Annotated in this window: 35 protein-coding genes and 1 pseudogene (1 of these 36 cut by a window edge); 24 read left to right on the forward strand and 12 right to left on the reverse strand. The window is 37.9% G+C overall.

Translation table 11 applies throughout. The features are described 5' to 3' along the window. From ABP870_RS04775 to rpmF, 3 genes and pseudogenes are all read right to left on the reverse strand, one after another. Positions 1-137: pseudogene (locus tag ABP870_RS04775) on the reverse strand (hypothetical protein) (its annotated part extends 190 nt beyond the left edge of the window); the annotation flags it as partial. 744 nt (positions 138-881) lie between these two features. Next, complete coding sequence (gene rpmG, locus ABP870_RS04780) at positions 882-1,031, reverse strand: 50S ribosomal protein L33 (RefSeq protein ID WP_001265622.1); 150 nt, start codon at positions 1,029-1,031, stop codon at positions 882-884. Positions 1,032-1,046: 15 nt separating this feature from the next. Further along, positions 1,047-1,229 carry a 50S ribosomal protein L32 gene (gene rpmF, locus ABP870_RS04785; protein ID WP_018380522.1) on the reverse strand — a complete coding sequence of 61 codons (183 nt, stop codon included), beginning with the start codon at positions 1,227-1,229 and terminating at the stop codon, positions 1,047-1,049. Positions 1,230-1,540: 311 nt separating this feature from the next. Here rpmF and ABP870_RS04790 point away from each other — a divergent pair, with 311 nt between their 5' ends. Continuing rightward, positions 1,541-2,644 carry a vitamin B12 independent methionine synthase gene (locus ABP870_RS04790; RefSeq protein ID WP_350014331.1) on the forward strand — a complete coding sequence of 368 codons (1,104 nt, stop codon included), beginning with the start codon at positions 1,541-1,543 and terminating at the stop codon, positions 2,642-2,644. A gap of 772 nt (positions 2,645-3,416) precedes the next feature. Next, complete coding sequence (gene hisS, locus ABP870_RS04795) at positions 3,417-4,697, forward strand: histidine--tRNA ligase (protein WP_350014332.1); 1,281 nt, start codon at positions 3,417-3,419, stop codon at positions 4,695-4,697. A gap of 188 nt (positions 4,698-4,885) precedes the next feature. Here hisS and ABP870_RS04800 read toward each other — a convergent pair whose 3' ends face one another. Together ABP870_RS04800 and ABP870_RS04805 are read right to left on the reverse strand one after the other, a co-directional pair. Beyond that, positions 4,886-6,190 carry a sensor histidine kinase gene (locus ABP870_RS04800; RefSeq protein WP_350014333.1) on the reverse strand — a complete coding sequence of 435 codons (1,305 nt, stop codon included), beginning with the start codon at positions 6,188-6,190 and terminating at the stop codon, positions 4,886-4,888. Continuing rightward, on the reverse strand, positions 6,180-6,893 hold the full coding sequence (locus ABP870_RS04805) for a LytR/AlgR family response regulator transcription factor (RefSeq protein WP_350014334.1): 714 nt from the start codon (positions 6,891-6,893) through the stop codon (positions 6,180-6,182). Before ABP870_RS04805 ends, ABP870_RS04800 begins: the two co-directional genes overlap by 11 nt. 88 nt (positions 6,894-6,981) lie before the next feature. Between ABP870_RS04805 and ABP870_RS04810 the strand changes: the two genes are divergently transcribed. The 6 genes from ABP870_RS04810 to ABP870_RS04835 all read left to right on the forward strand — a co-directional run bounded on the left by ABP870_RS04810 (position 6,982) and on the right by ABP870_RS04835 (position 13,559). Beyond that, positions 6,982-7,971: a ThiF family adenylyltransferase gene (locus ABP870_RS04810; RefSeq protein WP_350014335.1), complete on the forward strand. Its 990-nt coding sequence runs from the start codon at positions 6,982-6,984 to the stop codon at positions 7,969-7,971. A 19-nt stretch (positions 7,972-7,990) separates the two neighbouring features. Continuing rightward, on the forward strand, positions 7,991-8,902 hold the full coding sequence (locus tag ABP870_RS04815; protein WP_350014336.1) for an ABC transporter ATP-binding protein: 912 nt from the start codon (positions 7,991-7,993) through the stop codon (positions 8,900-8,902). Then, positions 8,892-9,626: an ABC transporter permease gene (locus ABP870_RS04820; protein ID WP_350014337.1), complete on the forward strand. Its 735-nt coding sequence runs from the start codon at positions 8,892-8,894 to the stop codon at positions 9,624-9,626. The genes ABP870_RS04815 and ABP870_RS04820 overlap by 11 nt, the downstream gene beginning before the upstream one ends. Before the next feature lie 156 nt (positions 9,627-9,782). Next, positions 9,783-11,525, forward strand: coding sequence for an aspartate--tRNA ligase (aspS, locus tag ABP870_RS04825; protein WP_350014338.1), 1,743 nt, complete (start codon positions 9,783-9,785; stop codon positions 11,523-11,525). Position 11,526: 1 nt separating this feature from the next. Further along, positions 11,527-12,465 (forward strand): YitT family protein, encoded by a 939-nt coding sequence (locus tag ABP870_RS04830; RefSeq protein WP_350014339.1) that lies wholly within the window; start codon positions 11,527-11,529, stop codon positions 12,463-12,465. 215 nt (positions 12,466-12,680) lie between these two features. Beyond that, the gene (locus ABP870_RS04835; RefSeq protein ID WP_350014340.1) at positions 12,681-13,559 is read left to right on the forward strand and encodes a YitT family protein; all 879 of its coding nucleotides are present in this window, start codon (positions 12,681-12,683) and stop codon (positions 13,557-13,559) included. A gap of 448 nt (positions 13,560-14,007) precedes the next feature. Here the strand turns inward: ABP870_RS04835 and ABP870_RS04840 are convergent, their stop codons facing one another. Next, the gene (locus ABP870_RS04840) at positions 14,008-14,454 is read right to left on the reverse strand and encodes an organic hydroperoxide resistance protein (RefSeq protein WP_350014341.1); all 447 of its coding nucleotides are present in this window, start codon (positions 14,452-14,454) and stop codon (positions 14,008-14,010) included. A 289-nt stretch (positions 14,455-14,743) separates the two neighbouring features. On the opposite strand from ABP870_RS04840, the gene ABP870_RS04845 reads away from it, so the two are divergent. Further along, on the forward strand, positions 14,744-15,331 hold the full coding sequence (locus ABP870_RS04845) for a helix-turn-helix domain-containing protein (protein ID WP_350014342.1): 588 nt from the start codon (positions 14,744-14,746) through the stop codon (positions 15,329-15,331). 41 nt (positions 15,332-15,372) lie between these two features. On the opposite strand, the gene argS is transcribed toward ABP870_RS04845, so the two are convergent. After that, positions 15,373-17,064, reverse strand: a complete 1,692-nt coding sequence (gene argS / locus ABP870_RS04850; RefSeq protein ID WP_350014343.1) for an arginine--tRNA ligase — start codon at positions 17,062-17,064, stop codon at positions 15,373-15,375. A gap of 158 nt (positions 17,065-17,222) precedes the next feature. Here argS and argR point away from each other — a divergent pair, with 158 nt between their 5' ends. The 6 genes from argR (at position 17,223) to ABP870_RS04880 (ending at position 25,190) form a co-directional block, all read left to right on the forward strand. Next, on the forward strand, positions 17,223-17,660 hold the full coding sequence (argR, locus tag ABP870_RS04855) for an arginine repressor (RefSeq protein ID WP_350014344.1): 438 nt from the start codon (positions 17,223-17,225) through the stop codon (positions 17,658-17,660). Positions 17,661-17,671: 11 nt separating this feature from the next. After that, entirely contained in the window at positions 17,672-20,227 is a 2,556-nt protein-coding gene (gene mutS / locus ABP870_RS04860; RefSeq protein WP_350014345.1) for a DNA mismatch repair protein MutS, read from the forward strand. A 163-nt stretch (positions 20,228-20,390) separates the two neighbouring features. After that, on the forward strand, positions 20,391-22,367 hold the full coding sequence (mutL, locus tag ABP870_RS04865; RefSeq protein WP_350014346.1) for a DNA mismatch repair endonuclease MutL: 1,977 nt from the start codon (positions 20,391-20,393) through the stop codon (positions 22,365-22,367). Positions 22,368-22,405: 38 nt separating this feature from the next. Continuing rightward, positions 22,406-23,629, forward strand: coding sequence for an MDR family MFS transporter (locus ABP870_RS04870; protein ID WP_350014347.1), 1,224 nt, complete (start codon positions 22,406-22,408; stop codon positions 23,627-23,629). Positions 23,630-23,638: 9 nt separating this feature from the next. Beyond that, the gene (ruvA, locus tag ABP870_RS04875; RefSeq protein ID WP_350014348.1) at positions 23,639-24,232 is read left to right on the forward strand and encodes a Holliday junction branch migration protein RuvA; all 594 of its coding nucleotides are present in this window, start codon (positions 23,639-23,641) and stop codon (positions 24,230-24,232) included. 406 nt (positions 24,233-24,638) lie between these two features. Then, the gene (locus ABP870_RS04880) at positions 24,639-25,190 is read left to right on the forward strand and encodes a DNA-3-methyladenine glycosylase I (protein ID WP_350014349.1); all 552 of its coding nucleotides are present in this window, start codon (positions 24,639-24,641) and stop codon (positions 25,188-25,190) included. A gap of 208 nt (positions 25,191-25,398) precedes the next feature. Here the strand turns inward: ABP870_RS04880 and ABP870_RS04885 are convergent, their stop codons facing one another. Continuing rightward, complete coding sequence (locus tag ABP870_RS04885) at positions 25,399-27,321, reverse strand: ABC transporter ATP-binding protein/permease (protein ID WP_350014350.1); 1,923 nt, start codon at positions 27,319-27,321, stop codon at positions 25,399-25,401. A 140-nt stretch (positions 27,322-27,461) separates the two neighbouring features. On the opposite strand from ABP870_RS04885, the gene ABP870_RS04890 reads away from it, so the two are divergent. The 3 genes from ABP870_RS04890 (at position 27,462) to spx (ending at position 30,737) form a co-directional block, all read left to right on the forward strand. Continuing rightward, positions 27,462-28,718 (forward strand): competence/damage-inducible protein A, encoded by a 1,257-nt coding sequence (locus ABP870_RS04890; protein WP_350014351.1) that lies wholly within the window; start codon positions 27,462-27,464, stop codon positions 28,716-28,718. A gap of 148 nt (positions 28,719-28,866) precedes the next feature. Continuing rightward, entirely contained in the window at positions 28,867-30,009 is a 1,143-nt protein-coding gene (recA, locus tag ABP870_RS04895) for a recombinase RecA (protein WP_350014352.1), read from the forward strand. A gap of 329 nt (positions 30,010-30,338) precedes the next feature. Then, positions 30,339-30,737, forward strand: a complete 399-nt coding sequence (spx, locus tag ABP870_RS04900) for a transcriptional regulator Spx (RefSeq protein ID WP_026217660.1) — start codon at positions 30,339-30,341, stop codon at positions 30,735-30,737. A gap of 50 nt (positions 30,738-30,787) precedes the next feature. Here spx and ABP870_RS04905 read toward each other — a convergent pair whose 3' ends face one another. The 3 genes from ABP870_RS04905 to ABP870_RS04915 all read right to left on the reverse strand — a co-directional run bounded on the left by ABP870_RS04905 (position 30,788) and on the right by ABP870_RS04915 (position 33,793). Beyond that, positions 30,788-31,918, reverse strand: coding sequence for an N-acetyldiaminopimelate deacetylase (locus ABP870_RS04905; RefSeq protein ID WP_350014353.1), 1,131 nt, complete (start codon positions 31,916-31,918; stop codon positions 30,788-30,790). A 55-nt stretch (positions 31,919-31,973) separates the two neighbouring features. After that, a complete protein-coding gene (gene dapD / locus ABP870_RS04910; protein WP_350014354.1) occupies positions 31,974-32,672 on the reverse strand; it encodes a 2,3,4,5-tetrahydropyridine-2,6-dicarboxylate N-acetyltransferase in 699 nt (232 codons plus the stop codon). A gap of 230 nt (positions 32,673-32,902) precedes the next feature. Next, a complete protein-coding gene (locus tag ABP870_RS04915) occupies positions 32,903-33,793 on the reverse strand; it encodes an ArsR/SmtB family transcription factor (RefSeq protein WP_350014355.1) in 891 nt (296 codons plus the stop codon). Positions 33,794-34,092: 299 nt separating this feature from the next. Between ABP870_RS04915 and ABP870_RS04920 the strand changes: the two genes are divergently transcribed. The 6 genes from ABP870_RS04920 to arfA all read left to right on the forward strand — a co-directional run bounded on the left by ABP870_RS04920 (position 34,093) and on the right by arfA (position 40,259). Further along, the gene (locus tag ABP870_RS04920) at positions 34,093-35,367 is read left to right on the forward strand and encodes an ABC transporter substrate-binding protein (protein ID WP_350014356.1); all 1,275 of its coding nucleotides are present in this window, start codon (positions 34,093-34,095) and stop codon (positions 35,365-35,367) included. Between the two features lie 70 nt (positions 35,368-35,437). Further along, positions 35,438-36,346, forward strand: coding sequence for a carbohydrate ABC transporter permease (locus ABP870_RS04925; protein ID WP_350014357.1), 909 nt, complete (start codon positions 35,438-35,440; stop codon positions 36,344-36,346). Beyond that, the gene (locus ABP870_RS04930; protein ID WP_350014358.1) at positions 36,347-37,171 is read left to right on the forward strand and encodes a carbohydrate ABC transporter permease; all 825 of its coding nucleotides are present in this window, start codon (positions 36,347-36,349) and stop codon (positions 37,169-37,171) included. 2 nt (positions 37,172-37,173) lie between these two features. Further along, positions 37,174-37,737: a DUF624 domain-containing protein gene (locus ABP870_RS04935; RefSeq protein ID WP_350014359.1), complete on the forward strand. Its 564-nt coding sequence runs from the start codon at positions 37,174-37,176 to the stop codon at positions 37,735-37,737. 28 nt (positions 37,738-37,765) lie between these two features. Further along, positions 37,766-38,719: a glycoside hydrolase family 43 protein gene (locus ABP870_RS04940; RefSeq protein WP_350014360.1), complete on the forward strand. Its 954-nt coding sequence runs from the start codon at positions 37,766-37,768 to the stop codon at positions 38,717-38,719. 31 nt (positions 38,720-38,750) lie between these two features. Further along, positions 38,751-40,259 (forward strand): arabinosylfuranosidase ArfA, encoded by a 1,509-nt coding sequence (gene arfA, locus ABP870_RS04945; protein ID WP_449340570.1) that lies wholly within the window; start codon positions 38,751-38,753, stop codon positions 40,257-40,259. 197 nt (positions 40,260-40,456) lie between these two features. Here arfA and ABP870_RS04950 read toward each other — a convergent pair. Further along, positions 40,457-41,178, reverse strand: a 722-nt coding sequence (locus ABP870_RS04950) for an IS3 family transposase (protein ID WP_350014361.1), incomplete at its 5' end; no start/stop codon positions are given.

The following is a 41,178-nucleotide window of genomic DNA, read 5'->3' on the forward strand; positions in this document are numbered from 1 at the left end:
GTAGTTTACAGGCCCAGCAACAAGTCTTCCCTCTGTCAAGACAAGGTCAGTCACTTGCTCTTTTTCAGAAAAATAGGTTTTTCAGCCAACTAGAATAAGCTTTTTTCCAAACCAAACACATCATAAATCTGTACAATTTACAAATCAGACACGATCTCCCAAAGCAAATGGCTTTTAATGGTATTTTCAAACGATCTTATCTGCTATAACTAATAAGAGAAATAGAATTCCTAGAAAATTTCTAAACTATCAAAAACCTTATCTTGTTTTTCTGAATAAGGTAAACGGTCTAGCTTAATTTGACAATTCAAGGTTTGAAAAAAATTCTTCAAAAGAGTTACACTATCTAAGTATTGAAGAAAAGTTAAAAAAATATTCTACTCAAAAGCAAATTGACTATATTGAGCTTTTTGAAAAGATTATAAGTTTGAATGAATAATGAAAAAATTCATTTTTATAATACTTTTATCAAAAATGAATCGAAAATTTAATTGATGAGATATAAATAACAAAGAGTGTAGTTATATTGTTAGATCTTAGTGTAGTAAACAGATCTTTAAAATATAAGTATCTGAAATTAGATAAAATTTTGAGTTCTGAACAATTGAATAAGTATTGATATTAAAGATTTTTGAAAGTTATTTAATTAGAAGTTGTTCAAACCAAGTTATGCTCTTATGTTTAAAAATGGTAGATGAAAAAACGCCCTAGTTATTGTCTAGAGCGCTTTTTGTATATCCGAAATTCTAAATTTATTTCACAAAAAATGTAGTCAAAAATGTAGTCATTCGGTTGATTTTTATTGAAATCTACTGAAATTCAATAATTCAGAAATCCCATAAAATCAAGCTTTTTCGTCTCAACTGACGTGTAATGAATGATTACTTAACCTCAGTAAACACAACATGTTTACGCAATTTTGGTGAGTATTTTTTCAATTGAAGGCGGTCTGGAGTGTTACGTTTGTTTTTTGAAGTAAGGTACAAGCGTTCACCAGATTCTTTGTGTTCAAGTGTAATATTTACGCGCATGGTATCTCCCTTCTATTATTTAGCTTCGTTAGCTTTAGCGATTTTACGTCCTTTGTAGTATCCTTTAAGTGATACGCGGTGAGAACGTGAGTAATCTCCAGTAGTTTCGTCAAATTTTACAGTTGGAGCTGTCAATTTGTAGTGCGTACGACGTTTGTTTTTCTTCGCTTTTGAGGTGCGACGTGCAGGTACTGCCATGTTTATTTCTTCCTTTCGATATTAAATACTTCAAGGGTTTACGGATCCATCAAAATGTTACCATTCTTGGAGATAAATCTGCCCTATAAAATAGAGATGAATTCTCATCAACTATAGCATGATAACATATCTTTTTTGTAAAGTAAAGTTACTTGACACTTTTTTTAAAAAAGACATGTATAGTTTGCTAATATAACAGATTATAGAATAGTTATATTTGCTACTTGTAGCTAGCTTTGTTATGCTAGGGGTAACCTATATGCTCCGTAAACAGTTTTGCTGTTCTCTAGGAAAGAAAAAGAGGTAAGCCTATGTCCAAAGCACAACATCATTTCGATCATGTCGGTTCTTATTTACGTCCAGCCAAACTCAAAGAAGCTCGGGAGCAGTTTGCCAATGGTGAGCTATCACGTGATGAGTTACTCTGTATTCAGGATGAATTGGTCAAGGACTTGGTTCACCATGAAGTAGACAATGGATTGAAAGTTGTCACAGACGGTGAATTCGGTCGTTCTTGGTGGCACCTGGACTTTCTCTGGGAATTAAGTGGCTATGAAGCCTATTTACAAGAGGAGTCCTACAAGTTTCACGGTGCCAAAACGCGCACGACTAATGTCCGTGTAGTTGGTAAGATTGCGGAAAACCCTAATCATCCCTTCTACCGTGATTTTGAGTATCTGAAATCCATTACCCCAGAGGGCGTGACACCAAAAGTTACTATTCCTAGTCCTTCCATGGTCTTTCGGGATGGACGCAGTGATTTGGCTTTGGATTATTACGATAGCCGTGAAGACTACCTTAATGATTTGGCGCAAGCTTATCATGACACCATCCAACATTTTTATGATCTGGGCGCACGCTATGTGCAGCTGGATGATACGACTTGGGCATTTTTGATTGCTAAATTAAACGAAACTAGTGGTGATGAGGTTGATAACTACCGTACGCAAGCTCAAGAGATTGTGGACACCATAAATCAAGCTCTAAGGGGCTTACCTGATGATTTAACGCTTGCAACGCATATTTGTCGAGGAAACTTTAAATCAACCTATCTCTACGAAGGTGGCTATGATGCTGTTGCTAAATACTTAGGTCAACTCAATTACGACATCTTCTTTTTAGAATACGATGACAGCCGTTCAGGTGATTTCACACCACTTGTGGATATCTGGAATCATCGTGACCATGTGGAACTTATTTTGGGAGTTATCACGTCAAAAGATCCTACTTTGGAAGATGTGGACAAGGTGATTGGACGTTTTCAGGAAGCAGCTGTCTATGTACCGTATCAAAATCTTGGTATTTCAACCCAATGTGGTTTTGCTTCTACTGAAGAAGGCAATGTTTTGACAGAAGAAGATCAGTGGCAAAAACTTAAACTGATTAAAGCTATCCGTGACAAGATATGGGAGTAAAAGATTGAGTGTATTAGTTTGTGTACTTAGTCGTAAAAGTAGCCCTTAGTTATCACTTGATTGACGCATAAAATCCTTTCTAAAAAGCAAACTCTGGTCGTTAGTATCGGTATGTGATGACCTGATGTCGATGGTTCACCATATAGCTATATCAGTTAGTGGATGTACTTGTTAGACTTCGAAGCTCTAAACCGAAGGCACTGCTAGAAAAGTAAGACGACCCTATTGTTATAGGGACGGCAGTGACGTGATGGCTAGTATCGCTCTAAGTCATAAGACGTGTCTCCAAACAGATTGTTTGGAGATTATCTTGTTCTGATCACTGGTTTCACCTTTCTTTGAATAATATTGATTGGCGTGATGAAAGAGTTATTCCCGAACGTATGAAGAGGTCTTTGTTTTTGGAAAACAGTTTTTCATGGGAAATGTCAGTTTCTAAGTAGAAAATGTGTCTTGGTACCCCTGAAATAAAGGATCACTCATGCCATCGTGACAATGTTACGGCAATAGTTTGAAAAAAGTGAGTGTTTAGAAACTGGTTACAGACATTTTCTTTATGGGTAGGATGTGCTTTTTATGTCAATAGTATCGAAAATTTTACTTGTTCGTGGTAAAATAAGGCTATTAAGTCTAGAGAAAGGGGAGGTCTGGGGGCTGTGCTTGTGAATGTCGCATGCTCTGAATCTTTGGTGGCCAATGCAATCACTAAAATCTGTTACGGATCATGATTGTCTATTGACTCTGAATGGTATGGCCTCTGTATTTGATGAGAATGAAACTACAAAAACCTAAAGGAACCCAGGATATTCTTCCTGCAGATAGTGCCAAATGGCAATATGTCGAAAACTTTGCGCGTGAGACCTTTAAAAAATATAATTATGGTGAAATTCGAACACCAATGTTTGAACACTACGAAGTGATTTCGCGTTCAGTAGGTGATACGACTGACATTGTCACCAAAGAGATGTACGACTTTCACGACAAGGGTGATCGTCATATTACCCTCAGGCCTGAAGGAACAGCACCTGTTGTACGTTCTTATGTGGAAAACAAACTCTTTGCACCAGAAGTACAAAAGCCTGTTAAAATGTATTATATCGGCTCTATGTTCCGTTATGAGCGTCCTCAAGCCGGTCGTCTACGTGAATTCCACCAAATCGGTGTTGAAGCTTTTGGTTCAAGCAATCCCGCTACAGATGTTGAGACGATCGCCATGGCTTACCAACTCTTCACGGAACTCGGTGTCAAGGATATCGTCCTTCATCTTAACAGTCTTGGAAATACTTCTAGCCGTCAAGCTTATCGTCAAGCCTTGATTGATTACTTAACCCCGATGCGTGATCGTCTTTCTAAAGATAGTCAACGCCGTTTGGAGGAAAACCCTCTTCGTGTTCTTGATTCTAAAGAAAAAGAAGATAAGATTGCCGTTGAAAATGCGCCATCTATCTTGGATTTCTTAGATGAGGAGAGCCAAACGCATTTTGATGAAGTGCGTGCCATGCTTGAAGCCCTTAATATCCCTTACGTGATTGACACCAACATGGTTCGCGGGCTTGATTACTACAATCACACCATTTTTGAATTCATCACAACTGTTGAAAAATCAGAATTGACCATCTGTGCAGGTGGTCGTTACGATGGCTTGGTTGAGTATTTTAGTGGGCCTGAGACACCTGGTTTTGGTTTTGGTCTTGGATTGGAACGATTGCTAATGGTTATTGACAAACAGGGAATTGAACTACCAATTGAATCTGACATGGATCTATATATTGCTGTTTTAGGGGCTGAAGCCAATAGCAAAGCTTTGGAGCTTGTTCAAGCTGTTCGCAGTCAAGGTTTTACAGCAGAGCGTGATGTTCTCGGTCGCAAAATCAAGGCCCAATTCAAATCAGCGGATGCTTTTAAGGCTAAAACAATTATGACTTTAGGCGGCAGTGAAGTTGAGGCAGGACAAGTAACTGTTAAAAATAATATTACCCGTCAAGAGGTGACAGTAACTTTTGAAGAGATTAGCGAAGATTTTGCAAGCATTCTCCAGAGGTTAGAAGCATAGGATAATATTATTTAGACATCAAAATCGCTAATAATTTGTTCTTAAGTGATTTTGGTTTAGTCTTGGTTTGTAAGAGGTTATTAAAAACAACTATAAAAAGCGATTCGAGTAAGATTCCAGAAGTTTGAAATCTTGCTCGAATCGCTTTTTTACATGTACTTTTTGTTTCAAGTTGAGATGCTACCTGCTTATTTATTTGTAATACTATCAACGTGAGGAAATAAAATGGTGATTTTGTAGATGTTCTCATTGATTTCTTGCTGATAGAGTCCATGGTAACGGTTAACGATGTCTTTGATATTTCGAAGACCCAATCCATCATAAAGTCGTTGTTTTCGAGAGTGTGCTTCTTGAGGATCGAAGCTATTTTCTATGGCGATATATAGTTTCTCATTATAAAGATTGATGATAAGATTGATTTTTTTCTCAGTCGTTCTTTTGTTTCGGATGACTGCTGAAATGCTATTATCCAAAAGGTTTCCCACGATGATAGCTATTATATCTGTTTTTAGACGTGTAGAGGAAGGGATGAGACAACTGATGGATAAGCAGATATTATTTTCTTTGGCAGTTTGCGACTTTTGGTTTAGCAAGTGATTTAATATCAGTTCATTGGTAAAAAAGGTATCGTTAGTCTCGGTAAGTTGTGCTAGATTATTGTTGATGAGTTGCTCAGCCTCATCAAATTTTTCTTGCTTTAAGAGACCTATTAGAACGATATGATGGTTGTGTAGGTCGTGTTTTAATGCTCGGACTTTCAGGTGAGAATCCTTGAGATTTTGCATATTGTGGAGTTGCGCTTGAAATCTGATATTATCAAGTTTGGTATTGTAATGATTAGTATTTTGAATCATCATGTAACGATAGGTGTACAGAGAGATAATCGTTATTGCCATAAAACCAAAGGAGTAGATAAGGGTTGAGGCATCCAATTCGTAATGAGTTGAGCTATCAAATAATTGAAAAAAGAGTAGAGCACAGGTGATGGCAGGAATTAGCGATAAGCAGATAATCCAAGCCCCTTGTTTATAGTGGTTATCAGTATCACTGAGTTCAAACAAGAAAAAATGTTTTAAATAAAAACTCATGATGATGCTTAAAATGGCTAATAAGTTAATATAAATAAAGGTAAATGTCGCCGAATTTATCAAGGCATCCCCAAAGAACAGGGTTAGGCTAAAGCCTAGGATGGCTTCGAATAGAAGACCAATAGTTTGCAGAAGAATTGCCCAGAAAAGCCCTTGTTTTCTGCCATAATCATAAATAGAAGCGATATAGAAAGAAGTGAGAAAAGAGCAGATCACAGTGATAAGGGAAGCTAAGTTAGTCCTTAAGAAGCAGTTGGCTAGAACCTCAATGATTACAAGCACTCCAAGTGTGAGGATGGAGATGAGCTGGTTGATTTTTTGGGGTGTCGCTCTTGAGAAAAAATAGTTGATAACTAATATGTTGATGATAGCTGTATAGAGATGAAATAAGCCTTTAATAACCATTACTGTCTTTCAATTTCATTAGAATAGTATCTTGTAAGTGTCGTTTAAATTTTCGACTAACGGGCAGTTTGATAAATTGTGACTCTTGAAGAAGTGTAATCATTTGTTTTTCAAATTTGTAGAAATAGTTGACATTAAAGATATAGGAGTTATGAATTTGAATAAATTGTTGGGAAACTTGAACAAGAACCTCCTTGGTTGATAAGAGAGCAGTGTAGGTTTCATACCTTGTATGGATATAAACCTTTCTACCGTCCTTTTCGAAAAAAATAATGTCTTTAAGAGGTAATTTATAGTAGGCATGATTGTAGGAAAAGGTAAAATAGTGATTGGTATTTTCCAAAATTTTCAAGCTACGGTTCAGACACTGATAAAATCTTTCTCTATCAAGAGGTTTAAGCAGATAATCGAAGGTCTGTACGTGAAAAATCTGTTCCATGTAGTCACGATGATTTGTTAAAAAAATGATTATGGCATCAGCATGTTTACTTCTAATGTATTCTGCCAGTTCGATACCAGAGCTATCTCCCATTTCAATATCTAAAATAAACAATTGATAATCTGTTAGTATTTTTTCATACAATTTACGAGGATGTTCATAGACGTCTAATGAAAAATAGGAATTATTTGAGAATTTATCAAGGGCATCTTCAACCATTGAACCAACTCCCTTGTCATCATCACATAAAGCGATACGAATCATCAAAAATCTCCTCCTGTTTGAAAAAAATTTATACTATTGTACCAAATTTTACTTAAAAACGGCTATTTTTGACAGAATTTTCTATCGATTGGGAAGACTTGCTAAAATAGGGCTATCAATTGAGGCTGATTTGCAGGCAATCTACCCTGAGGTAACACATGATGATATTGTATTCGCTTTGGAATTATTAGACAAAGAAGGTTTTATAGAAGAGTATCAGGATGTTAACCTTGTTGAAGAACGGTATATGTCGAATGTTAATTATTTTAGACGCTATCTTGGTAGCTATGATGAAAGTTTAACTGTACAAAGAAAACTAAATGAAAGTTCAATTTTATTATTGGGTCTGGGGGGAGGAGGCTCTAATATTTTAAGTTTACTAGCTGGCATAGGTCCTAAAAAATTAACAATTGTAGATTATGATAAAGTTGAAAGTTCGAATTTAGGAAGGCAACTGCTGTATAAAGAAGATGATATAGGGAAATTGAAGACAGAAACGGCTTTAAGAGAGTTTCAGAAGATGAATTCATCTGTTAGCATAAATGCCATTACTAAAAAAATTACTTCTGTGTCTGATGTAGTAGAATTACTTGATGGCATTGATCTGGTTATTTGTGCAATAGACGAACCGCCTTTTGTAGCACAAAGAATAGTTAATAAAGCCATTGTTAAAGTAGGAGTACCTTGTGTCTTTGGAGGGTCGCAAGTAAGTAGGGGTCGAGTTTATAGTGTTATCCCCAAAAAAACAGGATGCTTTGACTGTCTAAATATCCATTATACAAAGACGTCTCCTAACTTTATAGATCAATTTATTGGCTTTCAGAAAATTAAATTTGATCCTCCCACAATAGCTTATGCACCTGCAATTCTTCAGTTATGTAGTGCTATAGTTGATGAATCAGTAAGACTTTTAACAAAATATACTGAACCAATGAGTTTAAGTACACAATTTGAGATTAATTATGAAACAGGTGCTTCGTTCTGTCATAAACCATGGCCTAGATATGAAGATGAGTGCCCAACTTGTGGAAAAGGAACTGTTTCTGAGTGGGAAATTTTTAATCATTATAATTCATGATGGTAAGAAGGAATAGAATATGAAGAATTGTTTAGCAGTGAGGAATATCTCTAAAAGATACGCTAAGGGGAAACAGTTTGCAAACAAAGAGTTGAATTGTGAATTCAACGAAGGAGAAATCACAGCTTTAATAGGGCATAATGGTGCAGGAAAAACCACCTTGTTGAATCAAATCATCGGTATAACAGATTCAGATAAGGGAGACATCTCCTATTTACAAGAATCGTTTACGAAATCTCCCAAGCTAGCTAGATCTTACACTTCAATGATGCCGCAAATGCATGCTCCTTTGAAAGGGGTAAGTGTGAGGCAAGCCATAAGCTCGATTGGAGCCATCCGAGGGATAGATCCAGCTGCTTTAAAAGATGAAGTTGATGATATTTTAGAGGCATTAGACATCACAAAATGGGAGAATCAAAAAGGAGAAAAGCTATCAGGTGGACTTAAACGCCTGACTTCATTTGCCATGGCGATTGTTGGTGCTCCTAAAATCATTTTGCTGGATGAACCGACAAATGATGTGGATCCGATGAGAAGGACTCGCCTATGGTTATATCTTAGAAAGTTGGCTTCAAGAGGGCATATTCTTATCATTGTGACACATAATATTTTAGAAGTAGAAAAATACGCTGATAAGTATTATATGTTAGAGCAAGGAGTAGTAAAGGCAAGTGGAAACGTCAAATCGCTTGAGAACATGGCAGGTCACTTAGTTCGTTTCACGGTATATTCTCAAAAAACAATGGAGAGTTTTCCCTTAGACTGTACTATCAGTGATAGTTTGGAGGTTTCAGCAAGGATTGAAACACCCGATTTACCCGTATTATTGACTTGGTTGCAGGATGCTATCATAGCTAAAACGATCAGTAACTACCACCTATCTACACTAGGCTTAAATGATTATTATGAGGTCCTATCCAATGAAAAGTAATTATCAACAGATACGAGGTTTGTTAATTTGGAGTTATGTCAGAAATAAATCTCTAATAATACTTTGTAGTATTGTCCAATTTTTCATGTCTATTGCTCTGATTTATGGCTATTCATTAATTGTAGAACCCAGAACTCTAGAAGCGCAACTTTATTTGGCTTCAGGTGCAGTGACTTTAGGTATGATAACAATAGGTTGTACCATTGCTGCGCAAACTATCAGTAGCGCAAAGCAAGATGGACTCGTAACCTACTTGAAAACCTTACCTGTAAAAAGAAGTTTTATTCTCTTTTCTGAACTGTTTATTTGGGCTATCGTTTCTTTTTTGGGTGTCATCCTATCTCTAATCACAGTCTTTGTAAAATTTCAATTTTTACCACAGCTGTCTATTGGGAGTTTTGGGCTTCTATGGTTAATCCTATTAACCATGCTATCAATAGGATTTGCCATTGCCTATTCGACCTCACCAAGTGCCATGTCTCTAATCACTCAATTAATCCTCATGATTGGCTTACTATTTTCACCTATAATGTTTCCCGCAGATAGAATACCTGCCTTTTTACTAAGGCTGTACAGCCTTCTCCCCTTTGTCCCTGCTGGAAATCTCATTAGGTTATCTGTCTATCAAGATTATCCTGTGGCTGCTCGTGACATTTTTGTCTTATTGTTTTGGTTGCTCTTGACGAGTTCCCTCTCAGTGTGGCAACTACACCGAAAAGTATAATCATCACTATAAATGATGATAGGGAATCCCTAGAGTAAAGGATTGTTTTTCTCAAAACTCCCCCTAAAAGGGTGGGGTTTTTAAGTGCTTTTTGCTATAATGATAAGGAATGATACGCAGGTCTTGCGTATGAAATACTGATATACGGAGAATAAAATGACTGAACGTAGTATGTATGCTGGTCGTGTTCGTAGTGAACACATTGGAACTGAAATCACCCTCAAAGGTTGGGTAGGTCGTCGTCGCGATCTAGGGGGATTGATTTTTATTGATTTGCGTGACCGTGAAGGGATTATGCAGCTGGTGATCAATCCTGAAGAGGTTTCAAGTGATGTGATGGCAACTGCTGAAAGCCTTCGTAACGAATATGTTATTGAGGTGACAGGGACTGTTGAAGCACGCCAGCAGGCTAACGATAATCTTGCAACGGGTGCCGTTGAGTTGAAAGTAAGCGCCTTGAGCATTCTTAATGTTGCCAAAACAACACCTTTTGAAATTAAAGATGGTGTGGAGGTGTCTGATGACAATCGTCTGAAATACCGTTATTTGGATCTTCGTCGTCCAGAAATGTTAGAAAACTTCAAACTACGTGCCAAGGTGACACATTCTATCCGTAATTATTTGGATGAGCTTGAATTTATCGATGTTGAGACACCAATGCTGACTAAGTCAACACCGGAAGGTGCCCGAGATTATCTTGTACCGTCTCGTGTTAGCCAAGGGCATTTTTACGCTTTGCCACAAAGCCCACAAATCACGAAACAACTGTTAATGAATGCTGGTTTTGATCGCTACTATCAAATTGTGAAGTGTTTCCGTGATGAGGACTTGCGTGGAGACCGTCAACCAGAGTTTACACAGGTTGATTTGGAAACATCATTTCTCAATGAGCAAGAAATTCAAGATATTGTTGAAGGCATGATTGCCAAAGTCATGAAAGATACTAAAGGGATTGATGTAACCTTGCCGTTTCCGCGTATAGCTTATGATGATGCCATGAATCTCTACGGTTCAGACAAACCAGATACACGTTTTGATATGCTTTTACAAGACTTGACAGATGTTGTCAAGGATGTTGACTTTAAAGTTTTCTCAGAAGCACCAGCTGTTAAAGCAATTGTCGTTAAAGGGAGCGCAGACAAATATTCCCGTAAAGACATCGATAAGATGACTGAATTTGCTAAGCAATTTGGGGCTAAAGGCCTTGCTTGGATTAAGGTAACAGACGGCGCTATTGCTGGTCCTGTTGCTAAATTCTTGACAACCATCGAAGATGACTTGACAGCTGCTTTACAACTTGAAGAGAATGACTTGGTGCTATTTGTTGCAGATAAGCTTGAAGTAGCTAATGATACGCTGGGTGCTTTACGTGGACGTATTGCCAAAGAACTTGACATGGTTGACAATTCTAAATTCAACTTCCTTTGGGTTGTAGATTGGCCAATGTTTGAATGGTCTGAAGAAGAGGGACGTTACATGTCAGCCCATCATCCGTTCACCTTGCCAACGAAAGACTCAGCTCATGAGCTTGAAGGTGAATTAGCCAATGTCCGTGCCGTTGCCTACGATATTGTTCTAAATGGTTATGAACTTGGTGGCGGAAGTCTTCGTATTAACGAAAAAGAGATGCAAGAGCGTATGCTTAAGGCGCTTGGATTTAAAGAAGAAGAGGCCTATGAGCAATTTGGTTTCTTATTAGAAGCGATGGATTACGGCTTTCCTCCACATGGTGGTTTAGCGATTGGTCTTGACCGCTTTGTCATGCTTCTAGCTGGCAAGGACAATATTCGCGAAGTGATTGCCTTCCCTAAAAATAATAAAGCGACAGATCCTATGACGCAGGCACCGAGTGTGGTTGCTGACAAACAACTTGAGGAATTAGCCTTACAATTACAGTAAAATGACTAAAAAAACGACTTTTCTTAAAAAAGTAAGATATGAAGTAAATGTTGTTGCAAAACGGTTTGGTTTGTGGCGTACCTTACGAAGTATCTCCAAAGAAAAATACGCAGAGAAGATCTCGGCTTCTCTGCTTTATGGTATGTTATCTAGTATCGCTGTGAATTTCTTTTTTCAGCCTGGCCATGTCTATTCAAGTGGTGCAACAGGTTTGGCACAAGTCATATCAGCCCTGACGGAGAGAAGTTTTGGTTATGCAGCTCCCATTTCCTTGACCTTTTATGCTATCAATCTCCCATTGTTGATTCTGGCTTGGTACACAATCGGTCATAAATTCACTGTCTTTACCTTTATGGCAGTTTCGATGAGTTCTTTGTTTATCCATCTCATGCCACAGGTGACTTTAACAACTGATCCCTTGATTAACGCTATTTTTGGTGGATTGTTCATGGGCTTAGGTGTCGGTGCTGGGCTTCGCTCTCGAATTTCTAGTGGTGGGACCGATATTGTTTCCTTGACTATTCGGAAGAAAACAGATCGTAATGTAGGTAGTATTTCCCTCATTGTTAATGGGGTGATTATGATTTTTGCTGGTCTTCTTTTCGGTTGGCAATATGCACTCTACTCCATGATAACTATTTTTGTGTCAAGTCGTGTCACTGATGCCATTTATACTAAGCAAAAGAAAATGCAGGCCATGATTGTAACATCAAGACCTGAGCGTGTGGTGGCTATGATTCATAAGAAGTTACATCGTGGCGTAACTTCGATAAATGATGCTCATGGGACTTATAAACATGAGAATAAGGCGGTGCTCTTAGCTATCATCACAAGGGAAGAATATACAGAATTTAAACAACTAATGGCAAAAGCAGATCCTCGAGCATTTGTTTCTATTTCGGAGAACGTTCAGATAATCGGAAGATTTAACGATGACTAAAGAGGCTGAGACTCTTTTTAACCCGAGGTTAGACATTGTATAATAAGAGGCAAGGCAGCCTGGGGTTGAATTGTTAAATAGTCGAAGGGATTTTCCTACTATGGTTTGGACTTTTTAATGATTATTATAAGGTAAAAGGAGCTACCAGTTCTTTTTATGACGATGAAATGAAACAGTCATCTTTGAAAATTAAGATGTTAAGAAGAGGTAATGGTATGAAATTTAGATGGCATCTTTCAGATAGTATTCATCTGGTTTGGATTGCATTAGGGACAGCTCTATATGCCTTTGGGTTTGTGAACTTCAATATGGCAAATCATCTAGCAGAGGGTGGTGTATCGGGGATCACTTTGATTTTACACGCTCTTTTTGGTGTAGATCCTGCCTTGTCGTCGCTACTGATTAATTTACCTCTCTTTGTTTTGGGAGCGCGCGTTTTTGGAAAGAAATCGTTGCTGCTAACGATTTATGGCACTGTTACCCTATCTATTTTCATTTGGATTTGGCAACGTATTCCGATGGAGCTTGGTTTACAAGATGATATGATGTTGGTCGCGATTGTAGCAGGTATTTTTTCTGGAACGGGCAGTGGAATTGTCTTTCGTTACGGTGCTACAACTGGCGGTACAGATATTGTTGGTCGCGTTTTGGAAGAAAAAATAGGGATGAATCTGGGTCAAACTTTACTGATGATTGATGTTTTGGTGTTAGCATCTTCTTTGGTTTATATTGATCTAAAGCACATGCTCTATACTTTAATCGCTAGTTTTGTTTTTAGTCAAGTGCTGACAGTTGTCCAAAATGGTGGTTATATGGTTCGTGGTATGTTGATTATTACCAAAGAGTCGGACAAGGCTGCGGCAGCTATTTTACAAGAAATCAGTCGAGGAGTGACTTATCTGCAAGGAAAAGGTGCTTATACCGGTCATGACTTTGATGTTCTTTACGTCGTTTTGAATCCTAGTGAGGTGCGTGAAGTCAAAGATATTTTAGCAGTACTCGATCCAGATGCCTTTATTTCAGTGCTTAATGTTGATGAAGTGATTTCTTCAGATTTCAAAATTAGGCGAAAAAAAGTCGACAAAAGGTTATAAACAAGAGGGCTGGTTAATTATAAACGAGGAATAATATGAAGTACGAGAGGAGAACATTCTGGTCTTCTCTTTTTAGTTTTTTAAGAAGAGTGGTTTCGTTGCTTGTTATTGTAGTCGTTATACTCAGTTAATTTCAAAAAGTAACTTTTTTGATCTTTTCTTAAGTAGTACGGACGGAAGCAACCTCCTTTGGAGTTTCATTTCTAATTTTTGAGCCTAGGTCTCAAAAATTCCGTTATTAGTGACAGCAAGACTGTCACTAATAATACCGCTACGGCGAAAATATTCCTTCGTTCGCTCTAAATTACGGAATCTTATTTTGCTATTTGATACATCGTGTTATTTTTTGATTTTGGATGAGTATTAGAAGTTTTTTCAATACTCAAAAAGCCCTATCGTCTCTGTGGTGGCATTTACCTACTACAGAAACGATAGAGCCTAGCCCTAGTTATCTAGCTTCTTTATTGGCATCGTAATCAACACCAATAATGGTGACATCGATATTACCACGTGTCGCTTTAGAGTAAGGACACACTTCATGAGCTTTTTCACCTAGTTCTTTAGCTTCATCTGCTGATTTACCATCAACAGAAACTTCGATTTCAACGCCTAGTTTGAAATCAGCGCCATCAGCTTTGAAAAGTTGTGTGCGTTGGGTAATCATTGACTTAGCTTTGATATTTTCTAGTCCAAGTACAACTTCTAAGGCACTGTTGAAGCAGGCTGAGTAACCAAGTGCAAACAATTGTTCAGGATTTGTACCATTGCCGTCACCTCCCATTTCTTTAGGGTTTGAGATTGTGACTTGAAAACTACTGTTTTCAACATAGCTAATACCGCTACGTCCACCAGTGTTAACAGCAGAAGTTTCATAGATTTTTTGATAATTTGACATATCAGTACCTCCCATATCTAATGTTATTATAACACTTTCAAGGTCAAAAGGCAGACTAGTTGTTTATTAAATTGACAAATCAGCCTTAGCCGCTCTCTTTAGCGAAAAAGACAGTCAGGTTGACAAGTTTGTAAAGGTAATGCTTCAAATCGCTTGTCAAAATATTTTGACAACCCTTTTTTATGTCGTATCAAAAAGATTTGGTAGAATAGATTTAATAAAAGCTATAGACTAAGAGTGACCAAGGAAATCAGGAAATTTGTAGCAGATTTTAGAAAGGAGGTATCACTTGGAAGTTGGAAAAAATATTAAAAGTTATCGCCAGCAGTTCAACTTATCTCAGGAGGATTTGGCGGAGAAGATTTATGTGACTAGACAAACGATCTCCAACTGGGAGACTGAAAAGTCCTATCCAGATGTTCACTCGCTTGTCTTACTTAGTCATTGTTTTAAGGTTTCCTTGGCTCAACTAATTGAAGGAGATCTCGAGAAAATGAAAAAAATTGTTAAGAAAGAAGATATCGATCTTATGGATTGTTATACCAAAAAGATGATGTGGGCAATGTTAGCTCTCTTGTTTACTATGTTTCCTGCTTTTTATTATTTAGATTGGTGGGGAATGCTAGTTTATCTTCCTTTAGCAGCTTTTGGAATTTATTATGCTCATAAGGTTGAAAAAATAAAGGACAATTATGATTTGAAAACTTATCGTCAAATTCTTGCCTTTAGTCAAGGAAAAACTTTGGATGAGTTAGAGACAAGAATTGAAAAAGCTAAGTACCCTTATCAAAAGCCTTTGATTGTTCTTGGTGTCATTCTAGCTTTTGCAGTTTTAGCCACTCTTCTTGCCTTGATTTATATGAGGTGCTTACCATAATGTAAAAAACACGCCCGTGGGGGTCGTGTTTTTTCATACTATTACATTTCGTTTGGTGCTTCAACACCAAGAAGACGAAGAGCTTCTTTTAGAACAGTTGCTGTCGCGTATGAAAGTGCTAGGCGACTATCACGTTCTGGATTGTCATCGAGAATACGTGTGTGTGCATAGTATTTGTTGAAACTTTGTGCTAAATTGATGGCAAATTTAGCGATGATTGATGGCTCATAGTTGTCCGAAGCACGTCTGATAACACGTGGGAAGTCTTGAATCAACTTGATAATTTCCCAGCTTTCGTTGTCAGACAGGCTGTAGCTTGCTTCGGTATTTGGTTTAAAATCAGCTTTACGCAAGATTGACTGGATACGTGCATGAGCGTATTGAACGTAAGGTCCAGTTTCTCCCTCGAAGGAAACCATGGTATCAAGGTCAAAGTCATAACCGTTCATACGGTCTGTTTTAAGATCGTAGAATTTGATAGCTCCGACACCGACAGCATGGGCGATAGCTTCTTTATTTGGAAGATCTGGGTTCTTAGCATCGATCTGAGATTGGGCACGCTTAACAGCTTCGTTGATTGTAGGTTCTAAAAGGATAACATTCCCTTTACGAGTTGACAATTTTTTACGCTCTTTAGTAACAAGACCAAAAGCAACGTGATGCATATCATCTGACCAGTCATATCCCATTTCTTTCAGAACAGCTTTAAGCTGTTTGAAGTGGGCAGCCTGTTCGTTACCAACAACATAGATTGATTTAGCGAAGTCATAAGTACGTTTACGGTAAAGAGCAGCTGCGAGGTCACGGGTGATATAAAGTGTAGCACCGTCCGATTTTTTAATCATAGCTGGGTGTTCGATACCATATTTTTCAAGGTTAACGACTTGAGCTCCCCGAGAGTCTTGGAGAAGGCCTTTTTCTTCTAAAAGATCAATAACTTCATCCATCTTGTCATTGTAGAAGGCCTCACCATTGTAAGAATCAAAATCCACTTCAAGTCCTTGATAGATTCGGTTAAATTCAACAAGACTTTCATCACGGAACCACTGCCAAAGAGAAACAGCTTCCTCGTCATTAGCTTCTAATTTACGGAACCATTCACGTGCTTCGTCATCAAGGGAAGGGTCGTCTTCAGCTTCGGCATTGATACGAACATAAAGTTTGAGAAGTTCTGAGATTGGATTAGCTTCAACGGCAGCTTGATCGCCCCATTTTTTATAAGCAACAATGAGCATACCAAACTGCTTGCCCCAATCCCCGAGGTGATTGATACGTACAGGGTTATAGCCTAATTTTTCCACGATGTTTGCTAAACTATCTCCTATGACAGTCGAACGTAAGTGTCCAATAGAGAACGGTTTGGCAATGTTAGGGCTAGACATATCAAAGACAATGTTGCGATTTTGGCCAAGATTTTGGTCAGCGTAGTGGCTGCCATGTTGAACAACCTCTGCTAAGACTTGTCCTGAGATTTTTGATTTGTCTAAGAAAAAGTTGATGTAAGGTCCAACTGCCTGTACTTTTTCGAAGTCAGAAGCATCGATTTTTTCAGCAACTTCAGCTGCAATCAGATTTGGTGCCTTGCGAAGGATTTTAGCTAATGAAAATGCTGGGAAAGCTAAGTCTCCCATGCTAGCATTTTTAGGTTTTTCAAGTAGTTGTTCAATGGCCTCTTGATCCAGGTCATTTAAGACGGCAGCAAGTTTTGAGGCGATTAGTTGTTTTTCAGTCATGATGTCTCCTTTGGTTTTTTGTTATTAACCATTTTAACATATTTTTTCAAAAGCTTAGTAGACTTTTTTGAAATTCTATGAATTTAGATAAAAGATGAAAAAATCAGCCTTTTTTGCTATAATTTAGGATGAGTCAGAGTAAAAAGGATACAATAAAAATGAATAAAATACAACGACATGCGGCAATTAAGCGTATTATTACACATCATCAAGTTGGTACGCAAGAAGAAATCAAGACTCTCTTGGAGCACCAAGATATTTTTGTGACTCAGGCAACCTTATCCAGAGATTTACGCGAGATAGGCTTAATAAAGCTGCGTAGTGACAAAGGGAAACTTTACTATAGCTTGAATGAAATGAATGCCAAGCATTTTAGTAAACGAGCTAGTGACTTTGTCAATAAGGTCTCGAAAGTTCAATTTATGCTTGTTCTGAGTACTAATTTAGGCGAAGCAGATGTTTTAGCCAATATTATCGATCAAGAAGACCGCGGTGATATTTTGGGTACGGTTGCGGGGGCAGACACGCTCTTGGTTATCTGTCAAAATGAAGAGACGGCAGAAGCGATTTACCAAGATATTTCAGCACAATTGTAAAAGGATTAACCATGGTAAAAGAAAAAATTTCCCCTGGTATGCAGCAGTATCTGGATATTAAGGCAGATTATCCAGATGCTTTTTTGCTTTTTCGGATGGGGGACTTCTACGAATTATTTTATGAAGATGCGGTTAAGGCGGCACAAATTTTAGAAATTAGCTTAACTAGCCGTAACAAAAACGCTGAGAATCCGATTCCCATGGCGGGTGTGCCGTATCATTCTGCCCAAGCCTACATTGATGTTTTAGTAGAAATGGGATATAAGGTTGCTATTGCAGAGCAGATGGAGGACCCCAAGCAGGCTGTTGGTGTGGTCAAGCGTGATGTGGTTCAAGTGATCACACCAGGAACAGCAGTGGATTCTAGTAAGCCAGATAGTGCTAATAACTTTTTGGTAGCCCTAGATTTTGATGGTAGCCAATATGGTCTTGCTTATATGGATTTGGCTACGGGTGAGTTCATGGTGACTGTCTTGGCCGACTTTTTGACGGTCAAAAGTGAAATCCAGAACCTCAGAGCAAAAGAGTTACTTATTGGTTTTGAACTTTCAGATGAAGATAAGGAAGTCTTTGCGAAGCAAATGAATTTGATTCTGTCTTATGAAAATCAGCTTTTTGAAGACAGAGAATTGGTTTCAGATGACTTAAGTCCTCTGGAACAGACAAGTGCCTTAAAATTACTTTCTTATGTTCACCGTACACAAAAGAGAGAGCTCAAGCACCTTCAGGCCTTGGTACATTATGAGGTTAAGGATTACTTACAGATGACTTATGCTACTAAGTCTAGTCTGGATTTGCTGGAGAATGCTCGTACTGGTAAGAAGCACGGAAGTCTCTTTTGGCTGCTCGATGAAACGAAAACAGCCATGGGTATGCGTCTCCTGCGCCAATGGATTGACCGCCCTCTTCTTCGCTTTGATGAGATTAAGGAGCGTCAGGATATTATTCAAGCTTTTTTAGATGACTTTATTAATCGAAGTGATTTGACGGAAAGTCTCAAAGGTGTTTATGATATTGAGCGTTTAGCTAGTCGTGTCTCTTTTGGCAAAGCGTCTCCTAAGGATCTTCTACAATTAGGAAATACTTTGACGAAAGTTCCTGTTATAAAGGCTGTCTTATCAGCTTTTGAAGTTGATGTTATTGACAAGGTTGACAAGCAAATTGACAGTATTCCTGATTTGGAATCTTTGATTCGTTTAGCCATTGATCCAGATGCGCCAGCAACTATTTCAGAAGGTGGTATTATTCGTACAGGATTTGATGACACTTTAGATCACTATCGTAAAGTCATGAAAGAGGGGCGAGCTTGGATTGCTGACATTGAAGCGAAAGAGCGTCAAGCTTCGGGAATTTCTAGTCTTAAAATTGACTATAATAAAAAAGATGGTTACTATTTCCATGTGACAAACTCTAATCTTTCCTTGGTGCCAGATTATTTTTTTAGAAAAGCAACACTGAAAAATTCAGAACGTTTTGGAACAGCAGAACTGGCTAAGATTGAGGGAGATATGTTGGAAGCGCGGGAGCAATCAGCTAATCTAGAATACGAGATTTTTATGCGACTTCGTGCTCGTGTGGAGACTTATATCGATCGCCTGCAGACCCTAGCAAAAGTTTTGGCAAAAGTCGATGTGTTGCAAAGTTTGGCTGTTGTTGCTGAGACTAATCATTACGTGCGACCTGTTTTTAATGACCAACACGTCATTGAGATTGTTGATGGGCGACACGCAGTAGTGGAAAAGGTTATGGGAACGCAAGTATACATCCCAAATAATATTCACTTCGATCAAGAAACCACGATCCAGTTGATTACTGGTCCAAATATGAGTGGTAAGTCAACCTACATGAGACAGCTCGCCTTATCTGTAGTGATGGCTCAAATGGGTGGCTATGTGGCAGCTGATACTATCAATCTACCAGTTTTTGATGCTATATTTACCCGTATTGGAGCGGCAGATGATCTGATTTCGGGACAGTCTACTTTCATGGTTGAAATGATGGAAGCTAACCAAGCTATCAATCGAGCCACGTCAGATTCTCTTATTCTTTTTGATGAGTTAGGACGGGGAACGGCGACCTATGATGGTATGGCTTTAGCCCAGTCTATTATTGAGTACATTCATGATCAGATTAAGGCAAAAACCATGTTTGCAACGCACTATCATGAGTTGACAGACTTGTCAACGACATTGACAAGTCTTGTCAATGTTCATGTAGCAACAGTAGAGGAGAAAGGTGAGGTAACTTTTCTCCATAAGATTTCTGAAGGCCCGGCTGATAAATCTTATGGGGTTCATGTTGCTAAAATTGCAGGCTTACCCGCTTCAGTGCTCACAAGAGCGGATCGTATTTTGCAAGATTTGGAGAGCCATTCCGCACAATTGAATACGGAACCACTCTCAGAGTCGGCTTCAACCAATCAAGTTGAGGAACCAGTAGGTCAACTGTCTCTTTTTGCAGATGACCAGTATGCTGAATTGGTGGCTCAACTGGAGAAAGTTGATGTGCTAAATCTGACACCGATGGAAGCCATGAATACTTTGTTTGAACTTAAAAAATTACTTTAGTGTTTTATGAAAAATCAAAAAGTTTATGATTGTCCTGACTCTCAAAAAGTTAGATCAAAAATCTAACGATTGGAGTGTGCTTCAGACCTTTCATAGGCTTTTTATTGTCTAAGATGATTAAGTATTTGTGTTATAATAGTTAGCAACATAAAGCGAGGTCAGTATGAGTAGAATTATTGAATTACCCGAAATCTTAGCCAATCAGATTGCTGCCGGAGAAGTCATTGAACGCCCGGCTAGTGTTGTGAAAGAACTGGTGGAAAATGCTATCGATGCGAAAGCCAATCAAATCAGTATTGACATTGAAGAATCTGGTTTACAAAAAATGGTGATTACTGATAATGGCATTGGAATGAGCCGTGATGATTTGGAATTAAGTTTACAGCGCCATGCCACTAGTAAAATCAAAAACCAAGCAGATTTATTCCGTATCCGAACACTAGGTTTTCGTGGTGAAGCCTTGCCATCTATTGCCTCTATCTCATATCTGACCGTGGAAACGGCAAGCGAGGATGCGTCGGTTGGAGCCGTTTTGTTTGCTAAAGGAGGTCAGATTGAGTCAATAGAGACTATTTCACGCCCCTCAGGAACTAAGGTTTCTGTTGAAAATCTCTTTTACAATACCCCTGCTCGACTCAAATACCTTAAAAGTTTACAATCCGAACTGGCTCATATTGTTGATATTGTAAACCGTTTGAGTTTAGCCCATCCTGATATTGCTTTTACCTTAACCAGTGATGGACGTCAGGTAACTCAAACAGCAGGAACAGGCGATTTGAGACAAGCTATTGCTGGTATTTATGGACTTAACACAGCTAAAAAAATGGTAGAAATCTCCACAGCTGATTTAGATTTTGAAGTATCCGGATATGTCAGTTTGCCTGAATTAACTCGTGCCAATCGTAATTACATCACACTCTTGATAAATGGTCGTTACATTAAAAATTTTTTACTAAATCGTGCTATTCTAGATGGTTATGGCTCTAAGTTGATGGTTGGTCGTTTTCCAATTGCAGTGATTGATATTCAAATCGATCCTTACTTAGCTGACGTCAATGTTCATCCAACTAAGCAAGAAGTCCGTATTTCAAAAGAGCGTGAATTGATGACCTTGATTAGCACAGCTATCAAGGAATCACTTCAAGAACAAGATTTAATTCCAGATGCCTTAGAAAATTTAGCTAAGTCTGCTACTCGAACAGGAGAAAAACCTATACAAACCAGCTTGTCCTTAAAGCAATCCAATATCTATTACGATACTGACAAGCAGGACTTTATTGAAAGACCTAACGTTTTGGAAGAGCCAGTCCAATTTGAAAAAACAGAAAACATCACTGAGGTTGATAGTTCTGTCAATGAAGTTGACAACAATGTCAATCAAGATGTCAAGGTGTCACCAAATATAAAATTTGCCGAAAGAGATAAAAATCTTCTTAATAGTGAAGAGCACGGTAGTCTTGATTTTCAAAATAAATCAAAAATTAATCGCATGATTGATCATTTGGAAAATGAAGAAACCTCGACTTTTCCAGAATTGGATTACTTTGGTCAGATGCATGGAACTTATCTATTTGCGCAGGGCAAGGGAGGCCTTTATATCATTGACCAACATGCGGCCCAAGAACGCGTTAAGTATGAGTATTATCGTGATAAAATTGGGGATGTTGATAGCTCATTACAGCAGCTTTTAGTCCCTTATCTATTTGAATTCTCATCCGCTGATTTCTTGAATTTACAAGAGAAGATGCCCTTGTTAAATCAAGTAGGGATCTATCTAGAGGCCTATGGGGATAATACTTTTATTCTGCGTGAACATCCTATTTGGATGAAGGAGGAAGAGATTGAATCGGGTGTCTATGAAATGTGTGACATGCTTCTTTTGACAAACGAAGTTTCGATTAAAAAATATCGTGCAGAGCTAGCCATTATGATGAGTTGTAAACGATCTATTAAGGCTAATCATATCATTGATGACTATTCTGCTCGCAATTTGATTTACCAATTATCTAAGTGTCAGAATCCCTATAACTGTCCGCATGGACGTCCAGTTTTAATCAATTTTTCATCATCTGATATGGAAAAAATGTTTAGAAGGATTCAAGAAAATCATACCAGTTTACGAGATTTAGGGAAATATTAAGTTGACAACGTTGTCAACTTAATTGTAAAGGAGGTATTATGAGGAAATTTTTTACCTTGCCGAAACAATTGCAATGGCGTGAGGAATTACGGTTTCTCTCCATCATTTTGGGAAGTGCTATTTTTCCTTTTATGTCAATGTACTATGTCCACTACTTTGGTGCTTTTATTACGGGTTTACTAGTTATTGTGACGCAAATTGTTAGTTTTGTGGCTACCCTCTATGGAGGTCATCTTTCAGATTCTTTAGGACGTAAAAAAGTGACCGATTTGGGAAATTTTGGTGTTTTCATAGGTTATGTTCTGACAACATTTGCTAACTTACCTGGACAAGTTCAACCGGCCGTAACTTTCATTGGCATTTTTACAGTTGAGGTGGCTTCTAATTTTGCTCACCCTGCTTATGAGGCCATGCTAATTGACTTGACCACTGAAGAAAATCGGCGTTTTGTTTACACCATCAATTACTGGTTAATCAACGTTGCGGTTATGATGGGTGCTGGCATAGCTGGAGCTTTTTATGACCATCACTTTTTTGAATTGCTTCTTGTTATGACCCTTATGGCAGCTTTTTCTTATGTTATTATGTGCTGGAAATTTGAAGAAACTCGCCCTAAAGACTTTTCTTTTATTCACGGACGTGGTGTTTTGGCGACTTTTCGTAATTATAGCGAGGTCGCTAAAGACAAAGTCTTTATGCTCTATACTTTAGGTACTATTCTCTTTGCAGCTGTGTGGGGACAAGTGGACAACTATATCCCTATCCATTATAAGACTTTTTATCAAGAAACAGATTTATTTGGGATAACGATTAGCGGGCCTAAATTACTTAGTCTAGCTTTGTTTATTAATACGATCATGATTGTCCTTTTGATGACGAGCATCAATCGTTTAACAGAAAAGATGTCCTTATTGACTCAAATCGTTTTAGGGGGAGGCATTTTTGCAACGGGGATTTTTGCAGCCTTAACCTTTAAAACGCTTATTCCAATCATGTTAGCTGCTGTAGTCTATACGTTAGGAGAGATCATTTATATACCAGCAAGTCAGGTTCTTCGAGTCAATATGATGAATGAGAACAAGATCGGCTCTTACTCAGGTTTTTTGGCTATTTCCCAACCTTTGGGAATTATTATTGCTGGCGCTATGGTATCTCTCAGTGAATTTACAGGGACACTAGGAGTTCAGCTGACCTTTATCATTATAGCTTCATTGGGACTTTATCTTATGGTGCATTCAGCTAAGTTGCACCATCTTTCTTAAGGAGAAATCATGTACGACTATATTAAAGGAAAATTGACAAAAATTACCGCAAAGTTTATCGTGGTAGAAGCTAGTGGCTTGGGCTACATCATCTATGTTGCTAATCCCTACTCATTTTCAGAGAGTGTCAATCAAGATGTCCAGATTTACTTGCATCATGTGGTCAGAGAAGATGCTCATCTTTTGTTTGGCTTCCACTCGGATGAAGAAAAAGATGTCTTTCTTAAATTAATTTCAGTATCGGGTATTGGACCAATGACAGCACTTGCAATTGTGGCTGTGGACGATAATGAAGGATTGGTTAAGGCTATTGATAATAGTGACATCAAGTATTTAATGAAATTCCCTAAAATCGGTAAGAAGACAGCTCAACAAATGATTCTTGATTTAGCCGGTAAATTTGTCGATGCTCCAATGGAAAATGGCAAGGCACCGAAAACGAAAACCGTTGCGACAAATGAACAGTTGGACGAAGCAATGGAAGCTCTTCTGGCCTTAGGTTATAAAGCCAGTGAACTCAAGAAAATTAAGGCCTTCTTTGAGGGAACCAATGAAACCGCAGAGCAATATATCAAATCAGCTTTGAAAATGTTGATGAAATAGGCTGTGAAGGAAAAAGCAGCAGTGACAGTAGGAAATCTGATAAAGTCACTTGTATCTTAAAAGATTTTTCCTTTTACTCGCTTTGTAGCGTGAGCTTAATGACTCTGTCAGATCATTTCGTCCTAGCTAGGGCTAGAAGTAAAATGGCGTTAATACTCATTCAAAATCAAAAATAGCAGCACCCCAGCCTCTGTGTACAATCGAGTTTAGATAGAGAGGAATGAGTTATTTTGTCATAACATTATGGTGCTGCTATTTCTGAATTTTGCAAGTATAAGTTTCATGCTAAAACTGTTTAGTGTAACTTATTCCCATCGTATGATGTGACTTATGATTGGTAGTCCTTAGCTATCCGAGGAGTACTCTATTAGGTTTACGCGGATAGAAAAATCAGAGGAGGTTTCACATGAAACGTTGTTCTTGGGTCAAGGAATCTAATCCACTTTATGTGGCTTACCACGATGAGGAGTGGGGGAAGCCTCTTCATAAGGAACAAGCTTTGTTTGAACTGTTGTGCTTGGAAACTTACCAGGCTGGCTTATCATGGGAGATTGTTCTTAACAAACGTCAAGCTTTTCGTGAAGCTTTCTATCATTATGATGTGGATAAAGTAGCAATGATGACAGATGAAGAATTGGATGAGCTCTTGGCGAATCCTGCGATTATTCGTCACCGTCTGAAACTGTATGCGACTAGAACCAATGCGCAAGCTTTTTTAAGGATTCAAAAAAAGTATGGCTCCTTTGATAGCTATATCTGGTCCTTCGTTAGTGAAGAAACTAAAAGACATGATGTCGCTGATTATCGCCAAGTACCTGCTAAGACAGGCCTCTCAGAAACAGTGTCTAAGGAACTGAAAAAAGCCGGTTTTAAATTTGTCGGTCCTGTTGCTGTTCAATCCTTCTTGCAGGCAGCTGGCTTAGTCAATGACCATGAGAATGACTGTGAGTTTAAATAATGCTTAGGTGATAAGGTCTTTATAAAACAGTCAAGCAACCAAATATATCTAAGATAAGCGTCTGACCCAAAACATAAAAAAGGAACAACCGTAGCATTCTCTTCACCAGAAAAAAAACTACGATTGTTCCTTTTTATAGTCTTATCAACTGACCAGGTATAGGTGGTAAAGCATTTCAAAATCTACCTTTTTTATCCTAGATGCTTGTTTATTCTGCAGCTAGCGCTTCAATTGGGTTAAGGCGAGCGGCTTTGCTAGCTGGTGCGATGCTGGCAATCAGGGCGATTAAGAGACCGATAATAACGGTAATGATGATTGACAGGAGTGACATTTGAATAATGTCAAACTCAATAGTATTGTAGACCAACTGGTTAACAGCAAATTGTGCTAGAAAGGCTGTGATAATAGCTAGGATATTAGCTGAAATACCCAATAATAAACTTTCATTGACAAAGAGATGACGGATATCTTTGCGACGAGCTCCCATGGCTCGAAGAACACCAATTTCCTTAGTTCGCTCAGAAACGCTCATATAGGTAGTGGCAACAATCATAAGAATGCTGACTAACAGTGAAATCCCCGCAATCAGAGCTAGCACGACACTCACAATGTAAGTCACCTGAACAATACTATCTAAAATATCCCCAATACTAGCCACACGGAAACGGCGTTGACCATTGCTTTTAAGGTGACGAACGGCCTTTTGAGCAGTCTTGGTGTTGTTTAAATCATCGACAGAGGCTGTTATAAAATTAGGCTCTAGCTCAATTTTCTCCTCAGCTGCTGCGTTTTGTATGTCTTTGAAGTTAACCATATTATAGCTGGTGCTAGTTCCTGAGACAATCAAGTCTTTTGTGATTACCTTGTCTTGTCCTAGTGGAAGGGTTAGAGTGACCGTTTTACCGACGATTTTTTCAAATGTCTTACCGACAAGGGCTTTGGCTTGTGTTTCAGATAGGACGATTTGCCCAGTTTTAGGATATTTCTTATTAGAGATGCTATCGGCTAATAAGGTAGCATTTTTAGTAATGAGGTTATTTGGTCCATCTTGATCTGTTTGACTAGGCTGAGGTTTAGGATTGGTCTCCTGACCTTTAAGAGTTACTTGAAAGGCAGGCGACATGTAGCCCTTTTCTACTTTGGTGATGTGCTTAATCTTAGCGACATCAGAAGTATCTTGCTCATTCATACTAGTTTGATCAGGTTTAAAAACTTGGAAAGCTTTTGGGTTGGCAATCCCATCAATGAAGTGGTTCATGTAGTTGGTCGCACCATTGCCTAGGCCTAGGAAAAACATAACAGCAAAGAGACCGATGGCAGTGCCGGTGGTAATCATCAGGTTTTGCTTCCAAGCATTTCGAAAGTGGGCGAAAGCCATTTTCCAAATATCTCTAGATTTGAGGGGACGAGCCTCAAAATCTTTAGGGCTGACAGATTGGTTGAAAGGTTGGCGAAGACGTTCATCACCCGTCACACGACCATCAGCTAGGCGGACAATCCTTGATCCAGCGTCAGCAACTTCTTGTGAGTGGGTCACAACGATCACCGTTTTTCCGCTTTTGGCAATTCCTTGTAACAAGTTGAGAACTTCCTTGGTGTTTTGGCTATCCAAAGCTCCAGTTGGTTCATCAGCAATGATGATATCAGGGTCGCTGGCTAAAGCGCGTGCGATAGCAACACGCTGTTTTTGCCCTCCAGAGAGTTGAGCAGGCTTTTTCTTGCGATGCTCATAAAGTCCAACTTGTTTGAGCAGTTTTTCCGCTCTTTTAACCTGTTCTTTATGACTTAATTGGGTCATCTGAAGACTGGTCATGACATTGCCTAGGACAGTGAGGTAATTGACAAGGTTAAATGATTGAAAGATAAACCCAATGGTATCACGACGGTAATTGTCCATTGACTTTTCTTTTTTATCTTTTTGACGTTGCCCATTGACAATCACATCACCATCATAGGCACGATCTAAGCCACCGATGATATTCATGAGAGTAGATTTACCGCCACCCGATTCGCCAAGAACGGATACGAAATCTCCTTGGTCAAAGCTTAGGTCGATGCCTTTAAGGACGGGAAATGCTTCTTTTGCTAAGTAGTAAGACTTGTGGATATTTTGTAATTCTAAAATAGACATAACTTCTCCAAAACGATTTTTAACTGCTTACTAGTGTAACTTAATTTTCAGAAAAATTCAGTAATCCAATATAAAAAATAATTTTTCAGAATTTGTGCTAAAATGTAAACAAGTTTTCGAATAGTAAAGTAGGTGGGTAAATGAAAGCAGAAATAATTGCAGTCGGAACAGAAATCTTAACTGGACAAATTGTTAACACTAATGCGCAATACTTATCGGAAAAAATGGCCGAAATCGGGATTGATGTTTACTATCAAACAGCTGTAGGAGATAATGAAGAGAGACTTCTATCGGTCATTGATTTGGCAAGTAAACGCAGTGATTTGATTATCCTATGTGGTGGCTTGGGACCAACAGAGGATGATTTAACCAAGCAAACCTTAGCTAAGTATTTGAAGAGAGACTTGGTTTTTGACGAGATAGCCAATCACAAATTAAATCAGTTCTTCGCATCACGTCCTAAATACAGCCGTACTCCTAATAACGAGCGTCAAGCGCAGATGATTGAAGGATCAACCCCTATTCAAAATATTACAGGACTTGCTGTGGGTGGTGTGCTGGGTGTTGATGGTGTGACTTATGTTGTCTTACCTGGTCCTCCAAGTGAGCTGAAACCTATGGTGCAAGATGGTTTGGTGCCACTCTTATCAACTAGCGGTGAGCAGCTTTACTCTCGTGTGCTTCGTTTCTTTGGTATTGGTGAGAGCCAGTTGGTGACGGTTTTAGCAGATATGATTGAGCAGCAAACTGATCCTACTCTTGCTCCCTATGCAAAAGTTGGTGAAGTGACCTTGCGACTATCAACCAAGGCTAAAGATCAGAAGTCTGCAGATACTAAGTTGGACGTACTAGAGGCACAACTCTTAGCGAGACAAGGTTTGGATGGTTTACCATTAAGAAATCATTTGTATGGTTATGGCGAAGGCAATTCCTTAGCCCAAGTGACGGTTGAGTTGCTGAAGGATTCTGGAAAGTCCATTACGGCAGCAGAAAGCTTGACAGCAGGTCTTTTTCAATCGACGATTGCTGATTTTCAAGGGGTATCTTCGATTTTCAAGGGTGGTTTTGTGACCTATAGTTTGGAACAAAAGTCAGCAATGTTGGGGATTTCCCAAGACGATTTATCAAGGCATGGTGTTGTCAGTGAGTTTACAGCAAAAGCTATGGCTCATTCAGTGCGTGAAAAAGTTGGGGCTGATTTGGCTATTTCTCTAACTGGAGTAGCGGGTCCTGATGAACTTGAAGGGCAACCAGTCGGCACGGTATTTATTGGACTAGCTAGCGAAGCAGGTGTTTCTGTTAAAAAAGTTCATATTGGTGGTCGTAGTCGTTTAGATATTCGCTATATTGCGGTCTTACACGCTCTAAATATGGTTCGACAAGTATTGCTAGCATGATTATATCCACTTAATTTGGTATAATAGAGGGGTTGATACTTTGGGTATTTCTGTGGATAACTTGTGGAAATATCAGGGTGAGATTATTGTATGACTAACGGTGATAGTTGTTGAACGTTAGTTTTATTTAAGAACATAGGAGACTATTTTGGCTAAAAAACAAAAAAAACTAGATACCATTTCTAAAAAGTTTGGGGACGAACGTCAAAAGGCACTTGATGATGCTCTAAAAAATATCGAAAAGGATTTCGGTAAGGGAGCTATCATGAAGCTGGGTGAACGTGCTGAACAAAAAGTTCAGGTCATGAGCTCAGGGTCATTGGCACTTGATATTGCTCTTGGTGCCGGTGGTTACCCTAAAGGACGTATCATTGAAATCTATGGACCGGAGAGTTCTGGTAAAACAACTGTAGCGCTTCATGCCGTTGCTCAAGCTCAAAAAGAAGGTGGGATTGCTGCCTTCATCGATGCCGAACATGCCTTGGATCCCGCTTATGCTCAGGCCCTTGGTGTTAATATTGATGAACTGCTCTTGTCTCAACCAGATTCAGGTGAGCAAGGTCTTGAAATCGCTGGTAAATTGATCGACTCAGGTGCGGTTGACTTAGTGGTTGTCGACTCGGTTGCTGCTTTAGTGCCCCGTGCGGAAATTGATGGTGATATCGGTGATAGCCACGTTGGTTTGCAAGCGCGTATGATGAGTCAAGCCATGCGTAAATTATCAGCCTCTATCAACAAGACTAAAACAATTGCTATTTTTATCAACCAATTGCGCGAAAAAGTTGGGGTAATGTTTGGTAATCCTGAAACAACACCTGGCGGACGTGCTCTTAAATTCTACTCATCTGTTCGTTTGGATGTTCGAGGTAATACTCAAATTAAAGGAACTGGTGATAAGAAAGATCAAAATGTTGGTAAGGAAACTAAAATTAAGGTTGTTAAAAATAAGGTTGCACCGCCGTTTAAAGAAGCTTTTGTAGATATTATGTACGGTGAAGGGATTTCTAGGACGGGTGAATTGGTTAAGATTGCTAGTGACTTAGATATTATCCAAAAAGCCGGCGCATGGTTCTCTTATAACGGTGAAAAGATTGGTCAAGGGTCTGAAAATGCTAAGAAGTTCCTGGCGGAAAATCCAGCCATCTTTGATGAGATCGACCAAAAAGTGCGTGTTCACTATGGTATGATCGAAGGTGACCAAGCTGAAGCTGTTCAAGAACAAGATGAAACACCAGCTGAAGCAGATGAGTTGGTTCTCGATCTTGATAGTAGTATTGAGATTGAAGAGTAAAAGAACTATCGATTGTGTTCCAACAACTATAGGAATCAAAAGTAAGTGAAGAGTGTTGCCTAATGTATTGATACGTTAGGAGTTATAAATCCTTAAAATCTAGCAGTTTGATAGTATTACTCTGCTTCGTTCACAGTTTTAAGCGAATGCGTTTAAATAGAGGAGGTGGGAATGTTTTCCTGCCTCTTTACTTTAAGAAAAGTTTAAGTTTTTGTGCTGCTTTTCAGGTAAATACTTGACAAAAACAAAAATAGGTCCCAAGACCTATATCTTTGAAAACGCGCTCGTGCTATAATGTAACTATCATGGGATAGAAAGTGAGAATGTACATGATTAAAATTTATACCATCTCAAGCTGCACGAGCTGTAAAAAAGCAAAAACTTGGCTCAATGCGCACAAGCTCCCTTATAAAGAACAGAATTTAGGAAAAGAAACACTTACCAAAGAAGAAATTTTAGCTATTTTGGCTAAAACTGAAAACGGAATTGAGAGTATTGTCTCTTCAAAAAATCGCTATGCTAAAGCTTTGAACTGCGATATTGATGAACTTAGTCTCAGTCAAGTAATTGATTTGATTCAAGAAAATCCACGTATTCTTAAGAGCCCAATTTTAATTGATGATAAGCGTCTTCAGGTGGGTTACAAGGAAGATGATATTCGTGCCTTCTTGCCTCGTAATATTCGTAATGTTGAGAATGAACAGGCTCGTTTGCGTGCAGCGTTATAAGACATAACAGGAAAAAATGCTTAGCTGACCACAGCTAAGCATTTTTTGGACTAACAAGATTTATATTTCAAAAATGCTGAGATATGATTAACACCGAAAGCGAGAGCTTCTTCACTAGGATTCATCTTAGCATGGTGTAAAGGGTAGGGCGTGTCAATACCTAGCCAAAACATAACACCTGGAATTTTGTTTAGCAGGTAACCAAAATCTTCACCTGTCATTGCAGGAAGACAGTTAATCAGATTAACATTGGCTTGTTCTTGAAAAAAGTTCATCAGCTGATGTGCTAAATCTGGCTTATTTTCTACAGGAAGATAGCCACTAGGATTTAGCACGACCTCAACCTCCATATCAAAACTAGCAGCGACACCTTCTGCAATGGTTTTGATACGCTTTTGAATATGGAGATTCATCTCTTGAGTCAGTGCTCGAATCGTTCCATGCATGAAAGCCGTCTCTGAAATAACATTGTTTGTGGTACCAGCCTGCATAGCTCCAAAGGTAACCACCCCACCCTCAATCGGATCGACGTTACGACTGACGACTGTTTGAACTTGAGTAATAAAATAAGCCGCCGCTACTAGGGCATCGTTTGACTGATGAGGGAAAGCTGCATGCCCTCCTTTACCTTTAAAGGTTACTTTGACTTCACACGTTCCAGCAAAAAGGGTTCCAGTATTGGTCGCAATATCACCAACTTTCATATCTGGACGAACATGAAGGCCGTAAAATTCATCGGGTTCCCATTCTCCGAAGGCTCCGTCTTCATACATGAGCATACCACCGGCTAAATTTTCTTCGGCAGGTTGAAAGAGAAAAAGTATGTTTTCCTTAGGTTGTAGCTGTGTCAATTTTTCGAGAAGTCCTAGGGCGATAGTCATATGCATATCATGACCACAAGCATGCATGCGTTCGGCATGCTGGCTAGTAAAATCAAGTCCAGTTTCTTCACTGATGGGAAGTCCGTCTATATCCGTTCGCCAACCAATCGTTCTTTGAGCAGCATAGCCTTCAACAAAAACAAGGATTCCTGTGCGCCAAGTTTTTTGCTTGACAAAGGGTTTATCTTGGGTCAATTCTGCAATTCTTTCGAGGAGGTAAGATTGTGTTTTGAATTCTTCTAAGCCGATTTCAGGGATTTGATGAAGGTCTCGTCTAATTTGGATTAAATCTAAAGCCATAATCATTCTTTCCTAGTTGTGATAAAAGCTGAGCATGGCTCAGCCTTTTTATGTTTTAAAGGTTACGTAGAGCCTCTTCTAAGGCTGTTTTTTGTTGGGTTTTGGCATCAATTTGTTTGATCACACGAGCTGGAACACCAGCTACCACAACGTTTTCTGGGACATCTTCTGTGACAATAGCACCAGCTGCAACAACGGCTCCATTCCCGATTTGAACCCCTTCGATAACAACAGCATTGGCCCCAATAAGAACATTATCTCCCACACGAACAGGTTGAGCAGAAGCTGGTTCGATCACACCTGCTAGGACAGCTCCGGCGCCAATATGGCTATTTTTACCAACTGTTGCACGTCCTCCAAGGATAGCACCCATATCAATCATTGTACCAGCACCGATTTCAGCACCAATATTGATGATGGCTCCCATCATAACGACAGCATTATCTTCAATAGTAACTTGGTCACGGATAATAGCTCCCGGCTCGATGCGAGCATTGATTTGACGCTTGTCTAAAAGAGGAACTGCGGAATTACGACCATCTTGCTCGACAACGTAGTCGACGTTTTCTGTCATTCCTTCAAGGAGTGGTTCGATATCTTTCCAATCTCCGAACAGAACATTGCTGAGTTGGATGACTGAAGCAGGGATGTCAGCAGCTACCTGTCCAGCATAAGTTACCTTAACATTAGTTTTTTTCTCAGCATTACCAATGTAAGCAATAATTTCTTGAGCAGTCATTTTTTGAGCGGTCATTCTAATCTCCTAAGAGTGTTTGGTTAGCCAGAAAATCAACGAGGTAGTAACCCAGAGTAAAGCCACTCGTAGTGTTCCTAATCAATTAACTATGGCAAGATTTAGACAAACCTAACCAAACACCCACTTTCTTCAAAAATTAAGTTGATGGTATATATTATAACAAATTTTCAGAAAATTTGTGAATAGTAGTTTTGTACCAGTGACATAAAACTCTCATTGTAAATCGATTAGCTATAAAATAATTTAATTTTGATATCTTGATCGTAATTGCCAAAATGTTTCCCGAAAATCGTACACCCTCCTTTATTAATCGCATCTTCTTTGACTTCAAACTTTAATTTCCACATATCAGACTCAGAATCAATATCATCAATAGTGATATCTGATATTGGTTCACCATCCATATAAGTGCCGTGGCTAGTTATTCTGATTGTTTTTAATAGACCATATTGGTTGACATTATCAGGAAACCAATCAGGTGTATACTTCCCTCTGACATCAGCGAAATCTCCTGGACTCGTCCAAGAACCTAGTTCAGTATTATTTAGGGTAAATGTAATATCAGAAGGCCAATTATCGTTTGAAAAGGGGAACTCTGATGAAATTTCTAAAGAAATTTCAAGCATTTTTAATTTGTGTTCCGGAGTTAAGAAATTAGGGGATTGATATTCGATAAATCCTTCAGCGAACCATAATATTTGAGCATCCATTCGTGCTGGATCCATGAAAAATTTTGGGGTGTCAACCTTGCCGATAAAGTCATCATAGGTAGCCAGACCACAGGTTGGTTTTACTGAAAAATTGGTGTAGTGACCAACGGGAATAGAAGATTCCATAGTATCTAAAGCAGAAAAAATTTGCTTTGGAAAGTTAATTTCGATTTTTTCAAGCTTAAGTGATGCAATTTTTTGATGGCCCACACGAGTTGTTTTTATTATTTGAGCTTTCTCTAATTTCTTGATGTGCTGTGTGATAATCGCACTACTTAAGTTTAATTCTTGAGCAATTTCCTTAATATTTCTACGTTTAACAGCCAGTAAATTTATAATTTCTAATCGTACTTTACTTGCCAGAGCTTCATAGATTGGTAAGGCTTCATCGTTAATTTCAATTTGCATTGAGGCTCCTCCAAAAGTTAGAATACACACTTATATTAACAAAAATATAAATTTTTTAAAAGCAAAAATAAAATAACCTCTTTAAATTAATTATTTTATTAATAAAATAATTAATAATTATTTTTAATTAACATATTGACAAATCATTTTTTTAAATATATAATAAAAACAAAAATGTAAGCGCTTAACAATGTTTATGTTAAACAAAAATATAAATTTAAAAAAGGAGGAAAATTAAACTCGTTTCATTTCATATTGATAACTGTTGCTACTTTTACTCAAACTTTTTGGAGGAGAAAATGAAATTAAAAAAAATTGCTTTATGTTCAATGATTGTATTGAGCGCCTTAACGTTAGCGGCATGTGGTAGTGATAAAGGTAAATCTGGTAATAGTAAAAATAAGGCAGTGGAATTAACATTTTGGAATGGTTTTACAGCTTCAGATGGAGAAATTTTACAAGAAATTGTAGACCGCTTTAATAAAGAAAACGATGAAAATATTACCATTGACATGGATGTTATGACATGGGCGAATGTTAATGAAAAGTTACCAACTGCTATTGCCGCTAAGTCAGCACCAGACTTTGTAGCTTTGAACTTCTCGGATTTTGCGCAATACGTTAAAAATGGTGTAGTGCAACCATTAGATGATTTTTGGGAATATGATGGCGTTAAAAAAGCTGATTTCATTGACACTGCGGTAAATCTAGGAAAAGTTGATGGTAAACAATACTTTATTCCAATGCAAGTTCAAGGAATGTACATGTTTTGGAATAAAGATATCTTTAAAGATGCTGGCATGGATGAAAATAATCCACCGCGTACTTGGGAAGACTTAGCAAAAGTCAGCCCAAAACTTGCTAACCAGGGGAAAAATATATCGGGTTTTATTTTTAACAAAGATGGGACAGCTCCATTGTATAATTGGATGTTAGCAAATGGTGGCAAGCTTGTTAATGATGATTATACAAAATCAGAATTTGCTTCTAAAGAAAATTTAAAAACTCTCAAGGCAATTCAAAAAATGATCCATACCGATAAAGCAGGTCCTGAATCTATTTCAGGAGCTGAAATGGACAATGTTATGAATGCTGGACAATTAGCTATTGAATTAAATGGTCCTTGGTTGAATAATGGGTTGAAGGCAAATGAAATTAATTATGGTGTTACAACAATTCCACAAGCCAAAGGTTCAGACAAACAATCAGCCATTTTGGAAGGTGTTGGCTATGCGATTCCTGTAAGTACTGACGAGAGCAAAAAAGAAGCCATTTATGAGTTCTTGAAATACTGGAATACAACTGAAATTGGGAAAGAATGGAGCACACGTAACGGGTTCCCAGCCTATTTGAATTCTGTTGCTAAAGATTCGGAAATTGTTAAAGATCCAATTGTTTCAGAGTTGTCAAAACAAATGGAATTTGCAAAACCATTTTTACCTGGATTTGATAAGTTACCTACAATTAATAATGACATTATGAACCCATTAATTGAACGTCTACTCGCTGGAGAAGATGCAGAAAAATTAATGAAAGAAGCTGATAAGAAGATCAATAATTTATTAGCCAAATAATATAGGTAGGAGGGGTGGTTGAAAAACTACCCTTTGTAATTAAAAACGTTTTGGATATAGGAGTGTCTATATGACGGATAGAATTAAGCGTTTAGGACATTATTGGAATCAGCCTAGTAACGCTGCGTATTTATTTTTATTACCATCATTGTTAATATTATCGTTATTTATTATTGTTCCTTTAGTTGGTACATTTGTATTGGGGTTTACAAATATTAATATCTTCTTTACGAATACTGAATTTGTCAATTTTGATAATTATATTAGATTGTTTTCTGATAAAAGGGCAATTAATGCCTTGTGGCATTCCGTTTATTTTACATTGTTGGAAACACCTGCACAAGTTATTGTTGGTCTGTTGTTTGCGGTATTATTGTCTAGAAATACGAAATTTAATAAAATTTGCAGGTCAATGTTTTATATTCCAGTAATTTGTTCTTTAACGTCAATCGCAATTATCTTTTCTATGCTGTTGGATCCTAATATTGGTGCGATACCTTATTTATTTACAAAAATTGGAATGGCTGCCCCACAATTCTTTAGAGATCCTGTTTTAGCGATGCCGACAGTAGCAACGATGACGGTTTGGAAAAATTTCGGTGTTACAATGACGATTTTATTAACAGCGATCCATGGGATATCACCTTCTCTCTATGAGTCAGCGGAAATTGATGGTGCAACTAAGAGACAACAATTTTTTAATATTACGATTCCTCAAATTGTTCCATCACTTGGTTTTTGTTTATTAACGAACTTAATTGGATCAATGCAGGTATTTGACCAAGTTTATGTTGCAACAGGTGGTGGACCACAATACAAAACTGAAACGGCGGTACAATATATTTATTCTAGAGGCTTTTCAGCACCATATGAATTGGGGTATGCTTCGGCAATTTCAACAGTTTTATTTGTAATCATTGCTATACTTGCTGTTTCTATGAATTTATTTATCAGTAAAAAAGAAAGAGAGATGAGGTAGATGAAAAAGAAAAAAAGAGAACAAGTCATTAATAATATTATTATGCTTGTTGTTGTATTTTTGATAGCTTTTCCATTTCTGTGGTTGATTGTCTCGTCTTTTAAGTTTGAAAAAGACATTATTGCTTATCCTCCACGTTTCTTTGCTGATAAATATACTTTTGAAAACTATGTGAAAGTATGGACAGCGATTCCTTTGTTAAACTATATAAAAAATACGGCGATATTTGCTGGTGGAGTTGTTATCACGTCAGTCTTTTTTGATTCGTTGGCAGGGTATGCATTCGCAAGAATGAATTTTAAAGGAAAGAATATCTTGTTTTATTTTGTATTGTTAACGATGATGATTCCTTTCCAAGTGTTTATGATTCCCCTATTTCTTGAAGTAAATGCTTTAAATATGATTGATACTTATCCCGGATTAATCATACCTAGAATGACGACTGCCTTTGGTATATTCATGATGAGATCTTTCTTTATTACTATCCCGAAAGATTTAGAAGAAGCTGCCCGAGTTGATGGGTTAAATGAGATTAAAATCTTTACTCAAATTATGTTGCCACTAAGCAAACCAACAATGTTATCATTAGGAATTTTTACTTTGATGAATAGTTGGAATGATTTGTTATATCCGTTGATTCTGACTTCTAATTCAAGTATGAGAACTCTACCGTCCGGATTGGCGTTATTTAGTGGACAAAATATTTCATTTTATGGACCAGTAATGGCAGGTACGGTTGTTTCAATGTTACCGCTGTTAATTGTTTATATTTTTGCACAAAAATATTTTGTGCAAGGTACAGTGATGTCAGGGCTTAAGGAATAATTATGAAAATAGTGGAATCAAAATGGTACAGTCAACTAATTAAAATTTCTGATTATATTTTAATTGGTTTATTGTGGTCGCTTGTTAGTTTGCCTCTAGTTACAATATTTAGCAGTTTAAATGCGGTATTTAGAACGTTCCAGATCTGGAAAACAGAAACAACAGGAAATATCATTTATCATTTTTTTAGAGGATTTAAAAAACATTTTTTGAAATTAACATTGTTGAATATCTTGGTGTTACTGTATGTGATGTTTATTATTAATCGTATAGAGGGGGTAATATCAGAAAATTCATTCTTTTTGGGAGTGATAGTATTTTCTATTATTGTAGCTACTTCGTTTTTATATCAGTTTATATTGCTGGCTTCAGTGAATGATAAAATTTCATTTAATATCTTTGTAAAGGCAACTAATAATTGTGTTTTATATTTTTTTTCGAATGTAATTTTTATCATTTTAACCATTGGTTTAGTGATAGTAGGTTTTAAGTTACCACATTTGTTTCTTGTTCTGGTACCAATTTACCTCTATTTAGTGTATTTAAATTCAAAACTAACCATTTAATGATTGTAGAAATAATGAGGAGGAATTTATGAATGTTTTAAGGTATAAAAATCGGATAGTTAGGGAAAGAGCAGATCCATGGGTTTATAAACACACGGATGGATATTACTATTTTACAGGATCTGTTCCTGGTTATCAATCCATTGAGCTTCGTCGGGCTAAGAGGTTGAATGACTTGGAAAATAATGCTGAAATTCTATCAGTATGGCACGCTCATGATACGGGAGTAATGAGTGAGCTGATATGGGCTCCAGAAATTCATTTTATCCAAGGGAAGTGGTATATATACTTTGCGGCAAGTGATCATTCTGAAATCAGAAATGAGCACCATCATCATAGAATGTTTGTTATTGAAAATAGCAATGAAGATCCAATGAATACGGATTGGGTTGAGAAAGGTCAAGTTCAAACACAGTTTGAAAGTTTTAGCCTAGATGCAACTGTCTTTGAATTGAATGGTGAGTTATATTACGTGTGGGCACAGCTAGATCCTAGAATTCCTGGTAATTCTAATCTTTATATTTCTAAGATGAAAAATCCTTGGACTTTGAAAGGTGTCCAAAAGCTACTTAGTATCCCAGAATTTGATTGGGAGAAAATAGGCTTTTGGGTTAATGAAGGGCCAGCGGTAATTATAAAAAATAATAAAGTCTTCATAACATATTCTGGTAGTGCAACAGATGAAAATTACGCAATGGGTTTGTTGTGGGCGGATGCTGATTCAGACTTATTAAATGGTTATTCTTGGCATAAATTTAAAGAGCCAGTTTTCCAATCGTCAGAAAAAAATAGTCTTTATGGTCCGGGGCACAATTCTTTTACTAGGTCAGAAGATGATAAAGAAGATGTATTAGTTTATCATGCTAGACCTGAAAAAAATAAATTCGGAGATCCGTTGGATAATCCGAACCGTCATGCACACGCACAAGTGTTTACTTGGGATGAGGAAGGTTTTCCTGTGTTTGGGGAACCTAGATATTAAATGTATTTTAAAGTTCTTGGAGGTTAGAGTAGTGCATAAAGCAAATATAAAACTTGTTAAAGATATGGTTGTTTCAACCGTAGATAAACGTATTTTTGGATCCTTTATTGAACATATGGGTCGTGCTGTATATGGAGGAATATATCAACCGAATCATAAGAGTAGTGATGCTAATGGATTTCGAGAAGATGTCAAAGAACTCGTCAAAGAGTTAGGGATAACCTTGGTGAGGTATCCTGGAGGAAACTTTTTGTCAGGGTACAATTGGGAGGATGGTATTGGTCCGAGAGATCAGCGACCTAAGCGTACAGACTTAGCTTGGCGTGCAATTGAAACAAATCAGGTAGGAATTCACGAGTTTGCTCAATGGGCTGATGAAGTTGGTGTTGATGTTAATATGGCCGTTAACATGGGAACAAGAGGGATTGATGAAGCTCGTAAATTAGTAGAGTATTGTAATTTTGAAGGTGGAACCTATTGGAGTGATAAAAGGATTGAAAATGGTCGTAAAGAACCGTTTAGTTTTAAAACATGGTGTATCGGTAATGAAATGGATGGTCCGTGGCAAATAGGCCATAAAACCGCTGAAGAGTACGGTCGATTAGCTAAAGAAACTGCAAAAGCGATGAAACTTGTTGATGAGTCGATCGAACTAGTTGTCTGTGGTAGTTCTAACAGTCAAATGCCTACTTTTGGAGATTGGGAATTGACAGTTTTAGACCATACTTATGAATATGTTGATTACCTTTCATTGCATCAATACTATGGTAACTACGCTAATAACCTTGAAGAATATCTTGCCTGCTCTCTAGATATGGATGAATTTATCAAGGGTGTAGTTGCAATGTGTGACGCCATTAAAGCTAAAAAACACAGTAAGAAACAAATAAATTTATCTTTTGACGAGTGGAATATTTGGTACCATTCAAATGAACAAGATAAACAAATTAAGCCTTGGTTTATTGCTCCACCACAACTAGAAGATAAGTATAATTTTGAAGATGTATTGGTACTGGGGACCTTACTTATTACGTTGTTAAAACATTCTGATCGTGTCAAAATTGCTTGTTTAGCACAATTAGTTAATGTGATTGCTCCTATTTTTACTGAGCAAGATGATAATACTAGTGCAGCATGGCGTCAAACGATTTTCTATCCATTTATGCAAGCTGCCAAGTATGGGCGAGGAACAGTCCTAACACCATTAGTGCAATCAGATAGTTATCAAACAGAGCAGTATGAGAAAGTGCCTTATGTAGAAACGATTTCTGTGCTGAGTGAGGACGAGAAAGAAGTTACTATTTTTGCGGTTAATCGTTCCAAAGAAAAATTGGAACTTACAGTTGATAGTTTGGGGTTAGTAATGGATTCAGTGATTGAAGCAACACAAATGGCTGGTCATGATATTAAGGCTGCAAATAGTGTGACAGATGATAGTATCAAGCCTAAAGTTGTTACTAATTATCGCTTTGAAGATAATTGTCTTATTTTAGATTTGGCACCATTATCGTGGAATGTTGTTAGAGTTGCATTGAGGTAGTATGAGTTAGCTATTGAAAGATAAAGTGAGTTGATTTAAATATTTATTACTCCTAGAATTAGCACTTGTTTAATCATGACAATTTTACAAGGAACTGTTGTTCTATAATGGTGTAGAGCTTAATAAGATTGGTTCAGGACGTAATAATCTTTGAAAAGGCAACCCTTTTCTGTACAAAATTTATAAAGTGTTTTTTGTTAAGCGATAACTCGCCTAGCCATGGGTGTTTGATAGTTGAAACTGCCGTGAATGCGATGATGATTCCACCAGTGGACGTAGTCCTTGGTTTTAAGATTTAGCTCTTCAAGTGAATGAAAGATTTCTTGATTAATAAACTCCAGTTTGAAGGAGCGATAGGTGCTCTCAGCTACGGCATTGTCATAAGGACATCCTGCTTGACTAAGTGACCGGGTGATACCGAATGCTCCTAACACCTCATCAATCAGCTGATTATCAAACTCCTTGCCACGATCAGAATGGAAAAGATTGACCTTGGTTAGTGCATAAGGGATACTCTGAATAGCTTGCTTTACGAGCTCTGCAGTCTTCTGCCAACCGACTGACAGACCAATAATTTCACGATTATAGAGGTCTATTATCAAGCAAACATAAGCCCAGCGCTTACCAACACGAACATAAGTCAAGTCAGTTACAATCGCTTCAAGTGGTCTTTCTTGGTTGAATTGCCTGTCTAAGAGATTTGGAATGGGTGCTTCATTTTTCCCTTTAGAACACGGCTTGAAGCTAGTCTGCTGGTAAACAGATACGAGATTCAATCGCTTCATTATCCGACGAATGCGACGACGAGACAAGACGAACCTTTCTGTTTCCAGACATTTCTTGATTTTTCGAGCACCGTATCTAGATTTGCTCTCAAGGAAAATCCGTTTAACCATTTCTTCAAGCTCAGTTTCCGATA

It is taken from the genome of Streptococcus jiangjianxini (assembly GCF_040225085.1).
Taxonomy (GTDB): domain Bacteria; phylum Bacillota; class Bacilli; order Lactobacillales; family Streptococcaceae; genus Streptococcus; species Streptococcus jiangjianxini.

Coding starts and splice junctions, on each gene's coding strand:
- ABP870_RS04905 (WP_350014353.1), bottom strand. CDS start 31,918: ATGGCTTTAGATTTAATCCAAATTAGACGAGACCTTCATCAAATCCCT.
- ABP870_RS04925 (WP_350014357.1), top strand. CDS start 35,438: ATGACGGATAGAATTAAGCGTTTAGGACATTATTGGAATCAGCCTAGT.
- ABP870_RS04915 (WP_350014355.1), bottom strand. CDS start 33,793: ATGCAAATTGAAATTAACGATGAAGCCTTACCAATCTATGAAGCTCTG.
- ABP870_RS04815 (WP_350014336.1), top strand. CDS start 7,991: ATGAAGAATTGTTTAGCAGTGAGGAATATCTCTAAAAGATACGCTAAG.
- rpmG (WP_001265622.1), bottom strand. CDS start 1,031: ATGCGCGTAAATATTACACTTGAACACAAAGAATCTGGTGAACGCTTG.
- ABP870_RS04920 (WP_350014356.1), top strand. CDS start 34,093: ATGAAATTAAAAAAAATTGCTTTATGTTCAATGATTGTATTGAGCGCC.
- ABP870_RS04840 (WP_350014341.1), bottom strand. CDS start 14,454: ATGTCAAATTATCAAAAAATCTATGAAACTTCTGCTGTTAACACTGGT.
- aspS (WP_350014338.1), top strand. CDS start 9,783: ATGACTGAACGTAGTATGTATGCTGGTCGTGTTCGTAGTGAACACATT.
- dapD (WP_350014354.1), bottom strand. CDS start 32,672: ATGACCGCTCAAAAAATGACTGCTCAAGAAATTATTGCTTACATTGGT.
- ABP870_RS04805 (WP_350014334.1), bottom strand. CDS start 6,893: ATGATTCGTATCGCTTTATGTGATGATGACAAGGGAGTTGGTTCAATG.
- ABP870_RS04890 (WP_350014351.1), top strand. CDS start 27,462: ATGAAAGCAGAAATAATTGCAGTCGGAACAGAAATCTTAACTGGACAA.
- argR (WP_350014344.1), top strand. CDS start 17,223: ATGAATAAAATACAACGACATGCGGCAATTAAGCGTATTATTACACAT.
- ABP870_RS04830 (WP_350014339.1), top strand. CDS start 11,527: ATGACTAAAAAAACGACTTTTCTTAAAAAAGTAAGATATGAAGTAAAT.
- ABP870_RS04880 (WP_350014349.1), top strand. CDS start 24,639: ATGAAACGTTGTTCTTGGGTCAAGGAATCTAATCCACTTTATGTGGCT.
- hisS (WP_350014332.1), top strand. CDS start 3,417: ATGAAACTACAAAAACCTAAAGGAACCCAGGATATTCTTCCTGCAGAT.
- ABP870_RS04885 (WP_350014350.1), bottom strand. CDS start 27,321: ATGTCTATTTTAGAATTACAAAATATCCACAAGTCTTACTACTTAGCA.
- ruvA (WP_350014348.1), top strand. CDS start 23,639: ATGTACGACTATATTAAAGGAAAATTGACAAAAATTACCGCAAAGTTT.
- ABP870_RS04820 (WP_350014337.1), top strand. CDS start 8,892: ATGAAAAGTAATTATCAACAGATACGAGGTTTGTTAATTTGGAGTTAT.
- rpmF (WP_018380522.1), bottom strand. CDS start 1,229: ATGGCAGTACCTGCACGTCGCACCTCAAAAGCGAAGAAAAACAAACGT.
- spx (WP_026217660.1), top strand. CDS start 30,339: ATGATTAAAATTTATACCATCTCAAGCTGCACGAGCTGTAAAAAAGCA.
- argS (WP_350014343.1), bottom strand. CDS start 17,064: ATGACTGAAAAACAACTAATCGCCTCAAAACTTGCTGCCGTCTTAAAT.
- ABP870_RS04935 (WP_350014359.1), top strand. CDS start 37,174: ATGAAAATAGTGGAATCAAAATGGTACAGTCAACTAATTAAAATTTCT.
- mutS (WP_350014345.1), top strand. CDS start 17,672: ATGGTAAAAGAAAAAATTTCCCCTGGTATGCAGCAGTATCTGGATATT.
- ABP870_RS04940 (WP_350014360.1), top strand. CDS start 37,766: ATGAATGTTTTAAGGTATAAAAATCGGATAGTTAGGGAAAGAGCAGAT.
- ABP870_RS04800 (WP_350014333.1), bottom strand. CDS start 6,190: ATGGTTATTAAAGGCTTATTTCATCTCTATACAGCTATCATCAACATA.
- ABP870_RS04870 (WP_350014347.1), top strand. CDS start 22,406: ATGAGGAAATTTTTTACCTTGCCGAAACAATTGCAATGGCGTGAGGAA.
- ABP870_RS04835 (WP_350014340.1), top strand. CDS start 12,681: ATGAAATTTAGATGGCATCTTTCAGATAGTATTCATCTGGTTTGGATT.
- mutL (WP_350014346.1), top strand. CDS start 20,391: ATGAGTAGAATTATTGAATTACCCGAAATCTTAGCCAATCAGATTGCT.
- ABP870_RS04790 (WP_350014331.1), top strand. CDS start 1,541: ATGTCCAAAGCACAACATCATTTCGATCATGTCGGTTCTTATTTACGT.
- ABP870_RS04930 (WP_350014358.1), top strand. CDS start 36,347: ATGAAAAAGAAAAAAAGAGAACAAGTCATTAATAATATTATTATGCTT.